Annotated in this window: 51 protein-coding genes, 2 tRNA genes and 1 pseudogene (2 of these 54 running past the window's edge); 23 read left to right on the forward strand and 31 right to left on the reverse strand. The window is 56.3% G+C overall.

Annotated features, from left to right (window positions below; translation table 11 throughout):
• The 3 genes in view from AC2FJE_RS03440 to AC2FJE_RS03450 are tightly spaced (at most 1 nt apart) and all read left to right on the forward strand, a layout consistent with a single transcriptional unit that may run on beyond the window.
• Positions 1–1,250, forward strand: the 3' portion of a protein-coding gene (locus tag AC2FJE_RS03440; RefSeq protein WP_496760661.1) for a pilus assembly protein TadG-related protein. 532 nt of this gene lie to the left of the window's left edge; 1,250 of the gene's 1,782 nt are visible here — the last part of the coding sequence; its start codon lies off the left edge, out of view; its stop codon occupies positions 1,248–1,250.
• Positions 1,247–1,801: a TadE/TadG family type IV pilus assembly protein gene (locus AC2FJE_RS03445; RefSeq protein ID WP_282118796.1), complete on the forward strand. Its 555-nt coding sequence runs from the start codon at positions 1,247–1,249 to the stop codon at positions 1,799–1,801. The genes AC2FJE_RS03440 and AC2FJE_RS03445 overlap by 4 nt, the downstream gene beginning before the upstream one ends.
• A gap of 1 nt (position 1,802) precedes the next feature.
• Positions 1,803–2,417: a TadE/TadG family type IV pilus assembly protein gene (locus AC2FJE_RS03450; RefSeq protein WP_282118797.1), complete on the forward strand. Its 615-nt coding sequence runs from the start codon at positions 1,803–1,805 to the stop codon at positions 2,415–2,417.
• Here AC2FJE_RS03450 and AC2FJE_RS03455 read toward each other — a convergent pair.
• Positions 2,353–2,844 (reverse strand): hypothetical protein, encoded by a 492-nt coding sequence (locus AC2FJE_RS03455; protein WP_282168607.1) that lies wholly within the window; start codon positions 2,842–2,844, stop codon positions 2,353–2,355. The two genes, AC2FJE_RS03450 and AC2FJE_RS03455, sit on opposite strands and share 65 nt — an antisense overlap.
• 158 nt (positions 2,845–3,002) lie before the next feature.
• On the opposite strand from AC2FJE_RS03455, the gene AC2FJE_RS03460 reads away from it, so the two are divergent.
• A complete protein-coding gene (locus tag AC2FJE_RS03460) occupies positions 3,003–3,914 on the forward strand; it encodes a pirin family protein (protein WP_496694950.1) in 912 nt (303 codons plus the stop codon).
• A 14-nt stretch (positions 3,915–3,928) separates the two neighbouring features.
• Here the strand turns inward: AC2FJE_RS03460 and AC2FJE_RS03465 are convergent, their stop codons facing one another.
• On the reverse strand, positions 3,929–4,516 hold the full coding sequence (locus AC2FJE_RS03465; protein WP_496694948.1) for a TetR/AcrR family transcriptional regulator: 588 nt from the start codon (positions 4,514–4,516) through the stop codon (positions 3,929–3,931).
• A 99-nt stretch (positions 4,517–4,615) separates the two neighbouring features.
• On the opposite strand from AC2FJE_RS03465, the gene AC2FJE_RS03470 reads away from it, so the two are divergent.
• From AC2FJE_RS03470 to AC2FJE_RS03495, 6 genes are all read left to right on the forward strand, one after another.
• Positions 4,616–4,864, forward strand: a complete 249-nt coding sequence (locus tag AC2FJE_RS03470; RefSeq protein WP_058274791.1) for a hypothetical protein — start codon at positions 4,616–4,618, stop codon at positions 4,862–4,864.
• 127 nt (positions 4,865–4,991) lie between these two features.
• Positions 4,992–6,278, forward strand: coding sequence for a homoserine dehydrogenase (locus AC2FJE_RS03475; protein ID WP_496753549.1), 1,287 nt, complete (start codon positions 4,992–4,994; stop codon positions 6,276–6,278).
• A gap of 69 nt (positions 6,279–6,347) precedes the next feature.
• Positions 6,348–7,331, forward strand: coding sequence for a class II fructose-bisphosphatase (glpX, locus tag AC2FJE_RS03480; protein WP_058274789.1), 984 nt, complete (start codon positions 6,348–6,350; stop codon positions 7,329–7,331).
• Positions 7,332–7,421: 90 nt separating this feature from the next.
• Entirely contained in the window at positions 7,422–9,164 is a 1,743-nt protein-coding gene (gene recJ / locus AC2FJE_RS03485; RefSeq protein WP_496753547.1) for a single-stranded-DNA-specific exonuclease RecJ, read from the forward strand.
• A 98-nt stretch (positions 9,165–9,262) separates the two neighbouring features.
• A tRNA-Glu gene (locus AC2FJE_RS03490) sits at positions 9,263–9,337 on the forward strand.
• 24 nt (positions 9,338–9,361) lie between these two features.
• Positions 9,362–9,436 (forward strand) — tRNA-Glu (locus tag AC2FJE_RS03495).
• Positions 9,437–9,446: 10 nt separating this feature from the next.
• Here AC2FJE_RS03495 and AC2FJE_RS03500 read toward each other — a convergent pair.
• From AC2FJE_RS03500 to AC2FJE_RS03535, 8 genes are all read right to left on the reverse strand, one after another.
• On the reverse strand, positions 9,447–11,288 hold the full coding sequence (locus tag AC2FJE_RS03500; protein WP_496753545.1) for a V-type ATP synthase subunit A: 1,842 nt from the start codon (positions 11,286–11,288) through the stop codon (positions 9,447–9,449).
• Complete coding sequence (locus AC2FJE_RS03505) at positions 11,285–11,977, reverse strand: hypothetical protein (RefSeq protein ID WP_496753543.1); 693 nt, start codon at positions 11,975–11,977, stop codon at positions 11,285–11,287. Before AC2FJE_RS03505 ends, AC2FJE_RS03500 begins: the two co-directional genes overlap by 4 nt.
• Before the next feature lies 1 nt (position 11,978).
• The gene (locus tag AC2FJE_RS03510; RefSeq protein ID WP_496753542.1) at positions 11,979–12,656 is read right to left on the reverse strand and encodes a hypothetical protein; all 678 of its coding nucleotides are present in this window, start codon (positions 12,654–12,656) and stop codon (positions 11,979–11,981) included.
• Positions 12,656–13,099 carry an ATP synthase subunit C gene (locus tag AC2FJE_RS03515; RefSeq protein ID WP_108858997.1) on the reverse strand — a complete coding sequence of 148 codons (444 nt, stop codon included), beginning with the start codon at positions 13,097–13,099 and terminating at the stop codon, positions 12,656–12,658. Before AC2FJE_RS03515 ends, AC2FJE_RS03510 begins: the two co-directional genes overlap by 1 nt.
• Positions 13,096–14,892, reverse strand: a complete 1,797-nt coding sequence (locus AC2FJE_RS03520; protein WP_496753540.1) for a V-type ATP synthase subunit I — start codon at positions 14,890–14,892, stop codon at positions 13,096–13,098. Before AC2FJE_RS03520 ends, AC2FJE_RS03515 begins: the two co-directional genes overlap by 4 nt.
• Positions 14,889–15,494, reverse strand: coding sequence for a V-type ATP synthase subunit D (locus AC2FJE_RS03525; protein ID WP_496753538.1), 606 nt, complete (start codon positions 15,492–15,494; stop codon positions 14,889–14,891). Before AC2FJE_RS03525 ends, AC2FJE_RS03520 begins: the two co-directional genes overlap by 4 nt.
• Positions 15,472–16,833 carry a V-type ATP synthase subunit B gene (locus AC2FJE_RS03530; protein WP_109311955.1) on the reverse strand — a complete coding sequence of 454 codons (1,362 nt, stop codon included), beginning with the start codon at positions 16,831–16,833 and terminating at the stop codon, positions 15,472–15,474. Before AC2FJE_RS03530 ends, AC2FJE_RS03525 begins: the two co-directional genes overlap by 23 nt.
• Positions 16,834–17,023: 190 nt before the next feature.
• The gene (locus AC2FJE_RS03535; protein WP_282168617.1) at positions 17,024–18,427 is read right to left on the reverse strand and encodes an MATE family efflux transporter; all 1,404 of its coding nucleotides are present in this window, start codon (positions 18,425–18,427) and stop codon (positions 17,024–17,026) included.
• A gap of 264 nt (positions 18,428–18,691) precedes the next feature.
• Here AC2FJE_RS03535 and AC2FJE_RS03540 point away from each other — a divergent pair, with 264 nt between their 5' ends.
• The 5 genes from AC2FJE_RS03540 (at position 18,692) to AC2FJE_RS03560 (ending at position 24,650) form a co-directional block, all read left to right on the forward strand.
• Complete coding sequence (locus tag AC2FJE_RS03540; RefSeq protein WP_496694935.1) at positions 18,692–20,104, forward strand: GMC oxidoreductase; 1,413 nt, start codon at positions 18,692–18,694, stop codon at positions 20,102–20,104.
• Positions 20,101–20,532, forward strand: coding sequence for a hypothetical protein (locus AC2FJE_RS03545; RefSeq protein WP_282168619.1), 432 nt, complete (start codon positions 20,101–20,103; stop codon positions 20,530–20,532). The genes AC2FJE_RS03540 and AC2FJE_RS03545 overlap by 4 nt, the downstream gene beginning before the upstream one ends.
• Before the next feature lie 290 nt (positions 20,533–20,822).
• Positions 20,823–22,745, forward strand: coding sequence for a DUF3604 domain-containing protein (locus AC2FJE_RS03550; protein WP_109311954.1), 1,923 nt, complete (start codon positions 20,823–20,825; stop codon positions 22,743–22,745).
• A gap of 76 nt (positions 22,746–22,821) precedes the next feature.
• The gene (locus AC2FJE_RS03555) at positions 22,822–23,652 is read left to right on the forward strand and encodes a peptidyl-prolyl cis-trans isomerase (protein WP_496753536.1); all 831 of its coding nucleotides are present in this window, start codon (positions 22,822–22,824) and stop codon (positions 23,650–23,652) included.
• Positions 23,649–24,650 (forward strand): HupE/UreJ family protein, encoded by a 1,002-nt coding sequence (locus AC2FJE_RS03560; protein WP_108859003.1) that lies wholly within the window; start codon positions 23,649–23,651, stop codon positions 24,648–24,650. Before AC2FJE_RS03555 ends, AC2FJE_RS03560 begins: the two co-directional genes overlap by 4 nt.
• 13 nt (positions 24,651–24,663) lie before the next feature.
• Here the strand turns inward: AC2FJE_RS03560 and AC2FJE_RS03565 are convergent, their stop codons facing one another.
• Entirely contained in the window at positions 24,664–27,771 is a 3,108-nt protein-coding gene (locus AC2FJE_RS03565; RefSeq protein ID WP_496760632.1) for an ATP-binding protein, read from the reverse strand.
• A gap of 203 nt (positions 27,772–27,974) precedes the next feature.
• Between AC2FJE_RS03565 and AC2FJE_RS03570 the strand changes: the two genes are divergently transcribed.
• Positions 27,975–29,402, forward strand: a complete 1,428-nt coding sequence (locus AC2FJE_RS03570) for a serine hydrolase domain-containing protein (protein ID WP_496760633.1) — start codon at positions 27,975–27,977, stop codon at positions 29,400–29,402.
• Between the two features lie 30 nt (positions 29,403–29,432).
• On the opposite strand, the gene AC2FJE_RS03575 is transcribed toward AC2FJE_RS03570, so the two are convergent.
• The 3 genes from AC2FJE_RS03575 to AC2FJE_RS03585 form a co-directional block, all read right to left on the reverse strand.
• Positions 29,433–30,212 carry a COG3904 family protein gene (locus AC2FJE_RS03575; protein ID WP_496753530.1) on the reverse strand — a complete coding sequence of 260 codons (780 nt, stop codon included), beginning with the start codon at positions 30,210–30,212 and terminating at the stop codon, positions 29,433–29,435.
• Positions 30,212–31,492: a hypothetical protein gene (locus AC2FJE_RS03580; protein WP_496753528.1), complete on the reverse strand. Its 1,281-nt coding sequence runs from the start codon at positions 31,490–31,492 to the stop codon at positions 30,212–30,214. The genes AC2FJE_RS03575 and AC2FJE_RS03580 overlap by 1 nt, the downstream gene beginning before the upstream one ends.
• A 129-nt stretch (positions 31,493–31,621) precedes the next feature.
• Positions 31,622–32,290, reverse strand: coding sequence for a TetR/AcrR family transcriptional regulator (locus tag AC2FJE_RS03585; protein ID WP_496753526.1), 669 nt, complete (start codon positions 32,288–32,290; stop codon positions 31,622–31,624).
• 68 nt (positions 32,291–32,358) lie between these two features.
• On the opposite strand from AC2FJE_RS03585, the gene AC2FJE_RS03590 reads away from it, so the two are divergent.
• Genes AC2FJE_RS03590 through AC2FJE_RS03605 form a run of 4 tightly spaced genes read left to right on the forward strand, consistent with a single transcriptional unit; the run spans position 32,359 to position 36,324 of the window.
• Entirely contained in the window at positions 32,359–33,714 is a 1,356-nt protein-coding gene (locus tag AC2FJE_RS03590; protein ID WP_496753524.1) for a flavin-containing monooxygenase, read from the forward strand.
• On the forward strand, positions 33,711–34,625 hold the full coding sequence (locus AC2FJE_RS03595) for a bile acid:sodium symporter family protein (protein WP_282168627.1): 915 nt from the start codon (positions 33,711–33,713) through the stop codon (positions 34,623–34,625). Before AC2FJE_RS03590 ends, AC2FJE_RS03595 begins: the two co-directional genes overlap by 4 nt.
• Entirely contained in the window at positions 34,610–35,548 is a 939-nt protein-coding gene (locus AC2FJE_RS03600; RefSeq protein WP_496753522.1) for an SDR family oxidoreductase, read from the forward strand. The genes AC2FJE_RS03595 and AC2FJE_RS03600 overlap by 16 nt, the downstream gene beginning before the upstream one ends.
• Positions 35,545–36,324, forward strand: a complete 780-nt coding sequence (locus AC2FJE_RS03605; RefSeq protein ID WP_496753520.1) for an SDR family NAD(P)-dependent oxidoreductase — start codon at positions 35,545–35,547, stop codon at positions 36,322–36,324. The genes AC2FJE_RS03600 and AC2FJE_RS03605 overlap by 4 nt, the downstream gene beginning before the upstream one ends.
• A gap of 4 nt (positions 36,325–36,328) precedes the next feature.
• On the opposite strand, the gene AC2FJE_RS03610 is transcribed toward AC2FJE_RS03605, so the two are convergent.
• The 17 genes and pseudogenes from AC2FJE_RS03610 to AC2FJE_RS03690 form a co-directional block, all read right to left on the reverse strand.
• Entirely contained in the window at positions 36,329–38,533 is a 2,205-nt protein-coding gene (locus tag AC2FJE_RS03610) for a hybrid sensor histidine kinase/response regulator (RefSeq protein WP_496760634.1), read from the reverse strand.
• Positions 38,534–38,536: 3 nt separating this feature from the next.
• Positions 38,537–39,706 (reverse strand): FIST N-terminal domain-containing protein, encoded by a 1,170-nt coding sequence (locus tag AC2FJE_RS03615; RefSeq protein WP_496760635.1) that lies wholly within the window; start codon positions 39,704–39,706, stop codon positions 38,537–38,539.
• A gap of 51 nt (positions 39,707–39,757) precedes the next feature.
• Positions 39,758–40,435 (reverse strand): response regulator, encoded by a 678-nt coding sequence (locus AC2FJE_RS03620; protein ID WP_496760636.1) that lies wholly within the window; start codon positions 40,433–40,435, stop codon positions 39,758–39,760.
• Between the two features lie 96 nt (positions 40,436–40,531).
• On the reverse strand, positions 40,532–41,002 hold the full coding sequence (locus AC2FJE_RS03625; RefSeq protein ID WP_496760637.1) for a putative molybdenum carrier protein: 471 nt from the start codon (positions 41,000–41,002) through the stop codon (positions 40,532–40,534).
• A 31-nt stretch (positions 41,003–41,033) separates the two neighbouring features.
• Positions 41,034–41,468, reverse strand: coding sequence for a hypothetical protein (locus AC2FJE_RS03630; protein WP_058277356.1), 435 nt, complete (start codon positions 41,466–41,468; stop codon positions 41,034–41,036).
• A complete protein-coding gene (locus AC2FJE_RS03635) occupies positions 41,465–43,531 on the reverse strand; it encodes a glycosyltransferase (RefSeq protein WP_496760638.1) in 2,067 nt (688 codons plus the stop codon). Before AC2FJE_RS03635 ends, AC2FJE_RS03630 begins: the two co-directional genes overlap by 4 nt.
• Positions 43,528–44,601 (reverse strand): glycosyltransferase family protein, encoded by a 1,074-nt coding sequence (locus AC2FJE_RS03640; protein WP_282168634.1) that lies wholly within the window; start codon positions 44,599–44,601, stop codon positions 43,528–43,530. The genes AC2FJE_RS03635 and AC2FJE_RS03640 overlap by 4 nt, the downstream gene beginning before the upstream one ends.
• A gap of 14 nt (positions 44,602–44,615) precedes the next feature.
• Positions 44,616–44,936, reverse strand: a complete 321-nt coding sequence (locus AC2FJE_RS03645; protein WP_109311935.1) for a hypothetical protein — start codon at positions 44,934–44,936, stop codon at positions 44,616–44,618.
• A 75-nt stretch (positions 44,937–45,011) separates the two neighbouring features.
• Positions 45,012–47,210: a hypothetical protein gene (locus AC2FJE_RS03650; RefSeq protein WP_496753508.1), complete on the reverse strand. Its 2,199-nt coding sequence runs from the start codon at positions 47,208–47,210 to the stop codon at positions 45,012–45,014.
• 413 nt (positions 47,211–47,623) lie between these two features.
• On the reverse strand, positions 47,624–47,932 hold the full coding sequence (locus AC2FJE_RS03655; RefSeq protein ID WP_472723428.1) for a Dabb family protein: 309 nt from the start codon (positions 47,930–47,932) through the stop codon (positions 47,624–47,626).
• 109 nt (positions 47,933–48,041) lie between these two features.
• Complete coding sequence (locus AC2FJE_RS03660) at positions 48,042–48,797, reverse strand: ABC transporter ATP-binding protein (RefSeq protein ID WP_058274761.1); 756 nt, start codon at positions 48,795–48,797, stop codon at positions 48,042–48,044.
• A gap of 9 nt (positions 48,798–48,806) precedes the next feature.
• On the reverse strand, positions 48,807–49,562 hold the full coding sequence (locus tag AC2FJE_RS03665) for an ABC transporter ATP-binding protein (RefSeq protein ID WP_282118831.1): 756 nt from the start codon (positions 49,560–49,562) through the stop codon (positions 48,807–48,809).
• A gap of 10 nt (positions 49,563–49,572) precedes the next feature.
• Complete coding sequence (locus AC2FJE_RS03670) at positions 49,573–50,778, reverse strand: branched-chain amino acid ABC transporter permease (protein WP_058274759.1); 1,206 nt, start codon at positions 50,776–50,778, stop codon at positions 49,573–49,575.
• A gap of 3 nt (positions 50,779–50,781) precedes the next feature.
• Positions 50,782–51,813, reverse strand: a complete 1,032-nt coding sequence (locus AC2FJE_RS03675) for a branched-chain amino acid ABC transporter permease (protein WP_109311932.1) — start codon at positions 51,811–51,813, stop codon at positions 50,782–50,784.
• Positions 51,814–51,926: 113 nt separating this feature from the next.
• Positions 51,927–53,273 (reverse strand): substrate-binding protein, encoded by a 1,347-nt coding sequence (locus AC2FJE_RS03680; RefSeq protein WP_282168637.1) that lies wholly within the window; start codon positions 53,271–53,273, stop codon positions 51,927–51,929.
• Between the two features lie 228 nt (positions 53,274–53,501).
• Positions 53,502–54,130, reverse strand: a pseudogene (locus AC2FJE_RS03685) (IS6 family transposase); the annotation flags it as partial.
• A gap of 73 nt (positions 54,131–54,203) precedes the next feature.
• On the reverse strand, positions 54,204–54,827 hold the full coding sequence (locus tag AC2FJE_RS03690; protein ID WP_496753505.1) for a TetR/AcrR family transcriptional regulator: 624 nt from the start codon (positions 54,825–54,827) through the stop codon (positions 54,204–54,206).
• A gap of 95 nt (positions 54,828–54,922) precedes the next feature.
• Here AC2FJE_RS03690 and AC2FJE_RS03695 point away from each other — a divergent pair, with 95 nt between their 5' ends.
• The 3 genes from AC2FJE_RS03695 to AC2FJE_RS03705 form a co-directional block, all read left to right on the forward strand.
• On the forward strand, positions 54,923–55,789 hold the full coding sequence (locus tag AC2FJE_RS03695; protein WP_496753503.1) for an MBL fold metallo-hydrolase: 867 nt from the start codon (positions 54,923–54,925) through the stop codon (positions 55,787–55,789).
• A 64-nt stretch (positions 55,790–55,853) separates the two neighbouring features.
• A complete protein-coding gene (locus tag AC2FJE_RS03700) occupies positions 55,854–56,192 on the forward strand; it encodes a DUF1330 domain-containing protein (protein ID WP_496753501.1) in 339 nt (112 codons plus the stop codon).
• A gap of 897 nt (positions 56,193–57,089) precedes the next feature.
• Positions 57,090–57,671: the 5' portion of an inositol monophosphatase family protein gene (locus AC2FJE_RS03705; RefSeq protein WP_282168641.1), read on the forward strand. It continues 210 nt past the right edge of the window; 582 of the gene's 792 nt are visible here — the first part of the coding sequence; its start codon is at positions 57,090–57,092; its stop codon lies beyond the right edge, outside the window.

The following is a 57,671-nucleotide window of genomic DNA, read 5'->3' on the forward strand; positions in this document are numbered from 1 at the left end:
TTAAGGACGCCGCTACACAGTTTGTGACGACGATGTATCAGAAAGAGAATCCGGACAAGATTTCGATCTCGATCATACCGTACAACAACCAAGTAAACGCCGGTGCAAATATCCTGGGCAACATGCCCGGTGTAACGACCGAGCACGACTATTCGCACTGCGTTGACTTTGTGGATAGCGATTTCAGAGAACACTGGATTGACCCGGACAAAAGTCTCAATCGTACGGCGCATTTCGACCGCAGAAACTATAATGACGATTACAATGACGAAAGACACCAAATCTCGCGCTCGGTTTGCACCACCCGTGCGGGCAGCGATATTACAGCAGTGACGAACGTTGTTTCCGAATTGCACGATCAGATCGCGGCGATGACTCCAGGCGGAAACACTTCGATTGATATCGGAGTGAAATGGGGGGCCGCGCTGCTGGACCCTCAATTTCAGCCTGTAATTAACAAGCTTTCCCGACAAAACGCCGATCCTGATTCTGTAGATCCGGATACGGGTCTGGATGTCACCACGGGCCTTGATCCTAAGAAGATTGTTCCGGCGGTGTTTGACAACCGTCCGATGAAGTATGAATCAGACGTCAAAAAAATCTTGATCGTCATGACCGACGGCGAGAACACTGAAAACTGGGTTTTGAACGAGGCATACCGCGATGGGCCTTCGGATGTTTGGTACAACCCAAATTATGAGCATGAGGTCAGAAGTTGTTGGTATAATAGGTGGGGTCAACTCCGCTGTAGAACCGACAGGTACGGCGGCGAATATAGCGTCCGCACATCTGCCCCTGACGAGCCGCCTGCGTACTATTGGACCAGACAGGAGTTGGAGGGCCAGACCGAACCCTTTGGCGGTGAAGCGGCAGATCAATCAGTGCGCCTGACCTACCCGCAACTGTGGAATCGCGTCACTTTGGACTGGAACGCCGAGTACAACTACGCTTGGCAGTCCAACCACAATCAAACTTGGTATGACAACGCATTCACCGAGATTTACCGGACCAAGAAAGACACCCGGTTGAGCGATATCTGTACCCAAGTCAAGGGTAAGAATGTTGATGTCTATGGCATTGCATTTGAAGCGCCCGACGTAGGTGTTACTGCGATTAGAAATTGTTCCAGCGGCGCAGGGTTCTTTTACGAAGTCAAAGCGAGTGGCGGCCTGGGCGATGACCAACGTACGATTACAGAGGTCTTTGACTCAATTGCTACGGCAATCAAACGCCTGAGGTTGACGCAATGATCCGCAAAGCTCTGGGAAAAGTTCTTCGGTTCAAACGCACTGAGGACGGTGGCTTGACCATTGAGTTCGTCATTTGGTTCCCCGTCTACATGTTCTTCATTCTGGGCGTCATCGAATATTCGCTGGTCACAATTCAGCAGGCGATGCTGGATCGTTCAATGGACCTGGTTGTGCGTAACATTCGACTTGGGATCGGCTTGGAGGACACGCAGCACGATACAATCAAAGACGCGATCTGCAATGAAATGGTCATCATGCAAGATTGCTCCAAAAACCTGCAGTTGGAGATGATTGTTCAAGACCCATATGGGGGGGTGAACCTCCCTGTCGAAGCGGACTGTGCGGATAGGGCGGAAGAGGCCAAACCGGTCCGAGAGTTTTCAAGTGGCGGGGCGAATGCACTGATGATCTTGCGCGCTTGCGCGAGGGTCGATCCGCTTTTCCCGACGACGGCATTAGGACGGGGTGGAACAGACATGAGCCGGGCTTTGTCAGACGATGATGGCCTGATCACACTTACGTCAACGACAACCTTTGTTCAGGAGCCTTGATATGACGCGTCTTTATTCATGCCTCCGACGCGCTCTCGGGACTTTTGTGCGTCGCGAAAGTGGTAGCCTGACGGTGGAATCGGCTCTGTTAGCTCCGATGCTCGTATGGTCCGTAGTGATGACTTACGGGTATTTTGACGGATTTCGCGAAAGCACCGCCAACCTGAAAGCTGCGTTCACGGTCAGCGACTTGATCTCGCGAGAAGCTGAGAACGAAATTACCGACACCTACGCGAGCTCCATGTATGTGATATTCAATCGAATGGTGCGCGATAACACGCCGCTGAAGATGCGTTTGTCACTGGTCAGGTACAACGCCGAAGACGATCTTCATATTGTTGAGTGGTCGACACATTGCGGGTTTACGGGTACTTGGAACAATGGAAACGTCAAACCATTGGCTGACACCCTGCCAGCGATGGCGGACTTGGACACTTTGATCGTTGTGGAAACATCCAAAGACTATGATCCGCCGATTAACACTGATTGGTTGGCCAGTCCGCATAAGTTTGACAACGTGGTTTTCACGCGTCCACGATTTGTACCGACAATTAAGGCAAACGTTTCTGATCGGTTCTGTCAGCAGGATGTAGTGGGTGTAGCACCTGGAGCATAAATTTGGTTTCGGCGGCTGTGGTCAGGCCGCCGATGCCAACACGGCGCCCCAATCGCCACCACAGTCCCGGTGCCCAGCTGTTTCCTGCGCTTTCCGTAGTCTTCAACAAAAATCCATTTGACGGCTTGAACGCAAACACCCCCTGATCGATCGACTCGATATCTTCGACACGCGCAATCACCTGCCCTGAACCGGTCCGCAATTCAGTCTCGGTCAGCTCGATCCAGTCACTGGTGGCTTGCCACATGCGATAGGCCAGCCAGAACGCCGCCACACCAACGACAAGTAAAAAGACCAGCCAGGCCGGTTCCGGTGGCGTGGTCAAAGCGACATAGATGACCAGCACACCCACGGTCGACAGCATCCCCACCCCTATCCAACGTCTGGATGATGAAGGTCGGACCGTGGCCAGAATTTCTTGTTGCATTGACGTCCCCTGCTCTGCTCGGTCCGGGTTTATCCGCTTTGTCTGCCGAAAAACAGAGGGAAGCCGACTATGGAATTGCGCACAGCACCCGTGTTTGCACGCAAATTGACGCATATCGCCAACAGCATACATGATCCCCACAAATTCAGGAGGCCATCATGTCCCTTAGACCAACATTGGAAACCCGCAAAGCCATGCCAACCATGGAAGGCGCAGGCGTCAAATTGCACCGGGCGTTTGGCTTTCAGGACCCGTCCGAGCTAGACCCGTTCCTGTTGTTCGACGACTTCCGCAATGATCACCCCAAGGATTATCAGGCAGGCTTCCCCTGGCATCCGCATCGCGGCATCGAAACCATCACTTATGTCCTGTCCGGCTCGGTCGAGCATGCGGATTCGCTGGGCAACACCGGCACTTTGGGCGCAGGCGACGTTCAGTGGATGACCGCCGGGTCCGGAATCCTGCATCAGGAAATGCCCAAGGGAAACGGTGCGGGCCAAATGCACGGTTTCCAGCTGTGGGGCAATCTGCCATCAGATCAAAAGATGACAGCCCCCCGCTATCAGGATGTCCAAAGCAAAGAGATCCCCGAGGTCACTGATGATGACGGCGCCACTGTGCGCGTTATTGTTGGTGAGTTCTGGGGCAAAACCGGCCCGGTAGACGGTATTGCCGCCGACCCGCAGTACTTGGATATTCAGGTTCCGGCCGGTGTAAGAAAAACCTTTCGCATCGACACCTACCGCCGGGCGTTTGCCTATGTGTTCCAAGGACAGGCGGCCTTTGCCGATGCATCACAACCTACCGGCGTGCTTTTGGAAAAAGAGGTCGCGGGACAAGAGGTCAACATCCGTGATCTGTCCGGTGACCGCACTTTGGTTCGGTTCGGCACCGGTGATGAGGTCACGGTTCAAGCTGGTCCGGAAGGTGTCCGGTTTCTGTTGATCTCGGGCGCGCCCATTGATGAGCCTGTCGCATGGCATGGTCCAATTGTCATGAACACGCGTGCCGAGCTGGAACTGGCGTTCAAAGAACTGCGCAATGGCACATTCATCCGCGCCGCGCACTGATTAAGCAAAGTTGGTCAGGCGGTTACGGCGCGTCTGACCATATCCCAATAAACCTGCTCTACTTCGTCCAGCGACAAGCGTCCGCCTGCACGGTACCAGGTCATCACACCATTCAGCATCGCGATCACGGCCAAGGTCGCGATTTTGGTATCGGCAACCGAAAAGAGCCCAGACTTCTGCCCATCCTGCAAGATGGCTTCAAGCGAATCCTCATAAGCGCGGCGCAGGCCTTCGATTTCCGAGAAGTTTTCGGGCGTTAGGTTGCGCAGCTCCATATAGGCGATAAAGACTTCATCCGGTCGCTCCATATGAAACCGAATGTGAAAGCCGACAAAGCGGCGTAGCGCAGTCTCGGCATCGGTGGGTTTTTCAAGTTCACCATAAGCGGCCAACAGATCCTGCATGTGATCCTGCATCAGGCGAAACAGCAGACTTTGCTTGTCGGGCGTGTAGTTGTACAGCGCCCCCGCCTGCACACCCACATCTTTTGCGATCTGGCGCATGGATACAGCGGCATAGCCATGTCGGGCAAACAGCCCCAGCGCTGCTTTTCGAATGCGCGGGCCGGTGATATCGGAGTGTGAGCCTTGGGTACGTGCCATACCGCCACCGTATATGAACAAGCGTTCATATAGAACCCCGCTTGAACGACCGCCGCAAAAGGTGCATCACGGGGTCAGTCTCCATTGAAAGGGTTCGGTATGAAGCCCCTGCCACTTTTGGTTCTGCTTCTGACTTGCGCAGCCTGCACGGACTTCCCGGAGTTGGAAGGACGCGAACAGCCGAATGTGCGCTCGGCCGCGTATCCGAAGCTGGTCCCACTTCAGGACATTCTTGGCCCGCCCATAGATCCCGTGAACGAAGCGGCCGAGGTTGAAGAAGACCTGACCGCGCGCCGCGAAGCGCTGGCCAAAAGGGCCGAAGCGCTGCAGAACGCGCAAACCAACTGACCTTTCGCGTTTCAACCGACTGTTACCGCTGTCCCGGATTGCGCCTCGACGCCGAACCCGTTAAGGCACCTTTGAACGGGCAAACAGCCCGAAACCAAGGACATTCGAGCGGAAAGGAACCCACGGGATGACACAGGCGCTGCGGCTGGGAATTGCCGGCTTGGGAACAGTTGGCGTGGGTGTCGTGCGGATCGTGCGCCGCCATGCCGACCTGCTGCAGGCGCGTACAGGTCGCGCGATCGAAATCACCGCTGTTTCTGCGCGCGACGCAAACAAAGACCGTGGCGTGAACCTGTCGGAGTATGCATGGGAGACTGATCCCGTCTCATTGGCGCAGCGCGACGATGTCGATATTTTTGTCGAACTTATGGGCGGCGAAAACGGCCCCGCCAAAGCATCTGTCGAGGCCGCGTTGGCCGCTGGCAAGGATGTGGTGACCGCGAACAAGGCTTTGTTGGCCATTCACGGTCAGGAGCTGGCTGAAAAAGCCGAGGCCGCAGGCCGTGTGATCCGTTTTGAGGCCGCCGTTGCGGGCGGTATCCCCGTGATCAAATCCCTGACCGAGGGGCTGGCCGGGAACGAGATCACCCGCGTCATGGGCGTGATGAACGGCACCTGCAACTATATCCTGACGCGGATGCAATCGCAGGAGCTGGGGTATAACGCGCTGTTCGAAGAATGCGCCGAACTGGGCTACCTCGAGGCTGACCCGAACCTGGACGTGGGCGGCATCGACGCGGCGCACAAGCTGGCGCTGTTGTCCTCGATCGCATTTGGCACCAAACCGAATTTCGACGGCATCCAGATCGAAGGCATCCAGCATATCAGTCTGGATGACATTCATCAGGCAGCCGACATGGGCTATCGCATCAAGCTGCTGGGTGTCGCTCAGCGCTCGGCACGCGGTCTGGAACAGCGAATGCAGCCGTGCCTTGTACCCAGCGGCTCGCCCCTGGGTCAGCTGGAAGGCGGCACCAATATGGTTGTCATCGAAGGCGACTCGGTCGATCAGGTTGTCCTGCGCGGCCCTGGCGCAGGCGAGGGTCCAACGGCAAGCGCCGTGATGGGCGACGTCTGCGATCTGGCGCGGGGGTTGCAAATCCCGACCTTTGGCCGCCCTGCAGAAACGTTGGAAGACGCAAAACCCGCTATTACCGGGCTGCCCGCCCCCTACTACCTGCGCCTCGCACTGTTCGACAAGCCCGGTGCGCTGGCCAAAGTTGCCGCCATTCTGGGTGGCGCGGGCGTCTCGATCGACCGGATGCGCCAGTACGGGCACACCGAAGCCACCGCGCCGGTTCTGATTGTGACCCACAAAACCACGCGGGCCACTTTGGATGTCGCTTTGGAAGGGCTTCGCGCGACCGATGTCGTGTCGGGGGAACCCGTCGCATTGCGGATTGAAGAGGTTTGACCCTTGCGGCCTGCATAAAACGCAGGCTATGCCCGATGAAACGCCTTTATTGACCTGAGGATACAAAAAATGAGCGCTGCCAAAATCGATTTCAACGACCGCCTGTTGTCTCTGGGCCTTGCACGGGTCGCAGAGCAGGCCGCACTGGCCTCGGCCTCGCTGGTCGGACGTGGTGACGAAAAGGCTGCGGATCAGGCGGCTGTAAACGCGATGCGCGAACAGCTGAACCTGCTGGACATTGCCGGCGTGGTTGTCATTGGCGAAGGCGAGCGTGACGAAGCACCGATGCTGTATATTGGCGAAGAGGTCGGCACCGGAAACGGCCCCGGTGTGGATATCGCACTGGACCCGCTTGAGGGCACGACTCTGACCGCCAAGGACATGCCGAACGCGCTGACCGTGATCGCGATGGGCCCGCGCGGGTCGATGCTGCATGCTCCTGACGTTTACATGGACAAGCTGGCCATTGGTCCGGGCTTTCCCGAAGGCGTCGTGAACCTCGACATGAGCCCACGCGAGCGTGTTGAAGCGCTGGCCAATGCCAAAGGCTGCAAGCCTGCCGACATCACCGTCTGCATTCTGGAACGTCCCCGCCACGAAGCGATGATCGCTGAAGTGCGCGAAACCGGCGCCTCGATCCGCCTGATCACCGATGGTGACGTGGCCGGCGTCATGCACTGTGCCGAAAGCGAAGAGACCGGCATCGATATGTACATGGGGCAAGGCGGAGCACCCGAGGGCGTTCTGGCCGCTGCTGCGCTGAAATGCATGGGTGGTCAGATCTTTGGCCGCCTGCTGTTCCGCAACGACGACGAGCGTGGCCGCGCCGCCAAGGCGGGTATCACCGATCTGGACCGCGTTTATTCTCGCGATGAGATGGTAACCGCAGACGTGATCTTTGCTGCAACTGGCGTGACGGGTGGCTCTTTGCTGCCGCGGATCAAACGCCAGCCGGGCTGGGTTGAAACCACCACCCTGCTGATGCGTTCCAAAACCGGTTCGGTGCGCCGCATGTCCTACCGCACGCCAACCTGGCCGCACGACAACGCGTGATGGCTTGCACCTTTGCCTTTGGCAGAGGTTTCGATAGATACAATGAGGCCGGATCCGAGAGGGTCCGGCCTTAGCATATGAGAGGCAGGCATGAGCTTTTTAGGGGTTGAGCAGTCACTGACCGGGCGGCGTTGGATCGGACCGGAGGCCGAGGTCGAACGGGCCACGGAAATGCTGGTGCAACAGTCCGGGCTGCCACGTGCGGTTTGTCAGGTTCTGGCGCGGCGCGGCGTGCCCCCCGTGGAAGCCGAAAGCTTTCTTGAACCAAAGCTGAAGGAATTGCTGCCCGATCCCCGGTCCATGAAAGATATGGAGACCGCCGCAACGCGGTTTTTGGAAGCTGTCCGAAACAAGCAGCGGATCGCGGTTTTTGCCGATTACGACGTCGATGGGGGCAGTTCGGCGGCTTTGTTGCTTGTCTGGATGCGTCAGATGGGGCTGCAAGCCACGCTGTATGTGCCAGATCGAATTGATGAGGGTTATGGGCCGAACGTGCCTGCAATGCAGGAACTGGCGGCTGCGCATGACCTAATCATCTGCGTGGATTGCGGAACGCTTAGCCATGAACCTATCGCGGCGGCAAAAGGCGCGGATGTCATTGTGCTGGACCACCACCTTGGTGGTGAAACGCTGCCCGATTGCGTGGCGGTCGTGAACCCAAACCGGCAGGATGAGAGCGGTGATTTGGGGTATTTCTGCGCTGCCGGCGTGGTGTTCCTGATGCTGGTTGAGGCCGGGCGGCAACTGCGTGAGGCTGAGGTTAAGGGTCCCGACCTGATCGGGCTGCTGGATCTTGTGGCATTGGCAACCGTTGCAGACGTGGCCCCGCTGATTGACGCGAACCGGGCGCTGGTGCGGCAAGGCCTTAAGGTCATGGCACAGAGGCAACGACCAGGGTTAGTGGCGCTGTCGGATGTGGCGCGTATGGATTCAGCCCCTACCAGCTATCACCTGGGTTTTCTTCTGGGTCCGCGCGTCAATGCGGGCGGGCGGATCGGTCAGGCCGATCTGGGCGCGCGACTGCTGAGCACGGACTCGATGACCGAAGCTGAAGCGCTGTCTCAAAGGTTGGATGAGTTGAACACCGAGCGTCGTGATATCGAAAACGCAGTACGAGCGGCAGCACTGGAACAAGCCGAGGAACGCGGATTGGACGCTCCTCTGGTTTGGGCGGCGGGCGAAGGATGGCATCCCGGCGTTGTCGGCATCGTGGCATCCCGCCTCAAGGAAAACGCCAACAGACCCGCCATTGTCATCGGCTTTGATGGTGATGAAGGCAAGGGTTCAGGGCGGTCGGTTTCTGGCGTTGATCTGGGGGCATCAATCCAACGATTGGCGGCTGAGGGACTTTTGGTCAAAGGCGGCGGGCACAAGATGGCCGCAGGGCTGACCGTTATGCGGGATCAGTTGGAACCGGCCATGGAACGCCTCAGCGAGTTGTTGGCCAAGCAAGGCGCGGGCAAAGGCGGTCCTGCAGACATGAAGCTAGACGGCGCCCTTATGCCGGGCGCAGCTTCGGTCGATCTGATCGAACAGATAGAAAAAGCCGGTCCTTTCGGGGCCAGCGCCCCTGCCCCACGCTATGCGTTGCCGGACCTGCAGGTGCGCTTTGCCAAGCGCGTCGGCGACTCCCATCTGAAACTGTCGCTGTCCGACGGGGTTGGTGGTGGCCTTGATGCCATTGCCTTTGGAGCTTTTGACGGACCGATGGGGGAAAAGCTGTCTAACCATGGCGGCGCGCGCTTTCATTTCGCCGGACGGCTTGAGGTGAACACATGGGGTGGACGGCAAAGCGTTCAGCTGAGACTGGAGGACGCGGCAGAGGCAAACTGAGCCCATTTCCAGCCTTGCCAAAAAAGTTTCGCATCCCTGCATTTTTCGGCTTGCGGGGGTCAGAGGTAAACCGTAAAAGGCCCTCCACAAGCCAGCGTGGCCCGTTCGTCTATCGGTTAGGACGCCAGGTTTTCAACCTGGAAAGAGGGGTTCGATTCCCCTACGGGCTACCACTTGTGCTAATGCCACTACCAGATGGCCCGTTCGTCTATCGGTTAGGACGCCAGGTTTTCAACCTGGAAAGAGGGGTTCGATTCCCCTACGGGCTACCATTTCCCTGACCTACACTCCAAATTTTTCGCGGCTCAGGCCCTGTATCTGTCCCCACAGCGACTTGAATTCCGGCGTGTTTTCCGCGGCGTAGTGGAAGTTCTTCATAAGACCTGTGAGCTGGGTGAACACCTGACGCACTTCACCCTTATCTTCGAATTCCGCAGTTGATTGCGTAACATCATAGATCAGCTTGAACGTCATCTTCTGACGCTCCAGCGGGACGGTTGCGTCGACTTTGTCAAAGGCATCCTGCTGTAGGTACACCATGTCCACGAACAGCGCCTTTTGCTGCGTGACGAAGTCCTCGATGGTGACACCTTCTTCACCGGTCACCTGCATCATCTGGTCGACTTGTTCGCCTTTTTCAATCAGGGCCAGCAGATCGCGCACCTTGCCTGTCCAACCGGGCTCGGCGTTCTTGTCGTACCAATCCGAGAGCTGATCGGTGTATCGCGACCAGCTAAGCATTGGGTCGACCGCAGGATAGAAACGTTTATAAGCCCGTTCTGAGGACAGCCCCAGAAAGCACTTCACGGTAGACAGCGTGGACTGCGTCACAGGCTCGTCAAAATTGCCACCCGCCGGTGAAACCGTACCGATCAGCGTCAGACTACCCAGATCGCCATCATTGGTCTTCATCGCCCCTGCGCGCTCGTACAGGCCCTTGATCGAGCTTTCCAGATAGGCAGGGAAGCCCTCTTCCCCGGGGATTTCCTCCAGCTTGCCGGAGGTCTCGCGCATGGCTTGCGCCCAGCGGCTGGTGCTGTCAGCGATCAACAGCACGTCATAGCCCATCTGGCGGTAATACTCGCCCAGGGTGATGCCGGTGAAGATCGATGCCTCACGTGCCGCTACAGGCATGGAAGAGGTGTTACAGATGATGATCGTCCGGTCCATCAGACTGCCGCCCGACATCGGGTCGGTCATCTTGGGGAATTCGTGGATCGTTTCCACCACCTCGCCCGCACGCTCACCGCAGGCCACCACGATCACGATATCCACTTTGGAGTTCCGAGCGATCAGGTTTTGCAGCACGGTTTTGCCCGCACCGAACGGGCCGGGAATACAGGCCGTGCCACCGCGCGCTATGGGGAAGAACGTGTCGATCAGGCGTTGCGAGGTCAGCACGGGTTCCGTTGGGTACAACCGTTCCGACAGGGCGCGTTTCAGGATGGTTTCAGGTAACGGTCGTCGTACCGGCCACTTTTGGCACAGGGTCAGCGTGTGCTCCCCACCCTGCTCGTCTTCAAGACGCGCGACAATCTCGTGGATCGAGGCTGCACCTTTCTGTACCCACACAACATTGTAGTCGCCGACCCAGTTGAAAGGCAGCATGATTTTGTGGGTAAACCGGCCTTCGGGAACAGTACCGATGCTGTCGCCGCCCTTGACCATATCGCCAACTTTGACTGTGGGAGTGAAAGACCATTTTGCCTGATCATCCAGCGGCGCCACATCCGCCCCGCGCGGCAGGAAAGTCCCGAACTCGGCCGCAACCTTGGTCAAAGGCGATTGCAGGCCGTCAAAGACCTGCCCCAAAAGCCCCGGCCCAAGTTCGACCGAAAGCAGCTGTCCTGACTGTTCAACCGGATCACCAACCGCTACGCCGTCCGTGCTTTCGTAGACCTGAACGTCGGCAGTATCGCCGCGCACGCGCAGCACCTCAGCCTTTAAGCGTTCCTGACGCCCGCCCGGGCCCGGACGGGTAGGAAGGATGAACACGACCTCGTTCTTGACCAGTTGTCCCGGAACGCCGGCGGCGTCTTGGTTGGCCTGAATTTTCACAAGCCCTTCCTGGACAGAGACAACGCGGGCGGTTGCGGTTTGAACCGAAGATGTTTGGGCAGTCATGCGCTTACTCTCTCAAAATCGAAATCTGCGACATTGCTCATGGCTTGCTGGGCCAGCTTCTCAAATCTTGCGGCCGCATTCTGCGCGTTGCTTTGCGCCCAGCGATCGAAAATGTTCCAGATCAAGACATAGATGGCCACGGCCTCAAAATCGAACAGGTGACGGGCGGCGTGTCGTTTCAGTTGCTTATGGCTGACTGACAGCAGCAGTCGTTCCAGACCCAAGGGGTCCTCGGCCTCAAGCAACTGGCGTGCTTCCTTGATCCACGGCATCGCCGTGGACAGACGGAAATCCGGGTCACCCCAATTGGCGGGGATGTGACGGCTCCAACGTCCAAACCCATACGCACCGGACAGCGGATTGCCACCGTGCCCGCGCAGGCGCAGTGCTGCAACAACAGTACGCAGGTCCATCCGTTCAAGGAACAGGCGGCGCAAGGATGGTTGCGGGATTTCGGCCAACGCTTGTTTGCACCTCAATACAGCCTGCGGGTCAGTGACATCCATGTCATATGCGCCCCAATTCAGAGCATGTTCCATAACCTTCAGAACCTTAGCGTCCTCGGGCGTCAGCGCCTTAAGGCGACGATCCAGCCGCAGCCGCGACAGCGGAGGTTGTTTGGCCACGAACAACCGCTCAGAGCCTGGCAGGCTGCTGATCAGGGCGATATAGGCGTCTTGGTCAGACATCTCAGCGGATCACACCTTCCAGCACGGCGCGAAACCGGGGCTGCAGATGCTCCATCAGCAACGAGGCGACCGCCTTGTCTGTTAGATCAAGTACAACGCCCTGATCTTCGGCCCGCACGCGGATACCACCCTGCGCGTCATCCGATGCATGCAGCTCTACCTGTTCACGCAACATGTCGGCTGTCAGGCCGAGGACGTATTTGGTCAGCTTACCGGATTGAATGTCATCGGCGTTCTGCTTGATGTCTTCTTGCGTTGCGACTTTGGCGGGCAGAATAACCTGCACCTTGCCATCCAGATTGACGCCTTCGGATTCGCGGCCGACGACCTCCAAAATCATCTGTTTCAGCAGGCCCGGCTCAGCCATTTCCTTGGTCACCAGACGTTCGACATCTTCGCGAAAGCGGTCGGTCAATCCACCCTTCATGGTCAAAACCGCATCACGCATGGCGGTGTTAAGCGCCTCTTCCCCAGCAGCGCGATATTTGTCGGAATCGATGCGTGCCTTTTTTTGATGGTCGTCCGCCTCGCGTTTGGCATCCGCCAGAATTTTGGCGGCTTCGGCCTTGGCTTCAGTGCGCAGTTTTTCGGCGTCGGCCTGACCAGCAGCCACGCCATCATTGCGCAGCTTATCGATCAAGGCATCCACGCCATGAGAAATCATGCCATCCTGTGCCATCAACTGATCCCCGCACTGATGACAAGGGCAAAGACAAAGGCGAACACGCCAAACCCTTCGATGATCGCTGCCGGGGCAAGCGCCAGGCCAAAGATCTCGGGCTTTTCCTTGGTGGCGTTGATCGCCGCAGCACAGGCCCGACCCTGCCAGATCCCGCAATACATCAATGCGATGCCCGACAGGATACCAATCCCGAACAAGCCGCCCGCGTTTTCAGGCGTCACCTCGCGGTTCAGGGTAAACATGATGACGATGCCATAAATCACCATCGTCGAAGGAAAGGCCGAAACGCCGACAAAGCGGCCATAGCCGCCGTCGGTTTCCGTCATGGCCCCAATACTGGCCATGCCCGCGATCGAGCATCCGACGGCGCTGGCGGCTGCGCCCAGCGCCATTGGCGCGTAGATGCCAAGCCAACCCAATGTCAAAACAAGCTCATTCATTCCTGAACCTCCTTGCGGGCGAACGGTCGAAAGACAATGCCTTCGTCCGGCAGACCCCATTTAAAGAATTCGATGTAATTGAGACGCAAACCGTGGACGACGCCGCTCATCATGGCGAGCGCGAAGTTGAGAATATGGCCGATGATCAGGATCAGCAGGGCGAACAGAACGCCCAACCCCTTGAGCGAATGCATGACAGAAACCGCCAGATCGTTGAACGTGATCGCCAGTGAGGCCGAGGCCAGACCCAACGCAAACAGGCGCATGTAGCTTAGCACATCGCCGAATGCCCCCATGGCCCCGGCAAGGCTTTGCAGCCCTCCGATCAGGCGCCAAATCCAGTCGGTTGGTTTCTTGATTATCCGCTCGCTTGAGAACCAGACGATGGCCAGAACCCCGATCCCCATCAAGGCCGCGCCCGGCACCGGAGAGTTACCCTTCATGTAGCTGAGCCACAGAACGAACCCGCCAATCAGCGCAGCGATCCAGCCCAGATTGGCGATGGCCTTCCGGTGCCCCCTTGCCGCGCGTGCGGCAAGCGCATTGGCCAGTACCAAATGCAAAACGCCAACGACAATCGAGACCATCATCATCGCACCGAAATTGTTCAGGTCGAGCAATTTGAGCTTGGACCAGAACGACCCCTCGGCTGGCGACACGCCGAAGTAACTGCCGACGAGGACGCCGTACAGGATTGTTGCGCTGGAAATGGTCACCCCAAAGCGTCGCCAGGATCGTTCACCCGGTGTTGCATCAAGCCGCTTCCAGAATAGTAAAAGGCCCAACAGGATAATCGCGCCGTATCCCGCGTCGGCTACGATCATTGCGAAGAAGACCGCAAATGAAACGGCGACGATGACACTGGGGTCCCAGTCCTTGTAACCCGGCACTTGATAAAACAGCGCCAAGTCCACTGCAGCACTACGCTTTTCCGGTTGTTCCAACAAAGTTGGCGGGCTGTCATAGGGGCTGGGTTCTTCGATCAGTACGGCAGCGCCCTTGTCACCGGCCATATCCAGAACCGCGTCTATGCGATCCTCGGGCACCCAGCCCTGCAGGGCAAACATTGCCTCTTCGTCGCGCACCTTTTGCGTGGCATGGGCCAGCTCGGCCGCGCTTTCGGCAACCGAAAGGTTCCGGCGCATCAGCGTCAGGTATCGGGTTTGCGCAACGCGTTCAGCCTCAAGCGCTTCGATCGCGATCTCGGCTTCTTCCAATTGCGCTTCAAACTCGTGAATGGGCAATGATCCGGTGTGAGTCCGTGGGACCGGCAGGATGTCGTCATCCGGCTCATCCGCAGCAATCAATACGGCATAGATGAAGCGGTGGTCCTGTTCGAGAATTGCCCATGGCGTATCCAATGCCTCCAGCGCATCGCGATGTTTGAGCGGCAGTTGATAGAACCACAACCGATTGCCCGCCAAAACATCGTCTGGTGGAAAATCCAGATCGCCCCAAGGGCGCACCTTTGCAATGCGGTTGGCAAGAAAATCCCTATGATCCGTCATGTCACGAGTGCGCTGCATCAAGTCCAGCACATCCCCGACGAACTGGTCCATCTCAAAACCGGGATCGCGCTGGATCTGTCGGCGCGGTTCGGACACGTCATTCAGGAACCGCAGCGCCTTATAGGCATTGCGCGCGCCGCGCTCACTGATCTTTTCCGGCTCAGCGGGTGGCGAAGCCAGCGGCAGGACGTGCATGCAGCCCAGATTCTGTAGCGCCTCAAGGGTCGCAGCCTTTTGGCCTGCTTGCCCGACCAGCGACAGTTTTTTGAGCCTCGCAACACTCACGACACAGCCTCCTGCGCATGTTTGCGTTTCGAGATTTTCGAGCGCACGACGGCCTGCATCTGCTCATCACTCAGATAGATGCGGATTTTCTTGATGTTGGCTTTGGCGCGCGGGATCAGAACCTTTTCGAACAGATTGACACGCTGGGTGATGGTGGCCACAGCCCTATCGAATATCTTCACCCGCTCTTCGGCCACTTTGACCCGTAGACGCGCCTCGATCATATCGTGCAGCAACCGGGCCGCCGCATCGACCCAATGAGGTTTGGCCAGATAGGAATACGGACGCACCGCAACCTCGATCCGGTCCAGCGCGGGCATCTTGACGCCGACAACGTTGACCTCTTTGACCTTGTAGTCCTTCAGCTCAACCAGACCGTCCAGATCAACGCCTTGCTGCGCCAGCATCGGCAGCTTTTCCCCAACCTTTTGCGCCAGATCCTGCACCTCTTCTTGCAAACGTTGGACATCCTCGCGCGCCTTGGCGCGCTCGGCCATCAACTGCTGACGCTTGAGGTCCAGCGACGGCAAGAACCGTTCATAGCTTTTCAGCTGCGTCTGCTCGCGCGCGAGCGACGATTTATTCAGCTGCAACCGCGCCATCGGCATCCTTTGGAAAATACTTGTCGATCAGGGCCTGCTTCATCAGTAGCTGCCCAGGTGCGAAACACTCGGCCAGAGTTTTCCACCCCAAATCCAGCGCATCTTCCAGCGGGATTGAAACGTTGATGTCCATGAAACGGGTCTTGAACAGGTCGCCAAACTTCAGCAGCTGATGGTCATAATCCGACAGGTCAAAGGCCATCGCCTGTTTCTGCGCGGCGTCACGGCTTTCGGAATAGAACCGGATCATGGTGTTCATGATCTGCCCGTGATCCTCGCGCGTTGTCTTCCCAATCACGTTCTGCTTGAGGCGCGAGAGACTGCCGAACGGGTCAATCACGCCCGAATGCAGATAGATCTGCCCTTCGGTGATATAGCCCGTGTTATCCGGCACTGGATGGGTCACGTCATTGCCCGGCATCGTTGTCACGGTCAGCACAGTGACCGATCCGCCCTTGGCATAGTCACAGGCTTTTTCGTACCGGCGGGCCAGTTGGGAATAGAGGTCCCCCATGTATCCACGCTGCGAGGGTACGCGTTCCTGGCTGATCCCGACCTCTTTCATCGCATCGGCGTAGGCGGTCATATCGGTCAGCAGGACCAGAACGCGCTTGCCTTCTTCTACCGCGAATTTTTCGGCCACGGCCAGTGCCATATCGGGTACCAGCAGCCGTTCGACCAGCGGATCCATCGCCTGATTGACGAACATCACCGTTCGGGAAAACACGCCCGCATCCTCGAAGGACGTCCTGAAGGTAAAGTAGTCGTCAAAGATCAACCCTAGCCCGCCGAACACCACGATATCCGCGTCCGCCTGAACACCAATTCTGCTGAGGAACGCGTTGAACGGCTCACCCGAGACGGAAAAAATCGGGATTTTCTGACTTTCGACCAGTGTGTTGAACACGTCGATCATCGGTACGTCCGTCCGGATCATCTTGTTGGGCACGGCGCGTTCCGCCGGGTTCACGGTTGGCCCGCCAATATCCACGCGCGGCTCAGACGACAGGTCAGGTCCACCATCAATAGATACACCCGCGCCGTCAAAAACGCGGCCCAGTATGTTCTGGGAATATGGCGTCTGCATCGGGTGGCCCAGGAACGTCGCCGTCGCCTCGGTCGAGATGCCCTTGGTGCCGGAAAACACCTGCAGGGTGACAACATCCCGGTCAATAAAAATGGCCTGCGCCAGTGTCTTGTGGCCGTCCACGGTTTCGATTACGGCCAGATCATTGAAACGCACTGCTGCGTCAGTCGATCCGTCCAGAGGCACCCTGACTTTGATCGTATCTCCGACAATCTCAAGAACACGCGTGTACTTCAAAAGACTTCCGGACATTGCTCATCCTCGGTCGTTAAAGGTGCTATTTAAATCAACGCCCCGAAACAACTTGGCGTTTTTTGCAATCATAAGTTCAGCTTACAACGAATTCATGAATTGGCAAATGAGGATGCCTTGGCTGCAAAAAAGGAGACAAAAGTCGCTTCTGGTGACCAAAAATCATTGGTGTTCCAGCGCCCGGGACAGTTCACCACCCCCTGCGCCCAAACAGGGATTGCAGCCGGCTTTGCCCGGCAAATGGGTCGATCTCTGTTGGCGCAGTCAGGCCCGAGACAACGCCGCGCACCATTACCCAGCAGATTGCAGCAAATATCACACCGCCCAGCGCCTGCCCCAACAACACACCTGGAGCGCCAGCCAAATAGGCCCCGGCGACCGCAAAGGGCCACGTGCCCAGCGTATGTCTCCCCCAGTTAACCCACGTGGAATAAATGGGATAGCCAAGGTTGTTGAAGCTTGCATTCGCAACAAAGATCACACCGTTGAAGAACGACGCCAGGGCCAACGGCCCGCAGAACAGATAGATCAGCGCCCGCGTCTCGCCTTGGGCCTGAAACAAGTCGGCGATGGGGGCACGCAGGACGAACAGCACCGCCGCCATCAGAACCACATAGACGGCGGTGAATTTTACGCCTGCCAGGAATGCACCCTTCACCCGACCATATTGCCCTGCCCCAAAGTTCTGCCCCACGATCGGGCCTATGGCCCCGGACAGTGCAAACACGACGGAAAAGGCAACAGGCATCAGCCGTCCTATTACGGCCATGCCTGCCACGGCATCGGTGCCAAACTGCGCAACCTCACGGATCACGATGGCGTTGCCGACCGGCGTGGCGACATTGGTCAGAACCGCCGGTATCGCAATCGCCCGCACCGGCTGGAGGTCTTCCCTCAAGTGCCTCAGCGACGGTCGCGCAAATCCACGGTGCACGCGCACGGCGGGCCGGACCGCTGCTATCAGCATACAGATACGCGCAATGACCGAGGCAATCGCCGCCCCATCCAGGCCAAGACCAACAGCAAAGATCAGGATCGGATCCAAAATTGCGTTTGCCAGCCCGCCGTAAATCGTAGCCTGCATGGACCGGCGCGCATCACCGTGCGCACGCAACACAGCCATACCCGTCATTGCCGCAGCCATCACCCACATGGTCGGCAGAATGATGCTGACATACCGTGCGGCCAATTGCAGAACCTCACCCTGCGCGCCCAGCAAAGACAGCAGAAACTTGATATTAATCATGACCATGGCAGACACAATCAATCCCATCAGAATACCAAGAAGGGCAACGCTGGTTCCGAATTGCCGGGCTTTTTCGGGCCGCCCGGCCCCCAACTCGCGGGCGACAAGAGCCCCGGCTGCGATGGACAGCCCCACATTGATCGAGTTGGTGAAAAACAAAAGCGTGCCCGCATAGCCGACCGCTGCGGCCAACGCGTCGTTGCCCAGCATCGAGATGAACACCATGTCCACGAAATCCACGGCAAAGATTGCCATAAGACCAATGCTGGTGGTCAGCGACATTCGGGTCACGTGCCGCATCAAACTGCCGGTCAAAAAGACAGCCATGCCCTTGGATTGTTGTGTCATTGGCTGGTCCGTCCCTTTGCCCTCACCAGCAATCTGCCCGTGATGGGCACCAATCAGCAACCTCAAACTGATCTGCGCGCGCCGGAGTCGCCCAATGTTTATTCAATTTGCGAATTAGGCCGCCTTTGCCCATCAATGATCATAGCCCTATCGGCCAGTTGACTTGCGCGCGGCCATTTTCATGCCATACTATGCAGAATTGTTATTCTACGCTGATTTTCAGCCACTTGTTTGTTTGATGAGTAAAAAGGTCAACCTGTTGTCATGCAGCGCGTATCTTTAGACGAAGCCAGCTCTCGTGAATGGGACGTGATAATCGCAGGATCCAGTTTCTCAGCGATGTTCTTCGGTCATGGGCTTCCGCCGGACCTGAATGTGTTGTTCGTCGAAAAGGGCGATGAATACACTCATTCAGACCAGATCGAAAACGGCCCCGCGGTTCAAGAAGCTTTTACACAAAGAAACACGTCCGGGCTGAAAAAAAATTGGCTCGCCTACACTCTACTTGGTGGAAACTCGAATTACTGGTGGGGCAATGTACCCAGGTTCCATCCAAACGACTTTGCCCTGAACAGCAAGTTTGGTGTCGGTATTGACTGGCCTATTAGTTACGATGATCTCGAACCTTATTGGGAACGTGTCGAAGATATCATCGAAGTTGCCGGCGGTCAGTCACAGGATATTCTTCCACGCCGAAAGCCATTTCCCTACCCCGCACATACTCCTTCGCGTGCTGATGCTGCTTTACAGGAATCTTCGCCCCTATGGGTACCTGCATCCAACGCGACGTCAAACGGCGGTTCACGACCAACGTGCTGTGCAAACGGGGTATGTCGGACGTGTCCTATCGACTCCAAATTTACCGTATTGAACAGTTTCGACAAACTCACCCATCCTGGTTCGCACTACCTACTTGGCACCGAAGTGAGGGCGGTAGATATCGAAGGCGGACGCGCACGCGGTATTCGCGTCAAAAGTAACGATGGCAATGAAGTGCGCCTTCGCGCCGACACAGTTGCGCTGGGTACCAATGCAATATTCAACGCAGCCATTTTGAAACGCTCGGACGTTCGCAATGACGCGCTAGGACGGTACCTTCACGAACAAGCGGCAGTGAAAGTCCTAGTGGACACAGCCAAACTAAAGGCTTTTTTTGGTGGCACATCGGAAACCGGACTTGGCTATCATTTTTACCATGACGTAGATCGTAGAACGTCCGCAGCGGTGCTCATCGAAACCATAAACGCACCTGTATCGATCCGAAAAGAACCCGGCAAATGGGCAAACCGTATTAACCTGCGCCTAGCAGTTGAAGATCTTCCCATCGCCGAAAACCGCGTCATTTTGGAAGATGATGAACCAGTCATCGAATGGACTGGATATTCCGACTATGCCAAACGCGGTATAGAGCGAGTAAAGACTGGTCTGCCCGACATAATTCCGGACACAATCGAACATCTGTGGTTTTCAGACATTCTGCCATCTGACGCTCATATCCAGGGCACGCACCGGATGGGCGTTTCCGCCGAAGACTCAGTCGTTGACGACAGGCTGCGCCTACATTCCGCACCCAACGTCTTTGTACTTGGCTCGGGTGCATTCCCCACCTGTTCGCCCGCCAACCCGTCGCTGACAATCTCGGCGCTGGCGCTTCGCGCATCGGAGGCGGTTACATGAAGTTTTCCCGTCGCAAGGTAATCGCGTTAGGTGCAGGGGTCGTCGGCCTTGGCCTGGCATATCGGGGGATCAAAGGGCATGGCATCGCAGCGCATGCGCTGGAGGTGATCCGCGACGTCTACGGCCCCGAGATCGCCGATGATCCGGTAGCACATGAATTTGCACAGGCGTACGAGGATTTCGTCCTTGAGAAAGGTACGCAAGGTCAGGTGTTGGATGTGGTTTACTGGACCGGTCTTCAGGACGTTCCTTTTGTAGACGAAAGGCTCGGCCGGATAAAAGACAGCGTCGTGGACAAGTTTGCGACCTCAACTAATGTGATCCTTGCTACCGAACTCGGCAAGCCACTGGAATTCGTTGCCTTGTTCGATCCATTTCTCAACTCCTGCCAGAACCAACTGGGCGCGCAGGGGTATACCCTGGCGTGATCGCACCACAGTTTCCGATGCGGTATGCGACGGTTCGGGCCTGCAAGCATAAACCACAAAACCGGCGTGGATACTTCTGTTTCGCTACAACTTTCGGGGCGACCTTACCCGTATTCGAGCTGTATTTGAGTTGGTTATCCAAGCACCCCCACCCGCAAAAGGCACCGGTCTGCGCTGGATGCAGGTCCCATGGTAGAAAAATCAGTACAAAAGTTCGTCCAATACATTATAAGAAATGAATATACTGAATTTACGATATTCGATTTGCGCGACGACCTGGGGAGGATTCAATGCTTCGACTTACAACCTGTTTGATCTCTTTGCTGACATTACCATCACTTGTATGGGCAGACGCGGTCCCCAGCAAAGAGGCTGCCGAGGGCACCTTTGCCGACCGCCCATATTCGCCTTACGCCAACCGATCATTTCCTGAACGGCCACTCTGGGGTGACACACACCTGCACACCGGTTTGTCGCTGGATGCGGGCGCATTCGGAAACACCTTGCTTCCTGATGAGGCATGGCGGTTCGCAAAGGGGGAACAAGTTATTTCGTCAACCGGTCAGGCCGTCAGGCTGGCGCGGCCCCTGGATTGGATGGTGCTAACGGATCATACTGATTTGATGGGTTTCGCCCCGGACCTGCAGGCCGGTAAACCTGGCGTTATTGGTGACCCAAAAGGCTTGGAGTGGTACGAGGGATACAAAGCAGGCGGTGAAGAAGCCGGGAAAGCGGCCTTCGACATTATTACAAATTTCTCTCAAATGACCCTGCCGGAAATCCTACTTGAGTCATACAGCCCAGGCGCGGACGCATTCGCATTTACATGGGAAAACATCGTTATGGCAGCGGAACGGCACAACGACCCCGGCAATTTCACCGCCTTTATTGGGTTTGAATGGACGTCCGTTCCCAAGGGGTTCAACCTGCACCGCAATGTCATGCTACGTGACGGACCAATTCGGGCACTGCAAATGGTGCCACCCGTGACTCAGCCTCCTTACGGCGACACCGACCCCAAGGCGCTTTATGCGTGGCTTGAAGAATATCAGGGTAAAACCGGCGGTCGCGCGGTTGCTTTTGCACATAACGGCAACCTGTCAAATGGCTGGATGTTCCCCACTGAGGATACTTATCACGGCGGCAAGGTAGACGAAGAATACGTGCAGAACCGCGCCAAGTGGGAGCCGCATTATGAGGTCACCCAAATCAAAGGCGACGGAGAAGCACACCCCTTCCTAAGCCCGGAAGACGAATTTGCGGACTATGAAAACTGGGACGTCGGCAACCTCGACATTACCGAGCTGAAAACAGAGGACATGCTGGCCGGTGAATATGCCAGAGAAGCCTTGAAACGTGGCCTGATGCTGGAAGAAAAATTCGGGGTGAACCCTTATAAGTTCGGAATGGGTGGGGCAACAGACAGCCACACATCGCTGGCAACAGCTGAAGAGGACAACTTTTTCGGAAAATCCGTCAGCGTTGAACCGTCGGCCACAAGAATCCAGCACCCCTTCATCGCCAATGATCTTGGCGAAATCCCCGGCGACCTTCTTGTCGCATCTGGTTACACTGCCGTCTGGGCCACCGAGAACACGCGTTCCGCGATCTTTGATGCTTTCAAACGGCGTGAAACCTATGCCACGACTGGTCCTCGGATCGGTCTGCGGTTCTTTGGTGGATGGGAATTTGACGAAGCAGATCTTGAGACCCGGTTCCTTGCGGACGTTGGCTACACCAAAGGCGTTCCGATGGGCTCGGACTTACGCCCTAACGAAGGTGATGGAGCGCCTTCATTCCTGATTGCAGCGCTACGCGATCCGGTTGGGGCCAATCTGGACCGGGTACAGGTCGTAAAAGGGTGGCTCGATGGCGAAGGAGAGTTGCACGAGAAAGTCTACGACGTTGCATGGTCGGATGACCGGGCTGCTGATGAAAACGGCAAAGTCCCGGCTGTCGGCAACACCGTCGATATCGAAACCGCCAGCTGGAGTAACACGATTGGAACCGCCGAGCTTGTGTCGGTTTGGGCCGATCCAGACTTTGATCCAAATGCGCGGGCCTTCTACTATGTCCGGGCGCTTGAAATCCCCACACCCCGTTGGGTCCTGTACGACAAGGTCCGGTTCGGTATTGAATTGCCGGAAGAGGCGCAGCTGATCCATCAAGAGCGCGCGTATTCGTCGCCAATCTGGTACACACCTAGCGAGTAACCGAATAATACACTAATGACATTGCCGGGCGGTTAACCCCGCCCGGCAATATTGCGACACGACATTGAGAACCCGAATGCAAATTTTTAAACAGCCTTTATTCCATTTCATTTTGATCGGGGTTGCCATTTTCGGTTGGTTTGCATGGGTTTCCCCGCAGCAGGACGTAGTTGAAGAAACCGACACGATCACAGTTGATGGTAACGATGTCGCCCTTCTGAAAACACGTTTCCAAAACAGCTGGAACCGCCCACCGACGGAAGACGAGTTACAGGCCCTGATTGACGGGGCGATCCGCGAAGAAGTTCTTGTGCGTGAAGCACGCAAGCTGGGCCTGGATCAAGGTGATCAGGTCATCCGTGCTCGCCTGGCGCAGAAGATGGATTTTCTGACTGACGCAATCGCGGCTTCGATCGAACCCGAGCCCGAAGTGTTGCAGACCTTTCTGAACGAAAACCCGGAACGGTTTACCAAACCGGCACAGATTGCTTTTGATCAGATCTACCTGAACGAGAACGCTGAGCTGGATGCCATCGAAAGCGCGATTGAGGCTGCAAACACTCAGCAGGACTGGAGCAGCATCGGATCGACAACTTTGCTTCCAAAGTCGATGCCTCTGACAGTAGTGCGCGTGGTGGACGCAAACTTTGGCACTGGCTTTTCGGCGGCCCTGAGATCGTTGGAGCCAGGCAACTGGTCCGGCCCAGTCCGATCCGCGTATGGCATCCACGTCGTTCGCGTTACAGACAAACAAGACCCCATATTGCCAAAGCTGGAAGATATCCGCGATACCGTTTTACTGGAATGGCGCCGCGAAGCCGGGTCGGACCTGGCGCAGGCGCAATATGAAAGCCTGGCATCGAATTACCAGGTCGAAACACCCGACATGGACAAGGCAGTCGAATGAAGCGGCTCTTTTGCCTGTTATTCTCGGGCTGGCTGATGTTCGCTGCACAAGCGGGACATGCACATGCACTTGACCCCGGTTATTTGGACCTGCGGCAATTGGCGAGCAACACCTGGCAAGTGCTATGGCGCAAGCCTGATGTGAATGGCCGCCCCATGGGTATCGATGCCATATTGCCCGCTCACTGTGCCCAAAACCGAGGACCCGAGCCACGGTCCGACGGAACGGCTTGGATCGCGACCTGGGTTCTTGAATGCGAGGACGATATCGCCGGTCACACCATCACCATTGAAGGGCTGGAGCAACAACGAAACGACGTTCTGCTGCGCATCCAACCCATCTCGTCGGAACCATCCACTTTGCGGTTCACGCCCGAGACGCCTGCTTTGATCATACCAGAACAGCCAACGACCTGGTCGGTTCTGAGCAGTTACTTCCGCCTTGGGTTCGAACATATTCTGGAAGGTTGGGATCACCTTCTGTTTGTTTTTGCCTTGTTTGTGCTGGTGCGCGATCCATGGCGGTTGGTCGGGGCGGTGACCGCCTTTACCGTCGCGCATTCCATTACGCTGGCGCTTGCCACTCTGGGCGTGCTGAACGTGCCCGGCCCTCCGGTCGAAGCCGTGATCGCCTTGTCAATCGTGTTCCTCGCTCTGGAAATCCTCAACCGAAAAGATGGTGAGCTGCGCCTGTCCGAACAATATCCCTGGATCGTCTGCTTTTGCTTCGGGCTGTTGCACGGGCTGGGATTTGCCGGCGCGCTGGCCGATATTGGAGTTCCAACTGAGGATATCTTCGCCGCACTGCTGGCCTTCAACATCGGGGTCGAGGCCGGGCAACTTTTGTTTATTGCCGGACTGTCGGCCCTGATCTTGGTGTGGCGCCTTACGCTGCCCACAATTTCCCAAAGGGCTGGCGTAGTCGCCGTACCCGTCACAGGATATGCCATCGGCTGCGTGTCGATGTACTGGTTGGTTGAACGCGTCAGCGGGTTTTAGATTGGAGCGACCGCTACTTCGCGGCCTCTTGCTGCTGCAATAAACGCGCCTGAACCCGGTCCGTTTCCACCTGAGCCCAGCCTTCGTTGGTTAGTTTCTGGTGCTTGCGTGCCTCGAACAATACCTGCTGGGCACCCTCGGGATCACCGGCTTTCAAAATCAGCTCGGCGATTAAAGTCAAAAGGAACGGTTTGTAGTTCCCCGCACCGCTGTCCCACCAGGCCTCGGCCGCCTGACGTACCGCGCTGATGTTGTTAAAGGTCGGCACATCATAAGCAGTCGCCCAACTGCGCCACAGATTGGCAGTAACAGTCATGAAGGTAAACGAGTGCCTCTCGGACACCTCTTCAAGCTGTTGAGCGGCTTTCAAAACATGATCCGGTTCACGACGCAAAGTATGCAACATGCAAAGATAGGTCAGCGCCTGGGCGATACTGTGGGCATGCTTTAGGTCCTTGGCGGCATCGACGGCCCTTCGCTGGATATCAACGGCTCGGTCAGGATCGCCTTTCAACCACAGCGCCATGCTTAAAAAACAAGACGTTATCGCTGCGTGGTCGGATCCGTAGACATAAGCAAGCCGTCCATGCAGATCGGGTTGATAAAGGTCCAGCGCCAACTGTAGGTGTTCATGCGCCGCGTCCAGATCACCGATATGCAGCAAAACCGCCCCCATCGCGCGATGGGCAATCATGACATGATGCGCCTCGTCAGACTGACCTGCCAGATCGAGGATTTGCCGCGCCGCGTCCTTCGCCAAATCGTATTCGGCCCGCACCAAATGGAACGAATAAAGGCCATTGAGAACAGGAAACAGGTTCTCGGTCTCGTCCAGCCGATTGCACAGCTTTCGAATTCGGGCATAGACAGCGCCCGTTTCGTCGGCGGCAATGCCGGCCGTCGAACGGGTCACGCCCGCGCGAAGCACTTGTATCTCGACCTCTTTGCGGTCGCGTTCAACGGTGCTTTCCAATTCGTGCAACTGCTGTATCGCATGTCCCAACTGGGTCACCGCTTCGACATTTGCAGAGCGCTCGGCTGCGCGTTGGCCTGCAAGGTGCCACTGTTCGATGGCCTCGCGGGGCATTTTCGCCATGGTGTAGTGGTGCGCCAGAACTTCGGGGCCTGCATCTGCGTGACTATGCGTTCCGTGATGCAAGGCCTCTGCTACGCGCGCATGCAACCCGCGGCGTTCGCTTTTCAGGAGGCTGTTATAGGCCGTGTCACGAATAAGAGCGTGACGGTAGGCAAATGTCTCTTTTGCCTTTTTCTGCGTAACGGTCACAATGCCCGCGTCGACCAGCAGATCCAGACCCGCGCGCAACGCCTTATCCCCAAACCCGGACACGCCGGAAATCAATTGATAGGTGAAATGCGGACCGATCACGGAACCGATTTGTGCGACTTCCTTCGCCGAACTCAAACGGTCCAATCGCGCCATCAACGCATCCTGTAACGTGCTGGGGACCAAAGGTGCAGGACCGGGCGCGCCATCCAACCCAAGTGCATCTGCCCGATCGGCCAATTGACCAGATTCCAGAAAATCTTTTGTCACCTCTTCAACATAGAGGGGAATACCGTTCGTCCGCCCCGCGATCACGCCGAGCATTTCGGGCGAGATCGGCTTATCCCCAGCCACCTGATGAACAATCTCGCGGACCTGCGCGAAATCCAACTGCCGGAGAGGGACATGAGTGACGTTGGGCTTGGCGGCCCAATCCGGATCAAAAGCCGTCCGGTACGTCATGACGATCAGAACCGGTACTTCCTGAATTCTGTCCACGATCCGGTCAAGCAAGGTTTTCGTCGTCGGATCAATCCAATGCGCGTCTTCAATGAGGCACAGTATGGGCTTTCGCGCGGCCCGTGCAATAAGCTGACCGGCTAACATGTCCAAGGTCTGATCCATGACTTGCTGTGGCGTCAGATCAAGCGAACCAAGTTGGTCTTCGAATGGAACAGACAGAAGCGCCGCTGCCAGCTTCACGCTGTGGTCAGGCGGATCTTCCAGATGTTTGGCAATTTTCCTGAGCCGGACACTCCCTGTATCATCAGCACGCAGGTCCGCAGCGTTTTCAATCTGACGGATCACAGGGTAGAGCGCACTTGTCTCATGATACGGTGAGCACTGAAACCGCACTTGCAACGCTTCTGCCTTGGCAACACCCAACCGCAGCTCTTCGATCAAGCGGGATTTACCGATACCTGCTTCGCCGGATACCAATGCGACCTGCCCCTGGCCTGCCCGGGCCAGCGCCAATTTGCTGCGCAGAATGTCAAACTCCGGGTCGCGTCCAATCAACGGGCGCAACGCGGTACTGTCCGTCGTCATGAACCGGCTGATCGTCTCTCGTGTTCCGGTGACCTGCCAGGCCTCGACCTCTTTCGCGAAGCCTTTGAGTTTGAACGCACCGCGCATAACATACTCGAACGCGTCGCCTGCCAGTTGGTGCGTGGTCGGAGCGACGATCAGAGTGCCCGGATCGGCCATAGCCTGAAGGCGCGCTGCCAGGTTTGGCGTTTCGCCCATGGCGGTGCCGTCCTCAAACATGTTCTCACCGCGCAGGTCACCGACAACGACCAACCCCGTCGCGATCCCTATCCGCACTTCGAGCTTTGCGTGGGTCCGAACTTCCGGCATTTCCTGAATGATCCTCAGCCCCGCACGTATCGCGCGTTCGGGGTCATCCTCATGCGCATGCGGAAAGCCGAAAAAGACCATAATGCCATCGCCATAATAACTTGCGATATGGCCGTCATACGCAGCCACAGCCGCCGCGCAGGTTTCCTTGAACAGGCGCAGAACCTCGGCCAGATCCTCGGGGTCCAAGCGCTGCGCGATCTCGGTGGACCCGACGAGGTCGATGAACATGACAGTCAACTGCCGCCGTTCGGCAACGATTGTCGGGCTGAGGGTCGAATGTAGTGACGGAACGCCGGCCCCGGATTGTTCGCGCAAGGCTTTTGCAAACCGTCGCCTTGGCCCAAGCGGCAGTCCAATTGCGACAAGATCGTCTTCTGTCAGCTCAGGCAGATCACCCACCACTATTTCATGACGGGCGAAGGCCTCGGCGTATTTTGACAGGCCGTTTTTTTCCAGCCAGATCTCGATTTCAGACATGCAATCGTTTCACTTGCGTCCATCCAAACAGGGCTCATTCAAGCGAACGTTCCCTGATTGCGCCCAGGATATCGGAATTGCCGGTTCAGTTACCGGCGTGACCGACAGGGCTTGTCACCATCAAGGACGACCCCAAGGCTTTGGTCAAGTGAAACGAAAAAGGCGGGTCCACAGTTGAAATTGGCCGGAACCTACGCGACGGAATGGTGGCAACCAAAGACGATACGCTCTTAACTCGGACGAAATCCGGAGACAAACGGGAGGGGGCCGGCACGACCGGTTCAGAAAGTCGATTGATCATCAAAGCGCTGAAAATCATCGCAGGCACGCTTATTCTGGGTGTCGTCGCAATTGTGGGCTATCTGCTGATCGCCCCGCCTGACCTATTGAAGGTGGGAACAAACTATTCGGCCAAGATCGTCTGTTCCAACGTCTTCATTGCCGGGCGCGACCCGGAAGACGTTCTGACCGTCGATGTTCAGGCCCCGGGGCACCCACTGCTCAAGCAGATCTCGATCGACGTGGACGCTGAAGCCCAAACCGTGACGGCACGGATTTTCCGGTTTTTTGCCCCCGCGACCTCGCAATATCGCGAGGGGCTTGGCTGCACCAATGTCCATGACGCGACGCTCAGCGACGCGACCCTGACCACGATCGAGCCCTTGCCCACTGGAATCTGGCCCGTCGGTACCGAAGTTCAACTGTCACAAGACCCTGAAATCGCGCGTATCCTGGCGGATAGCACACTTCTGGGCGAAGGATACCGCGCCGTGGTTGTCGTGCGGGATGGGCGTATCGTTGGCGAGACCTATGCGGAGGGGTTTGACGAAAACACGCCTTTGCTTGGGTGGTCGATGACCAAGACAGTTACTGCGGGCTTGATCGGTACCCTGATCGAATCTGGCCAGATGTCTCTGGAGGATACGCTGACCGACAGTTATTCGGACTGGGCACAGGACGGACGCAAAAACATCACCCTTAAGGACATGCTGGCCATGTCCAGTGGCCTGCAATGGAATGAGGAATATGGCGACGTCTCGGACGTGACCAAGATGCTGTATCTTAATGATGACATGGCAGGTTTTGTCTCGGGCCGCCCGGCGGAAAGTGAGATTGGGGCGGATTTCAACTACTCTTCGGGGACAACCACAGCCCTGTCGCGCGTCTGGCAGGACAAACTGACCGATGACAGTCTGACCTATCCGCAAGAGGCTCTGTTCGAACCATTGGGCATGGCATCCGTCGTGCTCGAGACCGATGCGGCGGACACATTTGTCGGGTCCAGCTATATGTATGCCACTGCGCGCGACTGGGCGCGTTTTGGGCAACTTCTATTGCAGAAAGGCGAATGGAACGACCAACAAATCCTGCCCGAGGGTTTTACGGACTGGATGTTTGAGCCGGTTGCCGCATCTGACGGAATGTACGCCAAAGGTCATTTGTGGCTGGATTCTCCGGGTGGGTTACCACCCTATGAAGATGCCGTCTGGCTTCAGGGGCATGACGGGCAGTTTATCGGCGTGTTTCCATCCCATGACATGGTCGTTGTGCGGCTGGGTCTGACACCATCCCGGCACGGATATTCCTCGTTGCCGCTGGCCGAGGCGCTCATCTCTGTCTTGCAGGATTGATAAGAAGGACCCGCGCGTCGGGTCCTTTTTTCATTCCAGAATTTGCGTTGCAATACCGGTGCTTATCAGTTCATCTTCTACTAGGGCATAGATCTGATCCGGCGGTGTGTTCAGAGAATACAGCATCAATGCAGGATCGACACCCATGTCGATCAGATGCTGCATCGTCTCGCCCTGCCCCTTTTGGATGCTTTCAACGGCAAAGACCACGGGGATCAGGCGCGGTTGGTCATAATAATGCTGATGAAGTCCGACAATGCCTTGCAGTGACACGATACGCGCGACCCCACCTGCCAGAATATATGGACAGGCGGACATGCAGACCGCGCCGGGCAGTACGGCCGATGACAACCCGGCCTCGCGTATCTGCGCGCCGATCAACAAAGCTTCGGACACTTGGCCGCCCGGGCTGTGCAGCGCGATCAGGTCGGGTTGTTCTTGCATCTCGGACAAATAAGTATCGAACCGATCAGCATCACCTGTTTCGATCTGACCGCTCACCAGAAGGACCCGCCCCAGATCACCGGCTTGTTTTTCAGTAAATTCCAACCGCGTGGGATAGCTCTGAGGCACCGGCACATCCAGCGGTTGGTCCTGCGGCAACAGCGACGGATCGGTGCGGTCGGTGCGGTACTCACGCCGCTGATCCCCAGGTGAGATGGGGCCGGTCGGCAATTCAACCCTTGGCTTAAACGGGTTGGAGACAACGTCGGCCACATCCGACAGGATCAGAATACCTGCGATCACCAGCTGGAACACCAGCACGTATCGCAGCCCCCTGCGCACATCAATTCGGGACAGGAAGCCCATTATGTTTCGTCTTTTTTCGGCGTGGCGCGATCCAGAATTGCGGCATCTGCGACGCCCATCGTTGCCTCGACATCTTTCATCGCATTCATGGCCGCGCGCAGGTCAGACAGCGTTAACGTGTCCTCAATGCTCATACCGTCCTTCCCGCTTCGGATGGCGGCTTGGGTGATCGCCAGCACGAACACAAGAACGGCGGGCAGCAGGTCGATTGCGATGGCTCCGGCCCAGGACGGCACAAAGTTGTGCGCATACTTGATCACTGCATCTGCACTGGAAATGGGATTATAGGCCGTCTCAATTGGCGGCTCGATCTCCAGAACCTCTTCAGCAGCGGTCCGAAGGGTTTTGCCACGCTGATCAAGTGCGTTCAGGACCGAGTTGATGGTCGATGACTGGGCATCGCGCACCTCGGAACTGCGCCCATCAAGTTCGGGCAGCACGACCGACGACGGCAAATCCCCGGCAGCGCGCGCAACAAGCGGCGCCACGTTGTATTGGTTCAGACGTGAAATCACTCCGGCCAGCTTGACGCTTTCTTCGGAAAATTGCACTGACCGGCGATCAACAGGCCCCGGGGCAACGGTAAGCTCACGCATTCGGGCGAGGATTTCGTTGCCCTGCTGGAACGCATCTTCGATCAGCGGCTGCTGGTTTGCGATCTGCTCTTCCAGATTGCGCAGCTCTTCGGCCTTTTGGGTCAGCACGCGAAACACTGCCCCACGGCCCGCCGTGCCCGAAAGATCACCGGATTGCTCCAGCTCGGCCAGTTCTTCGAAGCTTTGACGCGCGCGTTCGACCTCGCGCCCCAGCGCCTGACCGCTGAGTGCAATGTCATGCGCCTGCTCAAGTGCCGCCTGGTAGTCGCGCACGGTGTTTTCAAGGTGCTGTTCGACCGCAGCCGCGCCGGCCAGGGCAGCAGCGTTAAGCCAGCTGGACATGGCGATGATTGCAACGGATCCAACGATCGTCGAGATCGTCAGGCCAATGAAACCGCTGGCCGTGCGCATCGACGGCAGTAAGCGCAGCATATAGCTCCAGAACACAAAGATGCCGACGGACACTGCGATCGAATAGGCGACCGCTGCGAAGAAGGTCACCGCGCCATTGTCTTCCAGCAATGATGAAACGCCAAGGTAAGTGTAAATACCTGAGGCTATGGCCAAAACACCCAAAGCGGCGGGCGTGAACGTGTCCAACCACGCTAGATGCGCCTCAAGCTCTTTGGCCGTCCGCAGCCCCCTCGCCTCCTCTGCAGTCAGGCGGTCCCTTGTCTCTGTCATGTCACCCCACGCTCCCAATCGTTAATCTTGGTTAATCACTAGATAATAACGCACGGGACCATTTGATATGTTCCCGTGCGTAACTTCAAGTTGAGCGGGTTGGGGCTAAGTTGTTTGATCGTCGCTGGACTACCCGGACGGATCCAAAACACCGGTGAGCCCAGCATGACAGAACTGCAACAGGTTCCGGATTGCACCCTCGGCGTCGCGTTTTTGGTCAGGGCCGGAAAGTGCCCTGATCCGCCATTCCGACGTGCACAACGCCAGCATAGACGACACCGAAAAAACCAGCGCCCCGGCAACGTTCGCCGGGTCGGCCTCGGGGTATTTTGTGCACAGCTTTTGAACGACCAGCGAGGCGACGGGGTCAAAATGGGTTTTCGCCAGCGTATGCCAACGCGCATCAGCGGAAACGATCGCCACAATGCGCGCATAGGCCAGCCATTGGGGATCATTACTGAATGCGCGGGTCAACAACGGCCTCATGAAGGCTGACATCAGGTCCGCGGCGTCCCAATCGCCGCACTCCTCCAATCGGCTGATGGTTTCACGGCGCTCTTGCGATAGTTCACTAGCGCGACGCGCAACGATGCGTTCAAAAAGCTCATCCTTTGGACCGCCGTGAAAGTTCACGTTGGCCTTCTGAACCTGCGCCCGTTCGGCGATGTCGCGAATCGAGGCACCGTCGAATCCCTGCTCGGCAAAGACCAGTTCCGCAGCGTCAAGAATACGTTTTCGTGCCGCAATGGATCGCTGCGAAGGCGCCCTTTTTCGTTCTTTTACAGCGTGTTGTGCCATTTCAAAAACTAATTTGCCTTATTTCGAACGATCGTTCAAGATAAATAGTGTCGCAGGAGGAGAAACGAATGGAACAGGTGCAAGTCGGCGCGGGCCAGCCGGTCACGGTGAAGGCCCGCCCGGAAGAGTGTTTTGCTCTGATCGGAGCTGGACCCATGGGTCTGGCAATGGCCAAGACACTTGTCGAGCAGGGAGTGCCATTTCAGGGATTTGAACTGGCTGATGATGTGGGTGGTCTGTGGAACATCGATGCTCCTCGGTCTACGATGTACGAGACCGCCCACCTCATATCGTCAAAGAAGATGACCGAATTCACCGACTTCCCTATGCAGGAAGAAACGGCGGAGTATCCATCACATCGCGAGCTCAAGACGTATTTCCACGACTTCGCAAACGCATTTGACCTGTACCAGCACTATCACTTTGGTGCCGAGGTCCTGAGTACCACACCGCTGGACGCAAGCGGATGGGAGGTGAAATGGCGTGACAAGGCAGGCACTGAGCACTGCCAGATCTTTGCGGGTATCCTGATCGCCAACGGCACATTGTCCGAACCCAACCTACCCAAGTTTGAGGGAGAGTTTTCAGGCGAGCTGATCCACGCTTCGGACTACCGTTATCCTACGCAATTCACAGGCAAGCGGGTTCTGGTCATCGGGGCCGGAAACTCGGGCTGCGATATCGCGGTTGACGCCATTCACCACGGGCAGTCCTGCGATATCTCGATGCGCCGGGGGTACTATTTTGTACCCAAATACGTCTTCGGTGTTCCGGCCGACACAATGGGCGGGAAGATCAAACTGCCCATGTGGCTGAAACGTAAAGTAGACGGGGCAATTCTGAAATGGTTCGTGGGTGATCCGCAGAAGTATGGCTTTCCCAAACCGGATTATGCCCTGTACGAGTCCCACCCCGTCGTCAACTCGCTGATCCTGTTCCACGCCGGGCATGGCGATTTGAAGGTGCGCCCTGACATTGAAAGATTTGACGGCAAGACGGTCCATTTCCGTGATGGCACCAGTGCTGAATACGACATGGTTCTGGCCGCGACCGGATATAGACTGCACTACCCGTTCATCGATAAGTCACACTTGAATTGGCAGGGCGACGCCCCGCACCTGTACCTGAACTGCATGCACCCAACCCGCGATGATCTGTTCATTCTGGGAATGATCGAGGCGTCAGGCCTTGGGTGGCAAGGACGGCACGAACAGGCCGAGATGGTGGCGCGCTATATCGCGGGACTGAGATCCGGAAACTCTGCCGCAAAGGTCATTCACTCGACCAAATCCCAAAAATTCGAACGTGCGACCGGCGGCATGAACTATATAGACCTGCCCCGGATGGCCTATTATGTCGACAAAGCGACCTACCGCGGTGAAGTGACCCGACAGATCGCGGCGCTGAAAGCGGCCCAGTCATGAACGGGATAGACGACGTCGCGCTGAACTTCGATGCAGGCAACCTAAAGCTGCTGAACGTCATCCTTGCCGTCGTGATGTTCTCAATCGCGCTGGATCTTAGGATGGATGACTTTCGCCGGATCCTGCGCGGACCGAAACCGTTGCTTGTTGGGCTGGCATCCCAGTTTTTGGTTCTACCCGCACTCACCTTTCTGATGCTGCTGGTGGTCAACCCACTACCGTCGGTCGCGATGGGGCTGATCCTTGTAGCGGCCTGCCCAGGTGGGAACATCTCGAATTTCATGACGCACCGTGCTGGCGGAAACGTGGCGCTTTCGGTGTCGATGACCGCCTTTGCGACCGTCGGCGCGATCATCATCACGCCCGCTAATGTTGCGCTGTGGGGGAATCTTTACGCCCCAACACGAGAAATCCTGCAAAGGACAGAAATCGACCCGGTCGCAGTGGCCATTACGGTCGGCTTCATGCTGATCCTACCGCTGATCCTTGGCATGCTGGTCAATGCGCGCTTCACAGCCGTCGCCGATAAAATCCGCCGCCCGATGCAGTGGCTCTCGATGGCGATCTTCATCACATTCATCATGGTTGCGCTCGCCGCGAACTGGGCAATTTTCCAGCATTTTGCGACCGCGATCATCGGAATCGTCATCCTGCATAACGCGCTGGCTTTTATGGGCGGGTATCTGACCGCGACGGCCGCCAACCTTTCGGAACGCGACCGCCGGTCTGTCACAATCGAAACTGGGATACAGAACTCGGGCCTTGGCCTTATCCTGATTTTCGCCTTTTTCGGAGGGCTTGGCGGCATGGCGGTGGCCGCCGCACTTTGGGGCATCTGGCACGCAATCTCGGGGTTGGCTCTGGCCGCCTTCTTCGCAAGACGAGAGGTGCCCGAATGCGCCACATCCTGATCACCGGAGCCGCTGGTGCGGTGGGCACTGCCCTGCTGCATCGGTTGGGCGGTCGTGCCGACATCACGATCACCGCAACCGATATTCAAGAACCCGCCAACTTGCCGAAAAATGCACGGTTCGTACGAATGGACGTCACCGGCAACGCGCCTCTCAACGTCATTCTGGCTGAAGAACCGGACACCATTGTTCATCTGGCGTCCATCGTGACCCCCGGTCCGAGCTCGACCAGAGACCATGAATATCAGGTTGATGTCGAAGGTACTCGAAATGTGCTGAGTGCGGCGATTGCCGCCGGGGTCAAGCGTCTGGTGGTTACCTCTTCGGGGGCCGCTTATGGGTATCATGCCGATAACCCAGTTCCCTTGCGCGAAACGGATGCGATACGAGGCAATCAGGAGTTTGCCTATTCCTGGCACAAGCGGCTGGTCGAAGAAATGCTGGCCGAAGCCAGACAAACCACGCCCGGCCTCGAACAGGTTGTTCTGCGCGTGGGCACTGTGCTGGGGCCAAAGGTTGAAAATCAGATAACAGCCCTGTTTCACAAACCCCGTCTGCTGGGGCTGAAAGGATCAGACAGCCCGTTTGTTTTCATCTGGGATGACGATCTGGCCGATATCCTGGTTCGTGCGGCGACTGACGGGCCTGCCGGCGTTTTCAACGTTGCCGGCGACGGCGCGCTGACCATCTCACAGATCGCATCACAGATGAGCAAACCGTTGCGTCGGCTATCTCCGGCGGTGGTCAGGGCCGCTCTGACCATTGCCCGCCCGCTGCGCCTGTCGCGTTATGGCCCAGAGCAAGTGCGTTTTCTTCTGTATCGCCCTGTATTGAACAATGCCGCGCTGAAAGGCGAATTCGGCTATCACCCCAAATTCACGAGTGCCGAGGCGTTCGATCGCTGGTGGGAGGCTACCCAATGAAACCAACCGCTGTCATTACAGGAGGAGCCGGAGGGCTGGGCCGTGCATTGTCCGCCGCGCTAAGGGCCGACGGTTGGCATACCGCATTGATTGATTTACCGGGGCAAGAACTTGACGCGCTGGCCAATCTGGATGACGTCAGCACCTATGCCTGTGATCTGACCGACGCGGACCAGTGCAAAGACACTTGCGCCCGGATCATTGCGGCAAGGGACTCCATAGATCTGGTGATCTACAATGCAGGTGTCTCGCAGATTTCCGCGTTTTCGGACAGCGATATGCGCTCGCACCGAAACTTGTTCGAAATCAACTATTTCGCTGCAGTTTCTTGCGCTCAGGATTTTCTGGACGCGGTCAGGAAGGCCAAGGGTACGCACCTTGCGATCTCTTCCGTTGCAGGTTTTGCACCCCTCATTCATCGAACCGCCTATGCAGCCAGCAAACACGCGATGGAGGGGTTCTTTAAGTCCCTTCGCGCGGAGGAATCCGCCCACGGGGTTCGCGTTTCCATCGCCGCGCCATCCTTTGTAGCGACCAATATCGGGCGACCCGAAACTTCTGACGCTGGGTTCGTTCGCCCCGGCTCAGCCTCAGATGGGATAGACTACATGGAGCCGGAAGCGGCGGCGCAGGTAATCTTGCAAGGTTACCGGCGACGTAAAGACTACATCCCAGTCGGGCGGATCGCACGGATCGCCAATTTGGTGAACCGTCTGGCGCCAAAATTCTACGTCCGTCAGATGATGCGCACCGTCGGCAAGCGACCAACGCCCTGACCTGTCAACTGACCGAAGCCTCTAACGCTGATTTTAGCTTTTGTGCATCAATCGGCTTGTGCAGCAAAAGGTAGCCTGCCGTCTTGCAAGAGGCCGCCAATTCGGTCGAACGATCAGCGGAAATGATGCAACCGGGCAGTTGCCCGAATTCGCGTGTCAGTTCGGCAATGGCCTCGGTCCCGGTCTTGCCGCCGTCCAGTTGAAAATCGGCGACAATGACATCCGGTAAAATCCCGATCTCGTGTAGCAGGTTCGCGGCCTCATCTTTGCTGGCCGCTTCCAATACCTGAACGCCCCAGTTTTCCATCGTCATGCACAGCGCGCCGCGCAGGTTGTCATCGTTTTCAATCAGCAAGGCAACCGTCCTGTGCAGCACGTCCGAGCGCGGCTGTATCGACGGCTCACCACTATTCAGCGCATCGCGTGCCTGGCCTGCTGATGGAACCGTGATTGAAAAAACGGTTCCGCGCCCCAGTTCGGACTGCAAATGTATCGGATGTTTCAGCAAACCACAGGCACGTTCCACAATGGCAAGGCCCAAACCCATCCCTTCTGCCGCACTGGCGTCTGAATGAATACGTTTAAACTCTTGAAAAACAACGTCTCTCTGGTCTGGCGCGATCCCAATCCCTGTATCCCAAACCTGGATCGAAACGGTCTTCCCCATTCGTCTTACACCGAACAGAACCCTGCCCGTTTCCGTGTAACGGATCGCATTTGACAGCAGGTTTTGCAGAATGCGCCGCAGGTAACTGGCATCACTTCTGACAACTGTATCAGTGCCGACAAATCGCAACCCAAGCCCCTTGGCTTGCGCCATAGGCCTAAAGGCGTCCTCCATCTGGGAAAAAAGCTCACCGACCGGGACTGAGGATAAGTGAACCGATGCCCGCCCGGAATCCAGTTTCGAAATATCCAGCAGCGCCTCAAGAATGTGTTCGACACTGTTTAGGGCGCTCTCTGCTTTCACCGCGACTGCGCGCGCATCGGCCTTGTTCAATCCACTGCCCAATGTCGAGACGTAGAGTTTTGCAGCCGACAGAGGTTGCAGCAGATCATGGCTGGCCGCCGCGACAAAGCGCGATTTTGATGCGTTCGCGCGTTCTGCCTCGTTCAGCGCGTCCGCAAGTTCCATTGTTCGCGATGCAACGCGCTGTTCCAACAGTTCCTTGGCCTCGACCAAGGCTTGTGCGGATTTTCTTTCAGCCGTCACATCGGTGAAGGAAATCACGAAACCCCGATCCGGCATTTCCTGCGCGAAGACTGACAATATCTTGGCACGACCGCTGTGCATCTGGAATTGCAACGGCGGGCGCTCGGTCGAGCGATTGACCCAGGCCAGCAGGTCAGCGTCGCTCACGCCGCCCTCAAAACTGATGGTCGCGCTCAACCGGTGAAACAACGTCTGGAACGGTGCTCCCATCTGAAATTGCGCGTTGGGAATGGCCAGAAGTTCGCTGGCGCGGTTGTTCCACCCGACCAGGCGCAGCTTACTGTCAAAAATACAAACACCCTGATCGATATGTTCAAGTGTCGCGCGGATCAGCCGGGCCTTGTCATCTAGAATACGATCCCTTTCCTGCCGTTCGACCCGCATGATGTCGGTTACATCCGTCTGCAAAATAACGGTACCGCCATCCGGCGTCCGGTGTTCGGACACCTGCATCCAGCGGTTGCCACTAAGGCGGATGTTGAAGACGACGTGATCTTCAGCATGGCGCGCCATGCGTCGTTGCACCCAGTCTTTTGGGGAAACTACTCCAGGTAGGGACAGGAACCTGGACTGGCTGACTAACCCGACATAATCGGTGAACCGCAGCCCCGGTGTCAGCTTGGTTTGGATGTCAGGCATATGCAGGCCAAAGCGGCTATTGCACAGAACCATTTCTTCATCCCGGTTGAACAGCGCAAACCCTTCCTGCACCGCCTCGATCGCATTGGCGAGGTTTGCGCGGGCGGCTTCGGTTTCCTGATTGGCCTGCGCGAGGCGCGCGTTCGAGTCGTTGAGCAAGTCCAACGCCCGCTCAAGGTCATCCGTCCGCGCTCGCACTTCCTGTTCAAGCATGGCAGCCCGCTGAAACTGTGCGTAAGCCGCGCCCGAGGCGTCAGTGGATTCTTCAACCCGCCGCATCAGGGCCGCGACGATTTTCAGCAGCTTTTCATTTTGCCGATCAAGCGGATCATTGGGGTCGGTCAGAGATTCAATCATCGCCTACCCGTCTTCCGGGGGGTAAATCGCGACGCCGGTCAGCGTCTGGTTCACATGGATCGAATTGAATTGCTCGCCATAGGTCGAAAACCCCACGACATGGTTCTCAGCAAGCAGTCGCGAAATCTCGCCCGTCTTTTGCTTTTCCTGTGCCTCCAGCCGGCGCAGGATGCAATCGCAGCCCAGGATCGTGTCCGGACGGGTGGTCTGTGTCAGCGCAGCGATTTCTTCCTCGAGATGCGAAACCATGTCGCGAGGTTCGGCCAGCGTCAGCACCAGCCCCTCATCAATCGCGGAAAAGAACACAAGGTCACCATTGCCCGCGACGCGCTGAATGGCCCGCACATGATGCTGGCCGCCAATCTGCACAACCAGCGGGTGGGCCGCAAAGGTAAAGGTCGTCAGCTGTTCAGGGTCTTTTCCAAGTAGACGGGCATATTCGCGCGCGGCTGGCTCGGCGTTGATTTCCTGCACGATACGGTTTGCCGGATCGGCCTTGGTGACAACCATACGCCGCGCCGTTGGTACCAGGTGATCCGTCTTGAACACTTTTATCGGGCAGCGCGTGCGAACCTGCGTCAGGATCGCCGCGTTCTGCATGGCCTCACCGTCCATCAACACATAGGTCGCCCCAAAATGGGTTCCGTCCCCTGCGGACCCACCGAACAAGGGCACCGGCCCCAGTCCAACAGCGAGTTCCGACGTCAGCGCATCCTCTTTCGTCGACAGACCGTCGATCATCAAAAAGGAAAACTCGTGTTTCCAATCCGGTGCGGACGCCGCCATTTCGTTACGGTTGCGGATCATCTGGTCAATGATGTCCTGCGCCGAGAAATTCCCAAGTTCGGGCACCAACAGAGTGCGAACCTCGAAATGCGAAGACGGTAATCCGATGGCGACAATCTGATCTTCGCCATAGCCGCAATCTGCAAGCTCGCCCGCTGTGGTGCATCCGATTACAGGCGTTGGTGCAAAGGCATCGACTGCCGCGGAAATAACCGCCGCCGCATCCGCGCCGGAGCTCACGAACAGAATAACCAAGGACAAAAGATCATCGCCCAACGATCCGGCGAGTTTTTCAATCGCCTGATCCGTGTCGCGATGTACAAAGCCCGTTTTGACGATACCTGGCGCACGGGCAGCAGCTGTCGCCCACCCGACTGCTTGGTTCATCCTGCCCTCCTCCCTGAAGCGCAACGTTTTCATATGATATGGCGCGAGGGCTTATTCTTGCAAGACGCTGGCAAGAGAAGCCTTCTTGGCAAGCAGAACGGCCTGCGTACGACTTTGCACGCCGAGTTTACGCATGATTGCAGTTACATGCGCCTTGACCGTGGTTTCGGCAATGGACAGATCAAACGCAATCTGCTTGTTCAGTTTGCCTTCACAGATAAGCTGCAGAATGCGCGATTGCTGATTGGTCAAAGTGGCAAGCCGATTGGCGGCGTCGCTGTGTTCGGTATCCGCATCGTCGTCAATCAGTGCAAAACCGTCTGGCACGAAGACGTCTCCGGAATGAACTGTCTCGAAAGCTGTACGAAACACGTCTCGCTGGCTGTGCTTGGGGACATAACCTGAGGCACCCGCACGGATCACCTGACTGATCACACGGTTCTCTGAAATCGACGACACCACGATGACCGGTGCATCGGTGGCCGCTTTGACACGCACCAAACCTTCAAGCCCGTCCACATCCGGCAGGTTGAGGTCCAGTATGACCGCATCTGGTCGCAACCCACCGGCAATCAGAGCAATCGCGTTTTCCAATCGATCTGCGGTGTGGATTTCACCGATACGAGTGACACTTTGCAGCGTCATCGACAAAGCATCACAAAACAGTGGATGGTCATCGACGATCAGGACCTTGTCAAAATCAATCTGTCCGGCGGGTTTTGCAAACATGAAACTTGGCCTTCGCAATCTGGTTGTCCCAACCCTAGCAACCGTCGGGTGCCGCGCCTACTGGCGAAACGTCGTATAGCCGGAACCAAAGTTTGGCTATGCCTCGGGGCTTTGGGGCAAAATCGATTGACGTAAGATCGCTGTCACTTTGGCTCCGATCTGGGGGGCTTCACTTTCTCTGGGGCCAGCGATGTTCAATACCGTATTAGACCTCGCCATGACCCATTGCTTTACTTGGCGCGCACACACCTCAAGCCCCTGCCCTAGATCAACGACCAGATAAGGCTTTCCGATCTCTTGCGCAAAATCGATCGTCAACTGCGTTCCCGGACTGGTCGATCCATCCACAAACACCAGCAAAGCGTCACAGGCCAAAACGTTCAGCTTAGTGCGTTCGGCGACATCCGCGGACTGTGTTTCATTCAAACCAAAGAAGCGATCCGGAATGCGGCCCGCCTCATTCAAGCGGCCTTTCGGAACCCAGCCGCCATAGGGAATGTCGTTTTCCAAAGCGAACTGGAAAGCCGCCATATCAACGCCTGTTTGTCCGCCGGTTATGATTTTCACAAGACGCTCCTTACCCTAAATCAGCGCCTTGCTAGCCCAAAAGACCGATTTCATGACCGTCAATGATAATCGCCAGATCCCAGTATTTTCTGATTTCTTCCTCGGCGGCCTGGGCTGCAGCAGCCTCTTCGGGAACGCGTTCGACCCGAAACCCGAACCGTTCAAGCCCGCAATAGTCCACTCGGCTGAGAATGACGGGAAAAACCTCCCGCTCCATCGCGGCGGCGGCCAACAGCCTTGCGATACGATATGGCGTTTCTGGTGGTTCATGCACCCGCACGCCGATATGCACCGGGCCGCCGGGCTCCCGGTCCCACAGCATGAGCGAGGGGGCCAGCCGCATATTTGGAAAGATAACCTTGCCAAGCGGCTTGGTGTCACGATCCTCATTGATCAGATCGTCCAGCGGCTCGGGTCGATTTGGCGACGCTCTGCTGAGGATTTCGAACCATAGATCACTGGTCATATCCGCGCCCCCAATTCGGTTAGCAATTCGGCGGCCTTGACTGCCCCCGTTTTGGGCAGCTCAAAACCATTCAATGCAGATCGGTAAAATCCGGCTCCGTCGTGATCCAGCCAATCTGCCACTGTGCGCTCGAGCGTCATGAATTCACGTTCGGTGATGGCGGCGCACAAGTCTCGGTCGGCCATAGCTGCGGCGCGCCGTTCCTGATCGTCCAGATAGGGGGCTGACTGCGGAATAAATATCGCCGGGATGCGATGGTACAGCATCTCAAGGACCGAGTTGTATCCGGCCGCAGATATGACCACGTCTGCGGCGAGGCTAAGCTTGGTCGCCTCCAGTGTCTGAACCACGCGGGTGTTTTTCCAACCGAATGTGGCAGGCTGAACCGTGCTTCCGGGCCATGTTACAACAAGGTGCAGGCAATCATCGCGCGCCTCAAGGATGCCCGAGATCGCCTGCAATTGTGCAGACCTGTCCGATGCGACGCCGCCGCCCAGCATGCTGACAACCAGCTGTTTGAAGTCGCGCCCGAAACGTTCCGCCAGCCGGGTCCTGAGCTGTTCTTTTTTCGCGGCGGATTGTTCCACCTGACGCACGATTGGCCCGACATAATGCACATGGTCACCATAGCTGTAGGCGTCGTTCAACTCGTCAAATGCCTCGGAAGGTACGATGACACGGTCAAACACGCTTTCGCGGCGCAGCATGGTCTGCCTTGACCGGCCTTCGGGCCACAACCCGCGCCGGATCCAAGCCGCCGACAACTTGCGTTCACGGATCACCCGGTAGACGGAGTCAAACACGTAGCCGCCGTCAAAAACCAGCGTGTCGTTTTCCTGAAGCACGGCACCAAGACGCCGATAAGTCAGCACGTCATTGCCATCTGAATTGGTCTTTGTATCGGTGCGCTGAACCAGAGGGATACAGTCGATACCCTCACGGCGAACAAGCGGGACGCAGCTGGGAAAGGCCGCGAACATTTTTGTCATGGTGTCCGGCATTTCACGGGCAATGATGCTGCACCGCTGTGCATGGCCCAGCCCCACGCCGTTCGTGGGGAAAAACAGGGTTTTGCGCTTGTCCTGTTCTGTCTGACGCTGTTTCGCCGTCAGACCTGCAGCCGTTTCCAGGCGCGAAATGTCAACTGTATGCAACCACTGGGATTTCGAGGCCTGTTCGACAATTTGCGGCACGTTCCCGATCACATTGCCGATTAGATACCCATCCAACGCGAAAGGAGTCTTGGGCCCAAGCAAAGCAGGTGCGCCCGAAGACATCAGAACCTCATCATCGGTACAGTCGATTGCAACGCCGCCGGCTGCAATCAGCTCGACCGCAAAAGCGGCCATGCGAACCCCAGCGATCCCGTGACCGAACATCGCCAGAATATCCGTCGAGTTTGCCAAGGTCAGCGGCGACAGTCCGGTATACAGATAGGTCGGCAAATCGTGAAACGGCGACGCCTTGATCGCCTCATTCTGCGCGCCGCTGACGATGAGTTTCAGGTTATAGCCACCCTGGCTGCTCATGCGGGAAAAGCAGGACAGCGTCTCGGGGTTGTCCAACTCCATCGAACCCAACACAAGGGTCACGTTCGGCACCACCCTTTTGGACCGCCGCGATACGGGCCGAATATCCGCCACCAAAGGGCTTGAGGTCGATGGCAGCACTGGGCGTGGTTGAAAATCTGTCAGGTCAATCACGTGGGCTTCGCGCCCAAGCGCATAGGCCAGCCGTGCCTTGGCCGCGATATAGCTTTGCTGGGTCAAAAAGCGGCCCGTCGCAACAACCGGAACACTCGGGTCGAGCTGTTTGTTCCGCAGCGAAGCAAGAAGAAAATCGTCGATCTCTTCGGCACCCAGTACGAATACGGTCTGCGCCTTGTTCTCGCCCGGGTCGACAAGGAACTTGGCTGCCTCGTAAATCCTGCCACGCCCTGCATCCTCGGGCAGATAATCGGCATCAATACACACATTGAAACCACGTGCGGCAAGCTGCTCGGCAAAGATCAACTGCGTGTCAAACGACCGCAATGAGCGTGTGCCGACTTCGACATAGATCATTTATTCACCTCGCTGTCGGCGGACAAAACCCCCGACAGCATCGCCTTGAATTTACCTGCAGAGTAGTTCTGCAGCGCCGATTGCGATCTGGCCACCTGATCATGGTATTTTTGCGGTTGGGCGATCAGGTCGGCAATGATTGTGTCCACCTGAGATGGCTGGCAAGTCAAGACGGCATTTCCGAACGTGGCACCAGTATCGGGGTTGGTCAGAACAACCTTACCTGCGGCAACCGCCTCGGCCACAACGCGACCAAAACTTTCCTGCCAGGTCGGTGCCGTGAAATATACAAAAAAGTCAATCATTCCAAAGAACTCTTGCACAGTTATGGCGTCAAAGGGAAGCAACGTCCAATGCGCGCGAAGAACACGGGCATTCAATAAGGCATCGGCTCCAAGAATTACATTGCACTGAGAGTGGCTTGGAAAGCAGCTGTCCAAATCAGCAATAACCGGGAACTTCTCGAATCCGGGTCGTGAATGACGCCCACGGCGGTCCTGTGGCGTTTCACACGGGGCGCTCATCTCGGTCTCGCAAATGTTGAACCAGTCAGAGCCCAAAACGTCCCATTGCCGCGCCACGCGAGACGTTGCCAACCAGTCAACGACACCGTTTCGGTTATACGGTGATATCGGTGCGAGTGTTTTCCTGAGAGAAATTGTTGAGGCTTCGATCTGGCCTAGACAGTTTGAAACATCAAACCCCTCTGCCCCGCCTGGACGCAGAAAATTCTCATGCGTTATCACGTACAGCTCGCGCGCAATGATCCTTGTGCCAAGCGTGTCCTGAAATTTCAGAAAAGACGGGTTGTGCAAAAATACGAAATCCGCGCTGATCCGCGGCGCGTCCCAAATGATCGGAATATTCAATTCGTCCAGCACCCGCCGTAAAACCGGCGAGACTTGCTGCTTGGTGCCAAATGTTTTGGATGTGATCGCGTGGACGACCACCTGCCCGAATTCGGCGGCCACAGGCAATTCGGCGGCCACAGCCGCAGAAGTCCCGCCAGAAAACCGCGGCTCGATGACATAAGCGATCGTAGGAATGTTCGATCGCTCAAGGGCAAGCATTTCCGACATCCGGCTCAGTGTTGCAGCGACGCGGCGAATGCACTCTCAGTCGAACGGTTCTCGTCGCTGGCCGGTGCGCTGGAGGCATAGCTGAAATCCAGATCTCCAACCGAGGCGACCTCGTGAAAGCTCCGCAGCTCCAGCGACAGTTCATCATCGCCGCTCAATAGCTGGGGGTTTTTGTCGAGGTAGGAATACAGTGCCTGAATGTCATTGGTGGACAGCATTTGGTCGATGACCAGCAGGTGCTCAAGCGTAATCTCGGCACGCGCGTTTTGGGTCGTCGACAAAAATAGCAGAGCAGTTACGATGCCGATAAGTCGTCTATCCGTCATTGTGGATACCTCGTCGGAAATAATTAACAGTACACAAAATTGAATCAGTCCTTTTCAGTATAGCTCAAAACACAGTTATTGGGTTGTCGCTTTTTTTAGTTTGCTCAAGACCTGACTTTTCAGGCGATTGACGCGGTTGGGGGATTGAGCACTGCTCGTGGATCGCGTAGTGGTCCGCTTGACCGCGGCGACGCCCGAACCTTCCCCTGCCAACCATAACTCAATGATCCCATAAGGGGTTTTGACGTTGGCCCCTGTGAAGTCCCGCAGCAATGCGCCCGAATCCCTGGCGAGTGCGGCCGCTCTTTCCTCGTCCTGCTTGTGATAGAAGCGAACGTTTGACTGAGTGATCCCAAACCCCACACGGGCCTGTCCGTTCAGCTCGTGCCCCGTCGACGTCAGGTTGGTCACCATAGAATCAACAACACCCTGCGGCACGTTGGTTGGCGCATAGATCCGGAAGGCCACCACAGAATTTGCTGGTGCCGGCTCTGGTTCTGATGAGGTGATTGCCTCATCCGGCAAAGTTGTGCGTTCGATAGGCTTTGATGGCGCTGAAGCTTCTTGCAGCAAGGGCGCCAATGACACCACGGCATCCAACGGAAGTGGTGCTTGGGGCGAGTTTGGCGTTTCCAGCGGGTCTGGTCTCTGCGCAAGGATAGGTACCTGCAAAGCGGAAGATGTCTGCGAGGGGGCTGGTATCATCAGCGGAGACGGCGCGCCGGACAGTTCCGGCGAAACAGGCAGAGCCGCCAATTCTACAGGTTCCGGCTGAGGCTCGGATGGCAGCGGTTGCGCGATCTCGGCAGAAATCCCTGTGCCGTCCTGCTGCACGGCAAGGTCCGATGCAACCGTGTTCGACGTTGCGACGGGCTCAACCACAACGCGCGCTTCCGGCGGTTCTTCGATTTCAAGCAAAGCCAGGGCTTCCGGCAGGGAAAAATCCGAAACAGTTGCTTCGCCTGTCTGGGTGCCCACGTCCGGCTGATACCCACGCGCGAGCTCAGGCGCAATCTGGTGGACATCCAATGGCACCCGCGATGCCGCATGCTCCAATGCACCAGGTTGGATCGGAATCACGGGTGAGCGCATTGCAGTTATTCTTGCTGTCGCCGTGACGGTTGCGGCTTCAAGGAACTCTTCGGGTTCTGCCGCCGACACAGTCGTTTCAAGCAAAGCGACAGAAGTGCTGAAAATCTCGGGCGTGGATTGAAAGCGGACGAAACCCAGGTTCACTTCTTCCCGAGGTCGATAGCTTAGCGGGGTTATCGGCAGCGGCGGCTGGACAAGGGTCGACACGAAAGACCGGACATTAGGGGCTAGGCGTGACACCTCTGGTTCGATGCCGTCCAACGGCCCGGACGCCTCTAATAGGGGCAATGACAGCGACGCCAAGTCTTCTGGCGCGCCTGTGTCATCGTCAGACGAAATCGACTCAGATGACTTATCGAATACGGTCGTGGAGGTTACAGCCAGATCCTCCGTGCCGCGTGTTACATCAGAGGTCGCCGGAAGCTGGGCCAGTTCGGCGTCTTGTTGCGTGATCGCGCTTGTCGCCATGGCCTCCTGGCTCGTCAGGCCCACATTTTCGTTTGGGCCGGACGCGCTCAATCCAGACAGGATCAGAAAAACCGAAGACGACGCAACCACACCGATGCCGCACCCCGCCGCCATCATACCCAACCGCATCTTGCGACGAGAACGTTTCTGGTCTTCGATCCTTTCAAGAAGGTTCTTGCGCAAACGATCCGCAACTTCATCCTCGGACAGTTTTAGGCTCGGCTCGGGGTTGATCAGATCCTCTGGGATATTGTCGGGATGCATGCCCGGCACGGGCCCGCCATTGGGCAGTGCAGCGCTTGCTTCGCCTCGTTCATCGCGTGGGACGTTTTCGGCCGCGTGGCTGTTATTGTTGACGGATTGGCTGCCGGAACCCCCTGCAGTGCCATTTTGAACCGACTCACCGGCCTGGCGTGAATTGGTTGCCTGGGTCGGCGTACCGGCGGTTTTAGGCTGGCCCGCCGATGTATTTTGCGCGTTTGCCGGCTGCGAACCAGCGGTTGATTGCGTCGGTTTTTGTCCGCCCGGCCCTGCCGGTTGCGCAGCGCCACCGTTTCTTTTGCCTGCCGGGGCATCGTTTTCTTGCTGTTTGCGAGCGTTATCAAGCACCTCCTGCCATTCAGGAGATTGCACAAAGTCATAAACACCCGACACTTTGTTAGCGTCTTTTTTGGCAACTTCAGGGCGAGCTTTTGGATCGCTGGCCTTTGTCATCAATACCCCCGAACTGGCCGCCGGAACACGCTCTTCGCTGTCGCAACTCGGGCAAACCAATTACACTCGTGAACATCAAAAAATTCAAAAAAATGTACGAAGCATTATAAAAAATTGACCGGTGGAAGACAAGTAATCCGGTGTTCGACGTACAACTATTGCCGTTTTCGCAAGGGAAGGATGCGCCGTTGTGGGCCCAGTCTGTGCCCTGGCACCATCTGCGTCGGCTCAGCGATTTCAGTAAAATGGGGTTCGTCAAATCATTGATGATCAAGCTGATCAGGGTCGTTTCCGCAGATCGAAAACTTGCCGCCGAACGCTTACAGGGACACGGGCGCGCGGCGCCAAGCTGCACCGTTCAGCACACAGTTTCAATCAGCCCTTCGGAATTTGGCTGAAACAGTTTCACTATCTCAGACCTCTAAATCCAGGACCAGAATTCCGTCGATACCGCCCACGGTGTTTTCGACCAACTGCGCGCCCAGCGCTTTGTGCCTCTCGTTGCTTTGGTAGCTGGCCAATGCGGCCCAATCATCGAAATCAATCACAAACCCATGCTTGTAACCGCGTTCAATCTGTTCAGGGCTTTCGCTGCGGCCACCAGTGAACCCACCTGCACCCGGAAGGGCGTCGGTCAGGTCCGACAGGCCCTTGTAAATCTTCCCGATGGTTTCTTCGGTCACGTCGGACCGGAATTTTGTCAGGACTATATGGCGGATCATAGTTAGTTGCCTTGATCATGAGTGTAGGAGCGCAAGCGTCCGAAGAATTCGAGCGTCACCATAACTAAGGCGTTTGCAACCAGAATATTCCTAAGACTTCGAGCCTGCCCTAGATCGCCAAATACTCCTCGCGAAGGCCGGTGTCTTGAAGCACCTCGTTCGCCGTCCCATCAAATACGATAGTGCCGGTGTCCAGAATGATCGCGCGATCGGCTAACTCCAATGCTCGGACGGCGTTCTGTTCGACGATGATCGTAGTCATACCCTGTTGCTTAACGTGGGCCAGTGTTTTCTCAATCTCGTCGACAATGACCGGGGCCAGACCTTCGTATGGCTCATCCAGAAGCAGGACCTTGATATCCCGGGCAAGGGCTCTGGCGATTGACAGCATTTGTTGTTCGCCACCCGACAACGTAATCCCCTCTTGTTTCCTGCGTTCGCCCAAACGCGGGAACAGTTCATACAACCGCTCCAGGGACCATCCGACCGGCGGTGCAATCTGGGCAAGCTGCAGGTTTTCCTCAACGGTCAGCCCTGGGATAATTCGTCTGTCTTCCGGTACAAGGCCAAGGCCAACAGACGCCGCTTCGTAGCTTGTCATATTGTGTAGTGGCTGGTGGTCCAGCCAGATTTCACCGTGCCTTACTTCGGGATCGCCGACCCGCGCAATCGACCGGAGTGTCGAGGTTTTGCCAGCGCCGTTCCGTCCAAGCAGAGCCAGAATCTCGCCTTCGTGCACGTTAAAGCTGACGCCCTGCACGATATAGCTTTCTCCGTAGTACGAATGCATGTCCCATACAGACAGGAACGCAGGCGCGGTGCTTGCCCTATTGGCGTTTTTCGAAAAGTCGGGTTTCTCGTTCATAGCTTTTCCTTACGCCGCCTCGCCCAAATAGGCTTCACGAACCTTGGGATGTCCACGGATTTTTTCTGGAGTATCTTCGACCAACGGCGTCCCTTGCGCCAGAACTGTGATGCGTTCCGCAAGGCTGAAGACCACATGCATGTCATGCTCGATAATGGCGATGGTTATGTCGCGCTCATCCTTGATCTGTTTTAGCAAATCAATGGTGTTGTTGGTGTCCGCCCGCGCCATGCCAGCCGTAGGTTCGTCCAGCAACAACAGCCGCGGATTTTGACTGAGGCACATACCAATCTCCAGTCGCCGCTTGTCGCCGCGAGACAGCGACGCCGCGTGCATTTCGCGTTTGTCGGCCATGTTCATCTCTTCCAGCATGACTTCGGCTTGTTCGACGACCTCACGTTCGCTAGCGATGGTCTCATATGCATGCATCCGGAATGCCCCATCCCGCATCGCGAAGATCGGGATCAGCATATTCTCCATCACCGTCAACTCGCCAAAGATCTCTGGCGTTTGAAACACACGACTGATGCCCATCTGGTTGATCTGGAACGGCTCGAGTCCCAGAACCGAGTTGTTGTTGAACAACACCGATCCGGTGTCCGGCATCAGCTTGCCCACCAGACAGTTCAGCAGCGTCGATTTTCCCGCGCCATTGGGGCCGATGATCGCGTGAACCGAGTTTTCTTCGATATTGAGGTTCACATCTGTCAGCGCCTTAAGGCCACCGAAGCGTTTGCTGACGTCTTTGACTCTTAGAATTGCCATTTCTCGCCCCTTATTCCGCCGGTTCTGTTTTTCCCGACGGCGCATCGTCGGTGTCTTTTTTCTTACGCTTGAAGCGCTTGAGCAAACGTTGCCCACCTTCGACAAGACCACCCGGCAGATAGATGACAACCAGCATGAACAAGATGCCCAGCGTCAGGTGCCAGCCTTTGCCGATGAACGGATGGATCACGAACACCACGGCGTCCTCCAACCCGTCAGGCAGGAATGCGAACCAGCTATGCAGGACGTTGTCGTTGATCTTCGAGAAGATGTTCTCGAAATACTTGATGAAACCTGCGCCCAGAACCGGCCCGATCAACGTGCCCGTACCACCGAGGATCGTCATCAGAACCACCTCGCCCGAGGCCGTCCATTGCATGCGCTCGGCACCTGCCAGCGGGTCCATCGCGGCCATCAGACCACCCGCCAGACCGGCATACATGCCAGAAATCACAAAGGCCGCGAGCGTATATGGCTTGGAGTTCAGACCCGTATAGTTCATCCGCTGCTGGTTCGATTTTACCGCCCGCAGCATCATGCCAAAAGGCGACCGGAAGATACGGATAGACAGGTAGAACACGGCCATCATTATGATTGCGCACAAGTAGTAACCCGCGTTGAAGTCAAAGCTCCACGCGCCGACGTCCATCGTGTACGTCGCGCGCATTGGTAATCCGAATAGATGCGGTAGATCCGGCGCGTTAGCGCCCTGCAGGATCTGCGGATCGTCCGCATAAACCTGCAGGCCGGTTTCCCCGTTCGTCAGGTTAAACTTGGGATTTGACAGTACCGAGTAGGCCAGCGCAAAGCTCATTTGTGCAAAGGCCAGCGTCAGGATCGAGAAATAGATCCCCGACCGCCGCAGGCTGATGAACCCGATAAGTAGTGAGAACAGGCCCGCGACGACGACACTCAGCGCGATAGCTGGAATGACATTGTAGCTGAGCAGTTTGAACATCCAAACTGCCGAGTATGATCCTACGCCCAGAAAGGCCGCGTGACCGAAGGACAAGTACCCGGTCAGGCCAAACAGAATGTTGAACCCGATGGCAAAGATCCCGAAAATCACGAACCTCTGCATCAAATCCGGGTAACCCGCGTTGAACTGCGCCATGGCGCTGCCCTCTGGAAACGGGTTCAGGATGAAAGGCGCCAGCAAGGTCAGGAGTGCGACGACGATCAGCAGGCTGGTGTCTTTTTTATTCAGTCCCAACATTGATTATTCCTCCATCACGCCCTTGCGCCCCATCAGCCCGCGCGGACGCGTCAGCAGCACGATGATGGCGACAAGGTAGATGATGATCTGATTGATGCCTGGGATCGTTGTGGTGGCCCAGGTGGTCGAGGCAAAGCTTTCCAGAATGCCCAGCAAAAAGCCTGCTAGAACGGCGCCTGGCAATGACCCCATTCCGCCAACAACAACCACGACGAAGCTAAGGACCAGAAAGTCCATTCCCATGTGGTAGTTCGGCGGGTTGAGCGGCCCGTACATCACACCGGCCAGTCCAGCGACACCGGCAGCAATGCCAAACATGATGGTAAACCGGCGGTCAATATTGATACCCAGCAGGCCCACCGTTTCCCGGTCAGCCATCCCAGCACGGACAACCATCCCGAAGGTGGTGAACTGCAGGAACGAAAACACTGCCCCTATAATGCCTACGGCAAAGCCAAAATAGACCAATCGCCAGATCGGGTAGATGATTGCATTGGGATCAAAACCAACCATGGTACCCAGATCGACAGATCCGCTCAGCACATCGGGCGGAGGGGTCTGGATCGGGTTGGCGCCGAAGAAATACTTGACGATTTCCTGCAGAACGATCGCAAGACCAAAGGTCACCAGGATCTGGTCTGCATGCGGGCGCTTGTAGAAATGTTTGATCAGCCCGCGTTCCATCACATAGCCAACCAGCAGCATGATCGGGATCGCAAACAGGATGGCCAGCGGAACGGACCAGTCGATAATCGTTGCGCCGACTTCGGGGCCGAACCAGGCCTCGATATAAGGGGTTTCGACCTTCAGCGGATTACCCAGAAAGTCTTTTTGCGTTTCATCCAGGGTCACGAAACTCAGGTTCAGCAGCTTTTGCAAAGTAACGGCGCAGAACGCGCCAATCATGAACAAAGCCCCGTGGGCAAAGTTCACGACGCCGAGCGTCCCGAAGATCAGAGTCAGACCCAGCGCGATCAGCGCATAAGCCGAGCCCTTGTCCAGACCGTTAAGTATTTGCAGTAGGATGGCGTCCATTGGGCCCACCTCAGGGTTGGTCAGTGTGGATTGAGTGGTTGGGACCAGGCCCACAGGCCTGGCCGTAAGTCGTCTGACCGCCGAGAACGACGGTCAGACATTCGCCAAAAGGCTTACGCGCCCGGATTGCACTTGCCCAGTTCGCCACCGGCGAACATTGGGTGCTCGGGATCGTACTCGACCTGCGAACGCGGCGTGATCTCGACGATTTCAAGCGTGTCATACGCGTTGGTCGGGTTCTCGTTGCCACGTACAACCAGCACGTCCTTGAAGCACTGGTGATCGGCACCGCGATACCAGGTGGGACCATTGCCCAGCCCGTCGAACTCAAAGTCTTCCAGAGCTTCGGCAACACCACAGGGATTGAAGGTGCCTGCACGCTCACACGCATCCGCATAAAGCAGCACTTGTGCATAACAGGTCTGAGCGGAGTTGGACGGCGGCTTGCCGTATTTCTCACCAAAGGACTTCACGAAGGCCTTTGTGCCCTCATCCTGCAGCTGCCAGTTCCAGTTCATCGACCCGAGCACACCTTTGATGTTCTCGCCCGCACCAGCGGCCATCAGCTCGGAATACAGCGGCACGACGATCTTGAAGTCCTTGCCGTTTGCAACCTTGTCGAGCAGACCGAACTGGATCGCGTTGGTCAGCGAGTTCACCATGTTCCCGCCATAGTGGTTCAGAACCAGCACGTCCGCGCCAGAGTTCAGAACCGGTGCGATGTAGGACGAGAAGTCGGTCGACGCCAGTGGCGTCTTAACTGTGTTGACCGTCTCCCAGCCCAGGGCTTCGGTCGAGGCAACGATCGACTCTTCCTGGGTCCAGCCCCAGTTGTAGTCGGCCGTCAGGTGATAGGCGCGACGTTCTTTACCCATCTCAGCCGCCAGCACCGGCGCCAAAGCGGCACCCGACATGTAGGCATTGAAGAAGTGACGGAAACCGTTGGCCTTCTTGTCCTTGCCCGTGGTGTCGTTTGCATGTGTCAGGCCAGCCATGAAAATGACTCCCGCCTCTTGGCACAGGCCCTGAACCGCAACGGCCACGCCCGAGGACGAACCACCATTGATCATGATTGCGCCGTCTTTTTCGATCATCGATTTGGCCGATGCGCGGGCTGCGTCCGATTTGGTCTGGGTGTCGCCGGTGACGAACCCGACCTTCTTGCCGAGGATACCGTTCCCCTGAAGCGCCTTCGACGAGAATGTGTTCAAGCAACCACCGTCGCCTTCGCCGTTCAGATGTTCGACCGCCAGCTGTTGCGCCAGCAATTCGTCATTGCCTTCGTCGGCATAAGGTCCGGTTTGCGGAACATTGAAGCCCAGAGTGACGGATGACCCTGTCGGCTCATTCGTAAAGGCAGCGGCAGACGAAGCCGTAAAGATCGTAGGCAGGGCCAGACCGGTACCTGCAACGGCACCGGACTTTAGCACGCCGCGGCGCGTGACATTATTCTTAGTCATGTATTCCTCCCATTTCCATTTTTCGTCCTTTGGCTCCTCTTCCAGCAGACGAAAGCGCACTTTTGTGCATTCCAATAATGGAAATCGGACTGAAAATTTCTCAATAAATTACTAGTTTTGAAACAAAATTTTGTAAATTTGTTCACGAAATTTAGGAAATTTTGTAAAGAAAGTGACAGCCAGCCTTGCCCCGGCATGGTGCTGTTAGACAAATTTGAACCAGTCTCAGCTAGTTAGAGATCTCTCCTGGTTGAAATAGTTGTAGACAGAGGAATCGACGGAGGCGAATTTCTGCAAACTTCGCGTGCGCCTGAAACGTTGCATGGCGCGTTCGCGTCGTCGAAACGGGAGGTTCGACGCGGTTGTTGAGCCACCTTCCCGTCTGTTGTTTTTCAAGAGCGTTCATTTCTCTGAGCGTAGCCTTGTAGGAAACGATCCGTGAAGATCTCTTCCGCTTTACGGTAGCGCTGCATAAATTTCTTGAGGAATTTCAATGCCGCCTTCTTGTTTCGGCGTTTAGTAGCGACTGCTTCCAGCACTTCGCCCTCATGATCTACGGCCCTCCAGAGGTAACGTCTTTTGCGATTCACTTTCATAAAAACCTCATCCACATGCCACTTCCATTTCGAGAATGCACGCAGTTACCGGACTCGCTTCTGTCTAATCTCAGCAGCAAACATCGGGCCAAACCTGTTCCACCAATATCGGACGGTTTCGTGGCTCACCTCAATTCCTCGTTCGTGCAATAGGTCTTCCACGTTTCGAAGCGAAAGCGGAAACCGAATGTAAAGCATCACTGGAAGACGAATGACCTCTGAACTGGTTTTGAAGTATTTGAATGGCGATTTCTTAATCATGCGTGATGGCTACGAGAGCACCCTGCCCGCCTCAACCCAAGTTCTTTTGACAAGACCCAATCGGGGCTTCTCTTCAGTATTGTGACTGCAACCCGAGCATGAACGCGGAAACCATGTCTGATATCTCGATCTCGCGGTCTTCGTCTACTTCTTTTCCGTTCAGCCATGTAACGCTCAGGAAAACCAAGATCATCGAGCGGCGGGCAATTGCGATTTGCCCCAGCTTTTTGCGCCCCAGCGCAACCAATCCGAGATGACGGCTGATCAGTTCGGCCTCGATATCCAGCCCGTGAACAATAATGGCTTCATTTTCATCAAAGGCATCGCGAGTTGGATCGTGAGCCTTCGCGAAGTCGTCCAGTGAAAGACTCACGATTCCTTTTCTGGCCGCCAAAAAGTGCGTTGTTCGCCTATTGAGTTCCCGAATGGCGGCTTCTCCATCCAATTCTACGGGCAGATCCAACAACAATTGTTCTTCTGCCTGAGACTCACCGATGAGGGCCGTCAATAAGGCTCCGAGCCCCCTGAAGTGCTTGTAGATAGACGCAGGCTCAATACCGACAAGTCGGGCAATTTCCCTTATTTTTAAACCGGATGCCCCCTTTTCCCCCGCCAGTGCCTCGGCTGCGGCGAGAATGGCGTCGCGAGTAGTGAACCCCTCGTATTCCTGTGCGATGTCTTTTGGCCGTCCCACCATAGCTTGGCGTCTTCTCCTGCGTGTTGAGGACTCCTATTGACTTCTTTGCTAACGTTGTTAGCTAAAGCGAACAATGTTAGCTTTGAGGTGCCAATATGAAACTGTCAACTTTGTGTGCCACCGCGGCAGTGATCACACTGGGAACAACAGCCAATGCTCAGACCAGCCCGATGACAGAAGTCGCGGACGGTGTTTATCACTTCTTTTCCATGGGTTACTCCAGCCTGGTAGTTATTGGGGACAACGGCGTCCTCGTAACTGACCCATCTTTCACGCCACGCGCAGAAGAACTGAACGCTGAGATTGCAAAGATCACGGACAAGCCTGTTACACATGTCGCCCTTAGCCACGAGCACTTTGACCACATTGGGGGAACAGAAGTGTTCAACGGAGCCGCGATCATCATGCAGGAGAACGGCCTCGATATTCTGAAGCTGTCGCCGCTAATGCCTATGCCAATGGTCACAACTTCGTTTGACGATACCCTTATGGTGGATCTTGGCGATCAAACCGTAGAACTCCATCACCTCGCCGTTGCAGATGGTGTTGCGACCACGGTTGCACGTGTCACTGATAGCAACGTCGTGTTTTCCGTGGACATGTACATGCCGCAGGAACTTTCCCCGCATGAGTTCAAGGAAGACACCAATTTCGTGGGCTCAGGCGTTGTTTTGAATACTCTGGTGGGTTGGAAACCGGCCTATGCGATCAACGGCCATTCAAACGGCAACAGCGTCGAAGCACTTAGGGAAAACGCCGAGTTTCTGACTGAGTTGCAAGCAAAGGTAGAGGCCCGCTTTCAGGAAGCTTTTGCAAGCGGCAATCCGTCAGCGCCTGTTGAGCTGCTCTTTACCATCCCCGACGAAATCGAAATGCCCGAGTATTCCGATTGGAAGAACTATGACACGGCCTTCCCCAGCTACGTTCGCCGGATGGCCCTGTCTGTTTTTCATGGCGGCTAAACGGCTTTGCCCTGTGAAGGGCGGTAACAGAAGTTAATCTAAGAAACTTAAGAGGAATCCCGACATGCCATCAGGAAAAGAAGCCTATCTGATGTTCAGTTTCACAGAAGAAGGAGATATGAAAAATTTTGGCGAATATGCAAAAGCTGCCAATAACGTTCTGGATAAGTTTAAAGGCGAACTTCTCGTCATAGGCGCGCGAGACTCCTCCATATCCAAGTTTGAAGGAGACTGGCCAGACGGCGCGGGTCTTACCTTGATACGGTTTCCATCCCGCGAAAACCTCGAAGCTTTCTGGAAGAGCGACGAATACCAATCCATCATTGATCTTCGGACGACGATCCTGCCGGCCAATTTTACTATCGGGTTCTCGCACGGATGGCGGGGTGAAGTCGCCTCGTAACAGTCGCAGACACATCTTGATGAAAGCAAGAAACATGTTCAATTCAATCGCTAAGATTGCTGGCGTGGCTGGCCTTTTTTGTCAGCACAGTGGCTTTGTCTGTCAACGCCGAAACGGCAAAAAGCTGATACAGAATTGCCTTGGAAGAGGCAGAATTCTTCCAGCCCGTCGGTGCTCCATTTGAGCTTGCCGTCCTGTGGGGCAATCCCCAGAAAGGTCCGTCGGCGGTCTTTATGAAATTCCCCCAAGTTTCCCGGGGGCCATGCACTCGTTTACCCATGGATATCACGGCCTTGTCGTATCCGGTGCAGCTAAGCACTACATTAAAGGCGAAAGTGAAGCTGAAGTGCTGCTGCAAACCCTCGGCCACTATTGGTATCAACCTGGGAGAGAGTATCATAATGACGCGTTTCCTACCGATGAACCAACAATTCTGTTGATTCAATGGGAGGGTCCAATGAACGTACACTTTGACCCGGAGGAATAGCGCCAAGGTTCAAGTGGAGGGGTATGTGCCTCTTCATACTTTTTGGAACCTTAGTTCAGACATAGGTGCGTGGTGCGGCATCGATCAAAATGAGGCTCAATGCAGACGCTGGAGCAATCGTAGCATCTATTCGACTGCCCCACTTCGCTAAGGTGTGAACGGCCCAAAGCGGCCCGTCGCTACAACTGCAATCACAGCAATGCAGCGTTTCTAAAGAAAGCCGACGTTGGTCACGAGCAACGTGCGGCTCCACTGCGTGGAAGTGAATGAGTGCTTTAATAGGGGTATTCTTTCGACAGAAACTCATTTGACGCGAAGAAAGTGGATTATAGCCTGACAAACACTGTTTTGTTTTCCGACACCCCTTCCCTTAGATGTGGTGATGCATTCAGCAGGAAGTGAGCCGATCAATGCAAAACATCATTGTAAGAAGAAACTTCGCCGTCGCGGTAGCCGAAGAGGCGGGTGCGCTTGCGCTAGAGTATTTTGCTGCCAGAGACACCTTGGTCATTGATCAAAAGGGCGCGCAGGACTGGGTCAGCGAGGCGGATCGCGACGTCGAAACCTTCATTCGTCAAAAGATTATGAACTCTTTTCCCGATGATGGAATTTATGGCGAAGAACACGCCGAAAAAGCTGGCTCCAGCGGTTTTGACTGGGTGATTGATCCGATTGATGGGACAACGAACTTCGTCAATGGCATTCCTGCCTGGACGATTGTCTTAGCGGGCGTTTCGGAAAGTCAGACGCAGGTCGGTGTGATTTTCGAGCCAAACGTTGGTGAAACTTACGTGGCGGTCCGAGGCGAAGGTGCCACTTTGAATGGACACGCCATGCAGGTTGCCTCAAGCGTGGAACTTGCAAGTGGAACCGTCTCAATTGGCTATTCGAACCGGGTCGAAGCATCAAACGTCGTTCCGGTGATTGCGGCCCTTATCGAACGTGGCGCTCTCTATCATCGCAATGCAAGCGGTGCGCTTTCGCTGGCCTAT

The organism is Ruegeria sp. CDSC002, assembly GCF_059610905.1.

What these genes read in the sequence shown, in the direction of transcription:
- AC2FJE_RS03680 (WP_282168637.1), bottom strand. Translation starts at nt 53,273, where the DNA reads ATGACTAAGAATAATGTCACGCGCCGCGGCGTGCTAAAGTCCGGTGCC.
- AC2FJE_RS03645 (WP_109311935.1), bottom strand. Translation starts at nt 44,936, where the DNA reads ATGACGGATAGACGACTTATCGGCATCGTAACTGCTCTGCTATTTTTG.
- AC2FJE_RS03460 (WP_496694950.1), top strand. Translation starts at nt 3,003, where the DNA reads ATGTCCCTTAGACCAACATTGGAAACCCGCAAAGCCATGCCAACCATG.
- AC2FJE_RS03545 (WP_282168619.1), top strand. Translation starts at nt 20,101, where the DNA reads ATGAAGTTTTCCCGTCGCAAGGTAATCGCGTTAGGTGCAGGGGTCGTC.
- AC2FJE_RS03600 (WP_496753522.1), top strand. Translation starts at nt 34,610, where the DNA reads ATGCGCCACATCCTGATCACCGGAGCCGCTGGTGCGGTGGGCACTGCC.
- AC2FJE_RS03475 (WP_496753549.1), top strand. Translation starts at nt 4,992, where the DNA reads ATGACACAGGCGCTGCGGCTGGGAATTGCCGGCTTGGGAACAGTTGGC.
- AC2FJE_RS03445 (WP_282118796.1), top strand. Translation starts at nt 1,247, where the DNA reads ATGATCCGCAAAGCTCTGGGAAAAGTTCTTCGGTTCAAACGCACTGAG.
- AC2FJE_RS03570 (WP_496760633.1), top strand. Translation starts at nt 27,975, where the DNA reads ATGGTGGCAACCAAAGACGATACGCTCTTAACTCGGACGAAATCCGGA.
- AC2FJE_RS03530 (WP_109311955.1), bottom strand. Translation starts at nt 16,833, where the DNA reads ATGTCCGGAAGTCTTTTGAAGTACACGCGTGTTCTTGAGATTGTCGGA.
- AC2FJE_RS03550 (WP_109311954.1), top strand. Translation starts at nt 20,823, where the DNA reads ATGCTTCGACTTACAACCTGTTTGATCTCTTTGCTGACATTACCATCA.
- AC2FJE_RS03700 (WP_496753501.1), top strand. Translation starts at nt 55,854, where the DNA reads ATGCCATCAGGAAAAGAAGCCTATCTGATGTTCAGTTTCACAGAAGAA.
- AC2FJE_RS03465 (WP_496694948.1), bottom strand. Translation starts at nt 4,516, where the DNA reads ATGGCACGTACCCAAGGCTCACACTCCGATATCACCGGCCCGCGCATT.
- AC2FJE_RS03565 (WP_496760632.1), bottom strand. Translation starts at nt 27,771, where the DNA reads ATGTCTGAAATCGAGATCTGGCTGGAAAAAAACGGCCTGTCAAAATAC.
- AC2FJE_RS03590 (WP_496753524.1), top strand. Translation starts at nt 32,359, where the DNA reads ATGGAACAGGTGCAAGTCGGCGCGGGCCAGCCGGTCACGGTGAAGGCC.
- AC2FJE_RS03615 (WP_496760635.1), bottom strand. Translation starts at nt 39,706, where the DNA reads ATGAACCAAGCAGTCGGGTGGGCGACAGCTGCTGCCCGTGCGCCAGGT.
- AC2FJE_RS03510 (WP_496753542.1), bottom strand. Translation starts at nt 12,656, where the DNA reads ATGGCACAGGATGGCATGATTTCTCATGGCGTGGATGCCTTGATCGAT.
- AC2FJE_RS03640 (WP_282168634.1), bottom strand. Translation starts at nt 44,601, where the DNA reads ATGCTTGCCCTTGAGCGATCGAACATTCCTACGATCGCTTATGTCATC.
- AC2FJE_RS03635 (WP_496760638.1), bottom strand. Translation starts at nt 43,531, where the DNA reads ATGATCTATGTCGAAGTCGGCACACGCTCATTGCGGTCGTTTGACACG.
- AC2FJE_RS03695 (WP_496753503.1), top strand. Translation starts at nt 54,923, where the DNA reads ATGAAACTGTCAACTTTGTGTGCCACCGCGGCAGTGATCACACTGGGA.
- AC2FJE_RS03525 (WP_496753538.1), bottom strand. Translation starts at nt 15,494, where the DNA reads ATGGCGCGGTTGCAGCTGAATAAATCGTCGCTCGCGCGCGAGCAGACG.
- AC2FJE_RS03630 (WP_058277356.1), bottom strand. Translation starts at nt 41,468, where the DNA reads ATGACCAGTGATCTATGGTTCGAAATCCTCAGCAGAGCGTCGCCAAAT.
- AC2FJE_RS03690 (WP_496753505.1), bottom strand. Translation starts at nt 54,827, where the DNA reads ATGGTGGGACGGCCAAAAGACATCGCACAGGAATACGAGGGGTTCACT.
- AC2FJE_RS03660 (WP_058274761.1), bottom strand. Translation starts at nt 48,797, where the DNA reads ATGAACGAGAAACCCGACTTTTCGAAAAACGCCAATAGGGCAAGCACC.
- AC2FJE_RS03515 (WP_108858997.1), bottom strand. Translation starts at nt 13,099, where the DNA reads ATGAATGAGCTTGTTTTGACATTGGGTTGGCTTGGCATCTACGCGCCA.
- AC2FJE_RS03650 (WP_496753508.1), bottom strand. Translation starts at nt 47,210, where the DNA reads ATGACAAAGGCCAGCGATCCAAAAGCTCGCCCTGAAGTTGCCAAAAAA.
- AC2FJE_RS03455 (WP_282168607.1), bottom strand. Translation starts at nt 2,844, where the DNA reads ATGCAACAAGAAATTCTGGCCACGGTCCGACCTTCATCATCCAGACGT.
- AC2FJE_RS03575 (WP_496753530.1), bottom strand. Translation starts at nt 30,212, where the DNA reads ATGGGCTTCCTGTCCCGAATTGATGTGCGCAGGGGGCTGCGATACGTG.
- AC2FJE_RS03675 (WP_109311932.1), bottom strand. Translation starts at nt 51,813, where the DNA reads ATGGACGCCATCCTACTGCAAATACTTAACGGTCTGGACAAGGGCTCG.
- AC2FJE_RS03655 (WP_472723428.1), bottom strand. Translation starts at nt 47,932, where the DNA reads ATGATCCGCCATATAGTCCTGACAAAATTCCGGTCCGACGTGACCGAA.
- AC2FJE_RS03585 (WP_496753526.1), bottom strand. Translation starts at nt 32,290, where the DNA reads ATGGCACAACACGCTGTAAAAGAACGAAAAAGGGCGCCTTCGCAGCGA.
- AC2FJE_RS03605 (WP_496753520.1), top strand. Translation starts at nt 35,545, where the DNA reads ATGAAACCAACCGCTGTCATTACAGGAGGAGCCGGAGGGCTGGGCCGT.
- AC2FJE_RS03470 (WP_058274791.1), top strand. Translation starts at nt 4,616, where the DNA reads ATGAAGCCCCTGCCACTTTTGGTTCTGCTTCTGACTTGCGCAGCCTGC.
- AC2FJE_RS03665 (WP_282118831.1), bottom strand. Translation starts at nt 49,562, where the DNA reads ATGGCAATTCTAAGAGTCAAAGACGTCAGCAAACGCTTCGGTGGCCTT.
- AC2FJE_RS03540 (WP_496694935.1), top strand. Translation starts at nt 18,692, where the DNA reads ATGCAGCGCGTATCTTTAGACGAAGCCAGCTCTCGTGAATGGGACGTG.
- AC2FJE_RS03450 (WP_282118797.1), top strand. Translation starts at nt 1,803, where the DNA reads ATGACGCGTCTTTATTCATGCCTCCGACGCGCTCTCGGGACTTTTGTG.
- AC2FJE_RS03670 (WP_058274759.1), bottom strand. Translation starts at nt 50,778, where the DNA reads ATGTTGGGACTGAATAAAAAAGACACCAGCCTGCTGATCGTCGTCGCA.
- glpX (WP_058274789.1), top strand. Translation starts at nt 6,348, where the DNA reads ATGAGCGCTGCCAAAATCGATTTCAACGACCGCCTGTTGTCTCTGGGC.
- AC2FJE_RS03500 (WP_496753545.1), bottom strand. Translation starts at nt 11,288, where the DNA reads ATGACTGCCCAAACATCTTCGGTTCAAACCGCAACCGCCCGCGTTGTC.
- AC2FJE_RS03610 (WP_496760634.1), bottom strand. Translation starts at nt 38,533, where the DNA reads ATGATTGAATCTCTGACCGACCCCAATGATCCGCTTGATCGGCAAAAT.
- AC2FJE_RS03560 (WP_108859003.1), top strand. Translation starts at nt 23,649, where the DNA reads ATGAAGCGGCTCTTTTGCCTGTTATTCTCGGGCTGGCTGATGTTCGCT.
- AC2FJE_RS03595 (WP_282168627.1), top strand. Translation starts at nt 33,711, where the DNA reads ATGAACGGGATAGACGACGTCGCGCTGAACTTCGATGCAGGCAACCTA.
- AC2FJE_RS03620 (WP_496760636.1), bottom strand. Translation starts at nt 40,435, where the DNA reads ATGTTTGCAAAACCCGCCGGACAGATTGATTTTGACAAGGTCCTGATC.
- recJ (WP_496753547.1), top strand. Translation starts at nt 7,422, where the DNA reads ATGAGCTTTTTAGGGGTTGAGCAGTCACTGACCGGGCGGCGTTGGATC.
- AC2FJE_RS03505 (WP_496753543.1), bottom strand. Translation starts at nt 11,977, where the DNA reads ATGTCTGACCAAGACGCCTATATCGCCCTGATCAGCAGCCTGCCAGGC.
- AC2FJE_RS03535 (WP_282168617.1), bottom strand. Translation starts at nt 18,427, where the DNA reads ATGACACAACAATCCAAGGGCATGGCTGTCTTTTTGACCGGCAGTTTG.
- AC2FJE_RS03580 (WP_496753528.1), bottom strand. Translation starts at nt 31,492, where the DNA reads ATGACAGAGACAAGGGACCGCCTGACTGCAGAGGAGGCGAGGGGGCTG.
- AC2FJE_RS03555 (WP_496753536.1), top strand. Translation starts at nt 22,822, where the DNA reads ATGCAAATTTTTAAACAGCCTTTATTCCATTTCATTTTGATCGGGGTT.